Origin of the sequence: Streptomyces beihaiensis (assembly GCF_026274175.1) — a bacterium.
Classification (GTDB): domain Bacteria; phylum Actinomycetota; class Actinomycetes; order Streptomycetales; family Streptomycetaceae; genus Streptomyces; species Streptomyces beihaiensis.
In genome coordinates this window covers 1-57,671 of record NZ_JAPHNL010000211.1, presented here as the reverse complement: position 1 = coordinate 57,671, position 57,671 = coordinate 1, and the positions used below count along the sequence as shown (strand labels likewise).

Sequence of the window (57,671 nt, the reverse complement as noted above, 5' to 3'; positions counted from 1 at the left end):
GGACGCGTTCGACGTGCGCTACCAGGAGCAGATCAACCAGCTGACCACCAAGTTGAGCACGGCCGAGCGCCTTGCCGACGACACGGCGGGCAAGCAGCCGGTCGACGCCGCGCGCGACGCCGTCCGGCAGTGGAACACGCGGCACAAGGCGGCACGCACGCGTGACGACGCGGGCGACTACCAGGGCGCGCTCGACAAGATCATCGGCCCGGCCGCCGACGCCCCGACCCGCGCGTCCTTCGACCAGGTCGACCGGAGCCTGGACCGCGCGCTCGCCCACGAGCAGCGGCAGTTCGCCGCGAAGGCGGGCGACGGACGGGACGCGATGGGCGGCCTCACCGCCGGTTCGGCGGTACTCGCGCTGCTCGGCGCGGCAGGCGCCGTGTCCGGCATCGGACGCAGGCTTTCGGAGTACCGATGAGAGCGATGAGACCGATGGAAGCGGTGAGGCCGGTGAGGCCGGTGAGGAGACGTTCGGCGGTGGACGAGCCAACCGCGCGACCGGCACGGCGTGCTCGCGGAGTGCGGCTGCGCGGCTGGGGCGGTGTCCTGGCGATGGCCCTCGCCTGCGCGCTGGCCACGACGCTCGTGCTGCTGCTTCCCCTCACGCTCCCCCAGCGCGGCGCCGGCGGCTCCGCGGAGCGCCCCGCCGCGGGCGCGAGCAGCACCGTGGCCCACGGCACGCAGGCCGAGGCGCAGGCGTGCGCGAGCGACGTGCCCGGCAAGGAGCCCGAGCGCAGCCTGAAACCGTCGGCCAGCGAGAGCGGCGCCGCCGTGCGGGCCATCAAGGACCGCGGCTACCTGTCGGTCGGCGTCGACCAGAACAGCTACGGCTGGGGCTACCGGGACCCCAACAACACGTCGAAGTCCAGCGAGCTGGAGGGCTTCGACATCGATCTCGCCCACGAGATCGCGGGCAAGATCCTCGGCGACCGCAACGCGATCCGCTTCCACGCCATACCCACCAACGAGCGCATTCCGGCGATCCAGCGCGGCGAGGTCGACATCGTGGTGCGCACCATGACGATCGACTGCGCTCGGCTGAAGGACGTGGCGTTCTCCACCGCGTACTTCCAGACCGGCCAGCAGGTGCTCGCACCGAAGGCGTCGACGATCACCGGGTACGACGACTCGCTCGCCGGGAAGCGGATCTGCAGCGCCAAGGGGTCCACGGCACTGGCGGCACTCAAGGACGACCACGCGAGCGGCAAGCTGCCCGCGAGCGCCGACATCTCCACGACGGTCCCCAACCAGCTGGACTGCCTGGTACGGCTGCAACTCGGCGAGGTCGACGCCGTGGTCACCGACGGCGCGCTCGCCGCGAGCCAGGCCGCGCAGGACCCGACGGTCGAGCTGAAGGGCAAGCCGTTCACCAAGGAGTTCTACGGTGTGGCCATGAAGAAGGGCGCGGACGACCTGGTGCGCCGGGTCAACCAGGTCCTGGAGGACTACCGCGGGGACGGCGGCTGGCAGAAGTCGTACGACAAGTGGCTCGAGCAGGACCTGGGTCCCTCGTCGGGGCCGCCCGCCCCGAAGTACAAGTAGCACGCACGCAAAGCGAGAGGTGATCGATGGGCGTCACGGGACCCTCCGGCCCGATGGCCGGATCTCCTGGTCCGGTGATGGACCAGGACGAGGTGGACCGTGCCCTGGCCCGGCTCGGCGCGGAGCACGAGGCGATCGAGACGTCGCTGCTCGCGCTCCAGGACCACGCGGGGCGCCGCCTGCTGGAGGGCGCCGAGCTGACCGGGACGACCCGCGAGCGCTGGGCGGCGGCCGAGCAGGAGATCACGCTGCTGTGGACGTACTTCGACGCGTTCGCCGGGGCGGTGCGCACCGCGCACGAGGTGCGCGCCCGGCACAAGTGGCCCCGCCAGGAGGACCTGGTGAGCCTGACGCGGCTGCTGCGCGGGGAGTCGGTGACCGTCGCGCCGGGACCGGCCGCGGCGCACGCGGGCGAGGGCAGGGCGCGCCTGTCCGAGCACTTCACGCTGGCGGCGATCGTGCAGCGGATGAACGACCTGTACGCGTCGTCGCTCGACATGATCGTGGCGGCCGACGCCGTGTGGTCGGCGCTGCCCGCCCGCATCGACCTGCTCTCCGCCGAACTGGCCCGCACCCGGCAGCTCGCCCACTCCGTGGGCGTACGATCCGGCGAGCACCCGGCCGGTGACGACCTGGAGCGCATCACCGACGCCCTGACCCGGCTGCGCGAGGAGGTCGTCTCGGACCCGCTCGCCCACTGGGTGCCCGCGGCCGGGAGTTCGGCGCCCGGCGGCGGCCGCCCGGACACGCGGGCCTACGACCGTCAGGCGCGCGCCCTGGAGGACGTACGGCGCGAGATCGAGGCCGTGCTGACGGTACGTCAGGACGCTGAGGCGCGCCTGGCCCGGCTGCGGGACGTGCTCTCGCGCGCCGACCGTACGCTCGCGGAGGCGCGGTCCGCGCGCGGCGAGGTGCTCGCGAAGATCGCCGGTTCGGACGTCCCCGCCGTGTCGGGCCCGCCGACGGCGTTGCAGGAACAGCTGGCGACGGCGGCCAAGTACCGCAGGAACGGCCAGTGGAACCGGCTCTCCCCGCTCCTGGAGTCGCTGGAGACCAAGGCGGAGGACGAACTGCTGCGCGCCCGCGAGTCGCTGACGGCCGTGACGGCGCCCCTGGCGGTCCGTGCGGAGCTGCGCGGGCGCCTGGACGCGTACAAGGCGAAGGTCGCGCAGCTCGGCTTCGCCGAGGACACACTGCTCATCGAACGGTACGACACGGCGCGCCGCATGCTGTGGAGCGCGCCCTGCGACCTGCGGGCAGCCGACGCGGCGGTGCGGCGCTACCAACAGGCGGCCGCTGACGTGCTGTCGGCGCAAGGCCGCGGGCAGGACCGCGGGCAGGACCGAAAGGGGGACGCACGACCGTGACCGATCCACAGGCGTGCACACGGCCCGGCTGTCCGGGCCGCTACGAGGACATGGGCGGCGAGCTGTACTGCACCACGTGCGGCCTCAAGGCGGCCGCCGCGACAGGGGCCGGGCCCGCACCCGGAGCCTGTCAGCGCCCCGGGTGCGCGGGGACGTACGAGGACGTGGGCGGCGGTGAGCTGTACTGCGGCGTGTGCGGACTCGCGCCCGTGGTGTCGCCGGGTGGTCTGGTGGAGTCCGTGCCCACCGGTGTCGCGGGCGGCGGTTCGTACGGGTCTCACGGATCGCGTGGTTCGCACGGATCTCGTGGTTCACACGGTTCGCGGACCGGCGGGGCGGGGTCGTCGCGTTCGTCACGCTCGTCGCAGTCGCGGCGGTCCGTGTCCGGGCGTCTGTCCGGGGCGTCGACGTCCCGGTCGGTGTCCGTGTCGGCGCGCAGCTCGGGCGCCTCGTCCGGCAGCGGCGGCCGGGCTCGGCTCGGCGCGGGCCTGGTCCTGGTCCCCGACGTGCCGCGGCCCGATCCGCGCTCGATGGTGCGGGAGAACCCGGAGGTCCCCGAGCGGAAGCGATTCTGCTCCCGCTCCGACTGCGGCGCCCCGGTGGGCCGTTCGCGCGGCGGGCGGCCCGGCCGGACGGAAGGGTTCTGCACCAAGTGCGGCCACCCGTACTCGTTCGTGCCCAAGCTCTCCCCCGGCGATGTCGTGCACGGCCAGTACGAGGTCGCCGGCTGCCTGGCCCACGGCGGACTCGGCTGGATCTACCTCGCCGTCGACCGGGCCGTCTCCGACCGCTGGGTGGTCCTCAAGGGCCTGCTCGACACCGGTGACCAGGACGCGATGGCGGCGGCGATCTCGGAGCGGCGCTTCCTCGCCGAGATCGAGCACTCCAACATCGTCCGCATCTACAACTTCGTCGAACACCTCGACCAGCGCACCGGCTCCATGGACGGCTACATCGTCATGGAGTACGTGGGCGGCAAGTCGCTCAAGGAGATAGCCAACGGGCGGCGCACGGTCGACGGTCGCCGGGACCCGCTGCCGGTGGAGCAGGCGTGCGCGTACGGCATCGAGGCGCTGGAGGCGCTGGCCCACCTGCACAGCCGCAATCTGCTCTACTGCGACTTCAAGGTCGACAACGCGATCCAGACCGAGAACCAGCTCAAGCTCATCGACATGGGCGCGGTCCGCAGGATGGACGACGACGAGAGCGCCATCTACGGCACGATCGGCTACCAGGCGCCCGAGGTCGGCGAGGTCGGCCCGTCCGTCGCCTCCGACCTGTACACCGTCGCGCGGACACTCGCCGTGCTCACCTTCGACTTCCAGGGCTACACGAACGTCTTCGTGGACTCCCTCCCCGACCCCGGCAACATCGAGGTCTTCCGCAGGTACGAGTCGTTCTACCGGCTGCTCGTGCGCGCCACCGACCCGGACCCGGCCCGCCGGTTCGCCTCCGCGCAGGAGATGGCCGAACAGCTGACGGGTGTGCTGCGCGAGGTGGTGGCGTTGCAGACGGCCCGGCCGCGGCCCGCCCTGTCGTCGCTGTTCGGGCCCGAGGTGCGAGTGACGGACACGGAGCTGTTCGGGCGCCTGGAGGGCGAGGTGTCGGTCCTCGGCGAACGGCGAATCCCGCAGCCCCGTCGCGTACGCAAGAAGGCGGGTTCCGGCCAGGCGGGTTCCGGACAGGGGGCATTCGCCGGGCGGGCGGCTACCGGCGGGCAGGCGGGCTCGGGACCGGCGGCATTCGGCGGACAGGGGGCTTTCGGCGGACAGGCCGCCGGCGGGCCGGTGCCCGCGCTGCCGCCCTCCCCGGCCTCGGGTGTGCGGCCGCTCGACCCGGTGGCGACGGCGCTCGCGCTGCCGGTGCCGCGCGTGGACCCGGGTGATCCGAACGCCGGGTTCCTCGCGGGTCTGGTGGCCTCGTCGTCGCCCGGCGAGCTGATCGCGGCGCTGCACGCGGCGCCGGTCAACTCGCTCGAACTGCGCCTCCGCGAGCTGCGGGCCCGCCTGGAGGCGGGTGAACTCGGCTCGGCGACACGCGCGTTGGCGGCACTGGAGGCCGACGACCCGGACGACTGGCGCGTGGTCTGGTACCGGGGCGTGGTGGCGCTCGCCACCGCCGACCACGCCGGGGCGGCGCTGTCGTTCGACGCCGTGTACGACGCGTTCCCCGGCGAGCCCGCCCCGAAGCTGGCGCTCGGCGTCTGCGCGGAGGTGCTCGGGCAGCTGGACAACGCGGCGGAGTACTACCGACTCGTCTGGTCGACCGATCCGAGCTTCGTCAGCGCGGCGTTCGGACTCGCACGGGTGCGGTTCGCGGCCGGGGACCGGGGCGGCGCGGTGCACGCTCTGGAGTCGGTGCCGGAGGCGTCGATCCACTTCACCGCGGCGCGGGTCGCGGCCGTACGGGCCCGGCTGCGCGGGCGGGTTGCGGGCGGCGGCGTACTCCACGGGGACCCGCTCCTGAACGATCTGACCGCGGCGGCGGGGCAGGTCGAGGCGCTGGGGGCGTTCGGCCTTGACGCGGTGCGCGGGGAGCAGTTGCGCACGGAGGTCCTCGGCACGGCGCTCGACTGGGTACTCTCCGGTAGGCAGGGTTCCGGTCAGCCGGTGGCCCCCGCCTCGACGGTGGTCCTCGGCAGCGCCTTGGACGAGCGCGGGCTCCGCCTCGGCCTGGAGCGCTCGCTGCGGACTCTGGCCAGACTCGCTCAGCGCGGCGAGGAGAGGATCGAGCTGGTGGAGCGGGCCAACCGCTACCGCCCCAGGACGTGGGTGTGAGTTGATGTCGCAGATGCACGATGAGGCGGCCAAGCCCGTGTGCCCGAGCTGCGAGGAGCCGCTCGAGGAGGGCGACCGCTTCTGCGGGGCGTGCGGGTACGACCTGTCGTCGGTCGTGGCGGCGCCGGGCGGCACCGCCGACGACCACCCGACCCTGGCCGTCGGCACCGAACCCGCGCCGGGCCCACCAGGAACACCGGATGCACCGGGCGCTCCGGGAACTCCGGGCACACCGAGTGCGTCGGCGGCGTCGGCACAGTGGCCCGCCGCACGGGAGCCCGACAGCGCGGACACGCCCGCGCCGGTCCATCTGCCCACCGACCTGCGGGGCCTGGACTCCAGCGACGTGGAGGCGGCCGGGGAGCCCGGGGGCGACGGCGGCGTGCCGGGGCCCGCCACCGTGCGGTTCGACGAGCCGGTACCGGGCGGGCAGCCCGCAGACGGCACCACAGCCGACAGGGACGCGTCCGACGTGGACGGGCCGGGCGCGGACGCGTCCGACGCGGACCGGCCGGGCGCGGACGCGTCCGACGCGGACCGGCCGGGCGCGATCGGGTCCGAAGCGGACGGATCGGGCGCGATCGGGTCCGACGCGGACGGATCGGGCGCGAACGGGCCGCGCGCGAACGAGTCAGGCGCAAACGGGCCGGGCGCGAACGAGTCCGACACGGACGGGCCGGGCACAAACGGGCCAGGCGCGAACGAGTCCGACACGGACGGGCCCGACACGGACGGTGACTTCACGCTGGCCGCGCCCGATCCGCGGACCGCCACGGCCGAGGAGCTGGGCGCGGCCACACCGCCGTCCGGCACCAAGGTGTGCGTGGCCTGCCGGGCGGGCCAGGTCGATCCCGACGGCTACTGCGAGAACTGCGGGCACGCCCAGCCTCGCGAACGCGACCACATGGAGCAGGAGTTGGGTGCGGTGGCGGCGGTCAGCGACCGCGGCCTGCGCCACCACCGCAACGAGGACGCGTTCGCCGTCTCCTCCGCCGCGCTGCCCGACGCCACCCCGGCCGTCGTCGCCGTGGTCTGCGACGGCGTGTCGTCCGCGACCCGCCCCGACGAGGCGTCGCTCACCGCGGCCCGCGCCGCCGACGAGTCGCTGCACGAGTCGCTGCCGCGCGGCACGCACCCGCAGCAGGCCATGCACGAGGCGATCGTCGCCGCCGCCGAGGCGGTCAACGCGCTGGCACGTGAACCGGAGCCCACGGCGTCCGGCCGCCGCGCCAACGAGAACTCCCCGGCCTGCACCATCGTCGCCTCCGTCGTCACCCGCGAACTGCTCGTCGTCGGCTGGGTCGGCGACTCACGCGCCTACTGGGTGCCCGACGACCGCGGCGCGCCCGCGGCCCGGCTCACCGAGGACGATTCGTGGGCCGCGCAGATGGTTGCGGCGGGCCTGATGAACGAGGAGCAGGCGTACGCGGACGAGCGGGCCCACGCGATCACGGGGTGGCTGGGCGCGGACGCGTACGAACTCGAACCGCACACCGCCTCGTTCAAGCCGGACCGGGCGGGCACCGTGGTGATCTGCACAGACGGGCTCTGGAACTACGCGGAGTCCGCCGAGCAGATGGCGCGGATCGTGCCGACGGACGCCGCCGGACGCCCGCTGCACGCCGCTCAGGTCCTGGTCGGGCACGCCCTGGACGGCGGGGGCCACGACAACGTAACAGTGGCGGTACTGCCGTTCCCGGTCACGCCGCGGGGGGCAGGATCGGCCTAGACCGGCCGATCGTCACGACAGCCGGCCGATCGTCACGACAAGCTGGTGCACAGGGGGGACTTGTCAGCATGGCCAATTTCGCGAAGCCGAACGTACCGAGCGGATCGAACGTATCGAGTGCCTCGAACGGATCGAGTGCATCGAACGGATCGAACGCTCCGCGGTTCTCCGTCGACGTCTACCAGAACGAGTTCCTGCCCGAGGGCGGCCGCGAGGTCAACGCCATCGTGACGGTGACCGCCACAGGTGGCGGCACACTCGGCGGCGCGGGCGGAGCAGGCGGCGCGGGCAACACGGGCAACCCGGAAGGCGCCGACGCCGCCGTCGCGCTGATGGTCGACTGCTCCGGCTCGATGGACTATCCGCCGACCAAGATGCGCGGAGCCCGTGAGGCGTCCGCCGCCGCGATCGACGCCCTGCGGGACGGCGTGCGCTTCGCGGTGATCGCGGGCACCCACGTCGCCGAGGAGATCTATCCGGGCGGCGGACGGCTAGCGCTCGCCGGCCCCGGCACCCGCGAGCAGGCCAAGCTCGCCCTGGGCAAGCTGTCCGCGGGCGGCGGCACGGCGATCGGCTCCTGGCTGCGCCTGGCCGACCGGCTCCTGTCGTCCGCCGAGGTGCCCGCGTCGGCCGTACGCCACGGCATCCTGCTCACCGACGGGCGCAACGAGCACGAGTCGCCGCAGGACCTGCGGGCGGCCCTCGACGCGTGTGCGGGCAGGTTCACGTGCGACGCACGCGGCGTCGGCACCGACTGGGAAGTGAAAGAGGTCACGGGCATCGCCTCCGCGCTGCTCGGCACCGCCGACATCGTCGCCGATCCGGCGCACCTGGCCGCCGACTTCACACAGATGATGGAGGCGGTGATGGGCAAGGAGATCGCGGACGTCAGCCTGCGCCTGTGGACGCCGCTCGGCTCGGAGATCAAGTTCGTCAAGCAAGTGGCGCCCACCGTCGAGGAGTTGACCGACCGGCGGACGGACGCGGGCCCGCGCGCCGGGGACTATCCGACCGGCTCCTGGGGCGACGAGTCCCGCGACTACCACGTGTGCGTACACGTACCGAACGCCGAGGTCGGCCAGGAGATGCTCGCCGCCCGCGCCTCCCTGGTGATCACACGGCCCGACGGCTCGGCGCAGACCCTCGCGCAGGGCCTGGTGCGCGCGGTGTGGACGGACGACATGGCGGCGTCCACGTCGATCGATCCGCAGGTCGCGCACTACACGGGCCAGGCCGAACTGGCCCAGGCCATCCGCCAGGGTCTCGATGCCCGCAAGGCGGGCGACGCGGACGGCGCGACGGCGAAACTGGGCCGGGCGGTGCAGCTGGCCGCGCTCTGCGGAAACGCGGATACGGCGAAACTGCTTTCGAAGGTGGTGGACGTGGTCGACGCGGCGGAAGGTACTGTTCGATTGAAGGCGAAGGTCGCGGAGGCCGACGAGATGACTCTCGAAACCCGGTCCACGAAGACCGTTCGCGTCAAGAACATCTAGAACATCTGGATCGTCTAGAACATCTGGATCGTCCAGAACCTCCAGACGATCCAGAACCTCCAGAACACGAAGAAGCAAGAGCAGCAAGAGAAGCAGTAGAAGGAGAGGGGGACGCGCCGACATGCCGACCTGCCCGAACGGACACCAGTCGGGTTCCGACGACTGGTGCGAGGTCTGCGGTCACCGCATGGCCGGTGCAGTGCCTCCGCCCCCGCCGCCGCCACCTGGCGCCGGTTACGGCTACCCGCAGCCGGCCGCGCCACAGGCGCCGCAGGGCGCGGGCGGCGCTCCCGAGCTGTGCCCGCAGTGCCGTACACCGCGTGAAGGCGGCGCGCCGTTCTGTGAGGAGTGCCGCTGGAACTTCCTCACGAACACGGCGACGTCGTACACGCCGCCCGCCCCCAATCCGCCGCTGCCCTCGCAGGACCGCCCCGGCGGTCCGCCCAGCGGGTTCACGCAGGCACCGCGGGGCGTCGACCCGGCCTCGTACCAGGGCTCGCGGCCCTCGCAGGTGAACCGGCCCGCCGAACCGATCCCGCCGAACCCGTTCGCCGGCGAGCCGCCGGGGCCGAGCGGCATGGGCGGGGGCGTCCCACAGGCCTTCCAGCAGCAGCCGGTGCGGCCGCCCGCGCCGCAGCCCCAGGCCCCTGCCCACCCGCAGGCTCCGGCCCAGCCCGGTCCGCCCATGCCTCCGCCGCCCGGCCCGCCCGCGCCGTCGTTCGGCGGTGGTGGCGGTGCCGGTACCGGCGGCGGTGGCGGTGACGGTGACGACTGGGTGCTGTCGCCGCCGTCCGCGCCCGCGGCCCCGCCGCCGTACGAGCAGCAGGGCCAGAGGCCCGGACAGCCCACGCCTCAGGGCCCGACGGGCTGGTCGGCGACGATCGGCCCCGACCGCGAGTACTTCATGGCGATGATGCAGCGCAGCGGCCCGGAGGCGTCGGGCCTGAACCTGCCCGCGTACTCGCCCGAGCAGCAGCGTCAGCTGACCGGCAACCAGGTCACGATCGGCCGCCGCCGCCACTCCACCGGCGACACACCGGACATCGATCTGTCGGTGCCGCCGGAGGACCCGGGCGTCTCGCACCAGCACGCGGTGCTCGTGCAGCAGCCGGACGGCACGTGGGCGGTCGTCGACCAGAACTCGACGAACGGCACGACCGTGAACGGCGGCGACGAGCCCATCCAGCCCTTCGTCCCGGTCCCCTTGCAGGACGGCGACCGGGTTCACGTCGGCGCCTGGACGACCATCACGATCCGACGCGGCTGAACGCTCCCCGACGGACGGGTGAGCCTCGCTCTACCCGTCCGTCAACTCCCACACGTACGGCCCCTCCGGGTCGTCGAGCCACGCCCACTCCCGGTCGCCGCGCACGGTCACGCCGAACCGCTCCCGCGCCGGGAACCGCTCGTGCTGCCACAGCGCGAGCGCCTCCCTCGGGTCGAGGCGGCCCGCCGTCAGGGAGAACAGGAAGCGGAACAGGTCGTCGCGGACGGCTCGGCGCGGCAGCGCGCCGGCGTGGGTCTCCAGCAGGTCGTCGTCGCTCACGCCGTCCCACGTCTCACCCCGCAGCGCCACGAAGTACGCCGGTGTACGCAGGAAGCGTCCCTCCGCGTTCGCCGCGTCCCGCACGGTCAGCGCGAGCAGCCCGGTCGACACCGGCGTCAGGATTCGCGCCCCCGGGCCACACTGCCCGAGCCACGCCACGGGCACCGAGCGCAGCGCGCACGTCGCGACGATCCGGTCGTAGGGCGCCCGCTCAGGGCAGCCGCGCGCCCCGTCGCCGGTGATCACTGCGGGCCGGTACCCGGCCGCGGCCAGGTGCGTGCGCGCCGACTCGGTGATCTCCGGGTCGAGGTCGACGGTGGTGACGTGATCCTCGCCGAGCCGGTGGCAGAGCAGCGCCGCGTTGTATCCGGTACCCGCGCCGATCTCCAGGACCCGGTCCCCGTCCCGTACGTCGAGGTCCACCAGCATCCGCGCCATCAGGGACGGCTGGCTGCTGGAGGTGACCAGCGTCCCGTCCCGTAGCCGGGTGGCCAGCGTCCGGTCCGCGTAGGCGCCGCGCGCCCACCGCTCGCGGTGCGCCCGGTCGGGGCGCTCTCCCCACATGCGTTCGCGGCCGGCGCGCGTGTCCAGGTAGTAGTAGGGCACGAAGCGGTGGCGCGGCACCCGCGCGAACGCCTCCCGCCAGACCGGGTCGGCGTCCCAGACGCCGGTCGCGCCGATCTCCCGCACCATCGCGGCACGGGCGCCTGCGGCGACCCGATCGAGCTCGTCGACGTCCTCCCAGGTGTCCTTCGAGGCGTCCTTCGAGATCTCCTTCGAGATCTCCTTCGAAGGATCCTCCTCCGTGTCTTCAGCGCCTTCCACATCAGCGCCGTTCGCGCGCTCTGTACCCATATGCCCACTGTGCTGCCGTACCGGGGAAAGGGCGAGCCCCCGTTCGAGCGCGTCTGAGAGCATGGAGGAGTGACTGAGACCCCGCGCGACACGCTTCAGGAGCTGACGTTCTACGAGCAGGTGGGTGGCGAGCAGACCTTCCGCCGCCTGGTACACCGCTTCTACGAGGGCGTCGCCCAGGACCCGCTGCTCCGCCCCATGTACCCGGAGGAGGACCTGGGCCCCGCCGAGGAGCGGCTCGCCCTGTTCCTGATGCAGTACTGGGGTGGCCCCCGCACGTACAGCGATCACCGCGGCCACCCACGCCTGCGCATGCGCCACGCCCCGTTCCAGGTGGACCGGGCCGCGCATGACGCGTGGCTGAAGCACATGCGGACCGCGGTCGACGAACTCGGCCTGCCCGAGGAGCACGAGCGGACCCTGTGGAACTACCTGACCTACGCGGCGGCGTCCATGGTGAACACGGCGGGCTGAGGCTGGGCCCGCCTCTTCTCTCCTGTCTCTCCTCTTCCGGAACCTTGATCCTCTCTGACACCATCCGTACGACGGTCGGGGGCTTACGGCGTACAGGGGAAGCGGGGGAGCTGCGGAATGTGGGGGTTCGTCCTGTGCCGTGTCCGGGCACATCGACTGCTCCTGACCGCCGCCGTACTCGCGGTGCTGCTGACCACGTCGGTCCTCTCGATGCTCAGCGCGTTCTCGGGCGCGATCGGGGACGCTTCGCTGCGCTCCGCGCTGCGCAGCCGGGAGACCGCGGCCACCGCCTTGACGGTGCGCGCGGACGTGGCCCCAGCCGACCGCAGGGCCGCCGTCGCCGCCGTCGACAGCGGCGCGCGGCACGTCTTCGAAGGGCTGCCCGTCCACCGCCAAGCCCTGATCACCTCCGGCCCGTACGCGCTGCCGCGTACACTGCGGCCGACGTCCGCCCGGACCGGAAAGCCCGACCTGACGACGCTCGCCTCGCTCGACCGCTCCGAGGTGAAGCTCACCTCCGGCCGCCTGCCCCGCGCAGGTACGGGACATGACACCGGCCACAGCGGGCACCGCGTGCTCGAGGCGGCCGTCCCCGAGTCCGCCGCACGGCAGTTGAGGCTGCGGCCCGGCGACCGGCTCACCCTCACCGACCGGCTCGGCGGCCCGAAGGTCACCGTCGAGCTGACCGGTGTCTACCGCCCGGCCCGCCCCGACTCCCCGTACTGGGCGCTCGACGCGCTCGGCGGCCGTGGCGTGCGCAAGCTGGTCTTCACGACATACGGTCCGCTCCTCGCCGCACCGTCCGTGCTCGCGAGCGGCGAGGTGAGCCAGGGGTCGTCGGCATGGCTGGTGCGGGCCGACTTCTCGGCCATGACGACCGGCCGGATCGACGCGCTGCGCCACGCCGCCCTCGCGGGCACCGCGCAACTGCGGCACAGCGCGGCACTCGCGGGAACGTCGGAGGTGCGCACCTCGCTGCCCGACGTCCTGGACCGGGCGCGGCGCGCGCTCCTCGTCTCGCGCTCGACGCTGCTGATCGTGGCGGTGCAGCTGGTGCTGCTCGCCGGGTACGCGCTGCTGCTCGTGGCACGCCTGCTGAGCGCCGAGCGAGAGGTCGAGAGCTGGACGTTGCGGGCGCGCGGCGGCTCGCGCGGGCGGTTGGCGGCGCTTGCGGCGGGCGAGGCACTGTTGCTCGCACTGCCCGCCGCCGTGTGCGCGCCACTGCTGGCCGGACCGCTGGCCCGGCTCGTCGCCGCGCACGGGGCGCTCGCGCGGATCGGCCTTCACCTGGACCCGGGGCTGAGCGGCTCGGTGTGGCTGGTGGGTGTGGCCGTGGCGGTGGGGTGCGCGCTCGCGGTGACGGTTCCCGCGCTGTCCGCGCAGGGGCCACCGCGCGATCGTGTGCGGGCGCTGCCCGCGCCGGTGCGGGCCGGGGCGGACGTGGGGCTGCTCGTCGTCGCCGGTGTCGCCTACTGGCAGTTGGACCGGCAGACCTCCGGTTCGGGCGGCTCGGGCGGTTCAGGTGGTTCGGGCGGCTCCGGTGTGCTCAGCGGCGACACGGCCGGCGCGCTCGGCGTCGACCCCCTCCTGGTGGTGGCCCCGGCGCTCGCACTGCTCGCGGGCACCGTGCTGACGCTGCGGCTGCTGCCACCGGTGGCGCGGCTCGCGGAGCGGCGCGCGGCGAGCGGCCGCGGGCTGCCCATGGCGCTCGCCGGCTGGCAGTTCAGCCGTCGGCCGATGCGCGGCGCGGGCCCTGTGCTCCTGCTGGTGCTCTCCGTGGCGATGGGCATGCTGGCGATCGGGCAGGGCGCCTCGTGGGGCCGTTCCCAGGCGGACCAGGCGAACTTCCGGGCGGGCGCGCCGGTGCGGGTGGTCGACGCGGAACCGGGCATGCGCCAGGCCGCCGCGTACGCGTCGACGCCGGGTGTGCGGGACGCCGCGCCCGGCCACCGGGTCAGCGTGGCGATGAGCCAGGGCCGCACGGCGACGCTCCTCGCGCTGGACACCGCCCACCTGCGCGACGGCCTGCTGCTCCGGGGCGACCTGGCGGGCACCTCGCCGCGCGCGCTGCTCGCTCCGCTCGGGGCGCGGGCACGGACGAGCGCGGGGATCCGGCTGCCGTCGGCCACCGCGCACGTACGACTCACCCTCTCCGCGGGCGATGTGGCGGACTCCGGCGCGGACGCCCGAGCGGACTCCGGCTCCTACTCGCGGGGCGCGGGGGCCGCCACGACGTCGGTCTCCGTCACCGTGGAGGACCGCTACGGAACCCCGTACCGCACGCGGCTCGGCGACCTTCCGGTGGACGGGCGCGCGCACCGGCTGACGCTCGACCTGGGGCGGGCGGCGGATCCGCTGACACTGACCGGGATCGGCTTCGACACGCCGGTGCCGGTCGGCAGGAGCGCCCGGCAGCGCCTGTCCCTGGAGCGGGTCACCGCCGTCGGACAGGGCGGGGAACGAAAGGAGTTGAGCGTCGGCGCGGCCCGCTGGACCGCCTCGCTGTCCGACCGCGACAGCACCGCCCCCGAGGACGGTGCGGGCGGCACAGGGGGCGGCGCAGGAGGCGGCACCGAGGGCGGTGCGACCGAGCCGAAGCTCGACGGCTCCTCCCGCACCGGCGGAGTCTCCCTGGTGTACCGGACCGGACACGTCTCTCGGTACGACCTGTCCGACCAGCGCAACGCGCCGACCGTCGCCGTCCGGCTCACCGCGGCCCGCCCGAAGGTCACCCGGGTCGCGGGTGTGGCGACCGACCGCTACCTGAAGTCGTCCGGCGCGCATCTCGGACAGACCGTGGACCTGGACGTGGGTGGGGCGACCGTGAAGGTACGGATCGTGGCGAGCGTGCGGGCGCTGCCGACGACGGGACCGGCCGGCAGCGGCGCGGCAGCGGACGGCTCCGTGGCCGGGGGCGGTGCGTCCGTGTACGACGGGGCGAAGGACGGGGGCGCGCTCCTGGTCGACCTGCGCGCCCTCGACCGGGCCCTGGCCGACGTCGACGCCGACACCGTCACCCCGGACGAGTGGTGGCTGTCCACCGCGCCGGGGGACGAAGCGCGCGCCGCGGCCGCGTTGCGGGCCCGGCCCGACATCGACCCCTCGCAGGTCGTGGTGGCTTCGGAGATCGCCCGGCGACTGCGCGACGATCCGCTGGGCGCCGGCCCGCAGTCCGCGCTCGTCGCGACGGCCCTCGCGGCGGCGCTGCTCGCCGCGGTCGGGTTCGCGGTGAACTCGGCCGGTTCGCTGCGTGAGCGCTCGACGGAGTTCGCGATCCTCGGCGCGCTGGGAGCGTCGCGGCGCGGCCTGGCCCGGCTCGTCGCGGTCGAGCAGGGCGTCCTGGTGGCGGTCGCCCTGCTGGTCGGCTCGGTGTTGGGGGTGGTGCTGACCCGGGCGGTGGTGCCGTTGATCGTGCTGACCGGCCAGGCGACACGACCGGTGCCGGACGTGCTCGTACGGCTGCCGCTGTTCCAAGTGGCGCTGCTGATCGGCGGTGTGGCGCTGAGTCCCGTACTGATCACGGCGGTTCTGGCGCTGCGCAGGCCGGCGCGGGCCGCGGACGCGCTGCGCGTGCGGGGAGGTGCGTGACATGGCGGGGCGGGGTTCGGCGGGCGCCGTGGCGCCGTGGGTGCGCACCCGGCTGCGGACGGCGCCCGGCGCGGCCTGTGTGCTCGCACTGCTCGTGCTGCTCACGTCGTGGCCCGCCGCGGCGTTCCCGCGCGCCGTCGACCGGTACGAGAGCAGGGCCCTGCGCCAGACCGTCGCCGACACCCCGCCGCGGCTGCGGAAACTGGACGTGACGGCGGCCGACGCCGTTCTCGAACTGCCCCCGCGGGAAGAGGCGAGGCTCCTCTCCCCCACGGCGACCCGCCGGGCGTACCGCCGGATCATCGCGTCGCTGCGCAAGCCCTACACGACCGACCCGCGCGAGTCGTCGTACGGGGTGCGCTCGGCACATCCGATGGTCGCCGCGGAGACGTGGCTGCCGCGCCCGTACGGGCTGCCCGCCCAGTTCACGCTCGACGCGCGCGCCGGGCTCGGCGGGCACGCGAAGGTCACCGCCGGACGGCTGCCGTCTGCGACAGCCGCCGCCTCATCCACCACGTCCACCTCATCCGCCACGTCAACCTCGTCCGCCACGTCCGCGACTTCGCTGCAGGCCGCCGTCAGTACGGAGACCGCGCGTCGGCTGCACCTCCGGCCGGGGTCGGTGCTGCACCTGACGAACAGCGACGCCTCCGGCCCGCCGACGACCGTCCGCGTCACGGGAGTCGTGGCCCCGGCCAACCCCTCCGGTGACTACTGGTCGGCGGACTCCCTCCTACGCAGTCCGCAACTGCGCAACGTGCAGTCGCCGTTCACGAACCCGCCGAAGTTCTGGGTCGCCTCGCTCATCGTCCCGACGGGCTCCGCGCCCGCCCTGATGGACACGTCGGGCGGGACCCAACGGTACTGGCAGCTCGCTCCAGACGTCTCCGCGCTCTCCGCGGGCGGTCTGCCGGGGCTGAAGGCGGCGCTCGCCGACACCACGGACGGTCCCGGCCTGCCCGCGATCCGTACGGCGACGGGCAGCGAGTCGACAAGTGTCACCACCTCCCTCACCGACGTCATCTCCCGCTACGAGGCACTGCGTTCCGGCATCACACCGGTGGTGGCCGTCGCCGCGTACGGCACCGGAGCCGTGGGGTGCGTGGTCCTGCTGATGGCGGGCGGCCTGGCCGCGGACCGCCGCCGCGGCGAACTCGCCCTGCTGCGCTCGCGCGGCGCGTCGCTGCGCGGCATCGGGGCGCGGCTGTTCGCCGAGTCGGCGGTGGTATCCGTGTCCGCGGGCATGCTCGGCCTGCTGCTCGCGGTGCTGACGGTGCCGTACGGACCGTGGGCCCCGTCCGCGGTCGCCGCGGGCACAGCGGTGCTGGTGGCGAGCACGGCGCTGCCGGTCCGCGCGATGCTCGCCCATCGCCGTACGAGCCTCCCTCCGACCCGCGACGACGTGGCCACGTCCCGCCCGTCGGCCCGCCGCACCGTCGCCGAACTGACCGTGCTCGTCCTGGCGGCCGGGGCCGTGGTGGCGTTGCGCCGTCGCGGCGCGACGGACGGCGGTGACGGCTTGGTGTCTCTCTCGCCGGTGCTCGTGGGCGTGGTGGCGGCGTTCGTCCTCGCACGCGTCCACCCCCTGCCGCTGCGCCGCCTGATGCGGCCGACGGGGCGTCTGCGTGGTGCCGTGGGCCATCTCGCGCTGGCCCGTGCGGCGCGCGCGAGGGCAGGTGCGGGCACGGCTGTGCTGCCGCTCCTCGCCCTGCTCACGGCGCTGACGACAGCGGCGTTCGGCGGCTCGGTCCTGGCCGGCGTCAACGCCGCCCGAGACCGCGCGGCGTTGACCGCGGTCGGCGCGGACGCCCGGGTGGACGCCTCCGGCCCACTGTCCGCGCGGACCATCGACCGCGTTCGCGCGGTGCCCGGCGTCCGGTCCCTCACTACGGCCGCGGTCCACTACGACGCGCGGACCCACGGCGGCACTCACCGGTTCCCCTTGGCCGCGGTCGATCCGGCCGCTTACGCGGCGCTGTCCCGCCGCACCGGCCTCGGCCCGTTCGACGCGGGTCAGTTGCGGTCGACGGGGGCTGAGAAGGCCGGGGCGGCAAAGGCGGCCGGCGGGCACGCACCGGCTACCGGCGGCGCCCTGCCCGCAGTGGTCTCGCCGTCCGTGGCACGGCGGTTCAGCCACGGCGATCTCGATCTGTGGGTCGAGGGCAGGCACGTCTCGCTGCGGCTCGCCGCCGTGCGGGCCGCCACACCCGCCCTCCCGGACGACTTCCTGGTCGTGGACGCCCACGCGCTCGCTCGCGCGATCGGCGCCGCCGCGGTCCGGCCGACCAGCCTGCTGCTCACGGGCGACCACGTCGACGCGGCGGCGCTGCGGGAGGCGGCCGGGTCCGGTGTCACGGTGCGGCTGCGCGCCGTCGAACGGGCCCGCTATGCCGACTCGCCGCTGCAGACCGGCGCCACCGGTGTCTACGTCGCGGCGGTCGCCGCGGGCGCGGGCTACGCCGTCCTCGCACTGCTGCTCGCCCTGGCCCGCGCCACCCCTGAGCGGCTCTCGCTGCTGGCGCGGCTGCGCACCATGGGGCTCACCCGGCGGCAGGCGCGCCGCCTGCTGGTCCTCGAAGCGCTCCCCCAGGCGCTGCTCGCGGCGGGGGGCGGGGCGTTGACCGGGTGGGCGGCGGTCCGACTCCTCGCGCCCGGCCTCGACCTGACCGGTCTGGCTCTGGCGGACGCGGCGACGGACGCCGCGGCCACACACCTGCGCACGGACCCGCTGTCCCTGGCGCTGCCCGCGGCGGGCGTGCTGATACTGGCGACGGGTGTCGCGGCGGCACAGGCATGGTGGGCCGGACGGCGCAGTGCCGTACGGGAGTTGCGGGCGGGCGAGGCGCCGTGAGGACACCGGAGCGACGGAACGGAGACCGTAACGACATGACGACCACCGAGGGCCCAGGAAACTCCAGCGGCGCCAGTAGCACCGGTGTCTCCAGCATCCGTAGCAGTCCCAGCCTCTCGGATCTGGAGCAGCGCGTCGCGGCTCGCCGTGAGCGGCCCGCGTACGGGCATGACGCCCTGATCACCTGCGACCGCCTGGTCCGCATCTTCACGACGGACGGCGTCGAGGTCCAGGCGCTCCAGGGCCTCGATCTGCTCGTGCGGGAGGGCGAGTTGCTGGCACTGGTCGGCGCGTCGGGCAGCGGCAAGTCCACCCTCATGAACATCCTCGCGGGCCTCGACGAGCCCACCGCGGGCGCCGCGAAGGTCGCGGGGCGCGACCTGCTCACGATGGGCGCGAAGGAACGCCTGCGCTACCGGCGCGAGGTGGTCGGTTTCGTCTGGCAGCAGACCTCCCGCAACCTGCTGCCCTACCTGACCGCAAGCCAGAACGTGGCCTTGCCGATGCAGTTGCGGGGTGGTGGTGTTCGGATCGGTGGGAGCGCTGGGAGCGGTCGGAAGCGGTCCCGTCGGGCCGCGCGCGCGGCCGAGCTGCTGGATCTGCTCGGCGTCGCCGACTGCCGTGACCGCCGCCCGCGGCAGATGTCCGGCGGCCAGCAGCAGCGGGTCGCCATCGCCGTCGCGCTCGCCAACGAACCGGCCGTCGTCTTCGCCGACGAGCCCACCGGCGAACTCGACTCGCACACCGGCGAACAGATCTTCGCCGCGTTCCGCACGGCCAACGAACAGCTGGGCACGACCGTCGTCATCGTCACGCACGACCAGGCGGTGGCCCAGGAGGTACGCAGAACCGTCGCCATCCGCGACGGCCGTACGTCCACGGAGGTGCTGCGCCACACGCGGATCGACGAGGCGACGGGCCAGGAGTCCCTGGTCTCCCGCGAGTACGCGATGCTGGACCGCGCCGGGCGGCTGCAACTGCCCGCCGAGTACACGGATTCCCTCGGCATGCGCGACCGCGTGCTGCTCGGACTGGAGCAGGACCACATCCAGGTCCGGCCGGACGACCAGGAACGCTGAGCGGTCGTCCGTGGCGGACTGCGGGGCGGGCACGCGTCGGGAACGATGCGGGAGCGCGTCGGGAACGAGGCGGCCGATGCGGGTCAGGTCGGCGTGACGCTCAGTCCGCCGAGGCCCGGAGCCCCACCGATCCCGGAGCGGCGCAGCGCCACGGACCCGTACGGCGTCCGCAGCCGCACCCACGCTCCGGCCTCGAACAGGTCGACCGTGTCCCCCCGCAGGAAACCGAGCGACGCCGCGGCGTGCGCGAGCCGCACCGGTACCCCGCTGTCCGCTATCTCCCGCGACCAGATGTCCCGGCCGATACGGTCGAGCGCGGTCCGGGTCCGCTCCTCGGGCGCCAGTTCCTCGACCAGCGTCCGGAACTCGCCCACGGCGGCCTTGACGAGCCCGCGCAGCCGCTCGGCGCCGGGAAACTCCGCCACCCGCTCCCAGCCACCGCGCGGCGGCAGCACTCCGGCCCAGGGCGGCCCGGTCACCGCGGTGGGCACGGTGACGCTCGCGGCCGTCTCGTCGAGCGAGTCAAGCAGTTCCCCCACCGACACGGTGACGTCGAGCGTGTCATCGATCCCGTACTCGTACGGCTTCAGGAGCCGCGCCGTGCGGATCGCGAGGACCTCGAACGACGGCGGCCGCCCGAACACGGCGAGCGCCTCGCCGCCGGCCTGCGCCCGCAACCGCACGGCGGCCGCCCTGTCGTAGTGCAGCAGCCGGCCGAGGAAGGCGGCGAGGTCCGCCGCCTCCCCGGCGTCGGCGAGGTGCAGCACGGGCGGCGCGCTCGGTGCGGTCGAAGCGGTCGGCACGGTCATGCGGCGAGCGCCTCCGCTCCCCCGCTGTCCGTGTCGTCGTCCCCGTACTCCCGCAGGAACGACTTCTCGTCGTCGGTCAGCCGCCGCGGCCGCTGCGCCTCGAAGTCGAACGGCACGACGACCGTCGACGCCCGGACGTAGACCCGGTCGTCGTCCTTGACCTCGTAGGAGACCGTGAACGACGCCGCGCGGATGTCGGACACCCACAGCTCGATGTCGACCGGCTCGGGCCGGTGCACGAGCTGCTGCTTGTAGTCGATCTCATGGCGCGCCACGACCGACCCCTGCTGGAACTGCCGGTCCGGACGGCGCAGGAAGTCGATGCGGGCTTCCTCCAGGTAGCGGAGGAAGACCGCGTTGTTGACGTGTCCGTACGCGTCCATGTCGGACCAGCGCAGGGGGCAGGCGTATACGTGGCGTGCCATCAGCCGCGGGTCAGCTTCTTGTGCGTGGTGCGGTGCGGACGGGCGGCGTCCGGACCGAGCCGTTCGATCTTGTTCTTCTCGTAGGACTCGAAGTTGCCCTCGAACCAGAACCACTTGGAGTTGCCCTCGTAGGCGAGGATGTGCGTGGCGACGCGGTCGAGGAACCACCGGTCGTGGGAGACGACGACCGCACAGCCCGGGAACTCCAGCAGCGCGTTCTCCAGCGAGCTGAGCGTCTCGACGTCGAGGTCGTTGGTCGGCTCGTCGAGAAGCAGCAGGTTGCCGCCCTGCTTGAGGGTGAGCGCCAGGTTGAGGCGGTTGCGCTCACCGCCGGACAGCACGCCCGCGGGCTTCTGCTGGTCCGGGCCCTTGAACCCGAACGCCGACACGTACGCGCGCGACGGCATCTCGACCTGGCCGACGTTGATGTAGTCCAGCTCGTCGGAGACGACGGCCCACAGCGTCTTCTTCGGGTCGATGTTGGCGCGGGTCTGGTCGACGTAGCTGATCTTGACGGTCTCGCCGACCTTGATCGAGCCGGAGTCCGGCGTCTCCAGGCCCTGCAACATCTTGAACAGCGTGGTCTTGCCCGCGCCGTTGGGCCCGATGACGCCGACGATGCCGTTGCGCGGCAGCGTGAAGGACAGGTCGTCGATGAGGACCTTCTCGCCGAACGCCTTGTTGAGCTTGTCGACCTCGATGACGACGTTGCCCAGGCGCGGGCCCGGCGGGATCTGGATCTCCTCGAAGTCCAGCTTCCGCATCTTCTCGGCCTCGGCGGCCATCTCCTCGTAACGGGCCAGACGCGACTTGGACTTGGTCTGCCGCCCCTTGGCGTTGGAGCGGACCCACTCCAGCTCTTCCTTGAGGCGCTTCTGCCGCTTCTCGTCCTTCTTGCCCTCGACCTTGAGGCGCTCGGACTTCTTCTGCAGGTACGTCGAGTAGTTGCCCTCGTAGGGGATCGCGCGGCCGCGGTCCAGTTCGAGGATCCACTCCGCGACGTTGTCGAGGAAGTACCGGTCGTGGGTGATGGCGACGACGGTGCCCTTGTACTGGGCGAGGTGCTGCTCCAGCCAGTTCACCGACTCGGCGTCGAGGTGGTTGGTGGGCTCGTCGAGCAGCAGCAGGTCCGGAGCCTCGATGAGGAGGCGGCACAGTGCGACGCGGCGCTTCTCACCACCGGAGAGGTTGTTGACGGGCCAGTCGCCGGGCGGGCAGCCCAGGGCGTCCATGGCCTGCTCCAGCTGACCGTCGAGGTCCCACGCGTCGGCGTGGTCCAGGTCCTCCTGGAGCTTGCCCATCTCCTCCATGAGCTCGTCGGAGTAGTCGGTCGCCATCAGTTCGGCGACCTCGTTGAACCGCTTGAGCTTGTCCATGATCTCGCGAGCGCCGTCCTGGACGTTCTCGAGCACGGTCTTGGACTCGTCGAGCTCCGGCTCCTGCATGAGGATGCCGACGCTGTACCCGGGTGCCAGGAACGCGTCACCGTTCGACGGCTGCTCCAGGCCCGCCATGATCTTGAGCACGGTCGACTTGCCGGCGCCGTTGGGGCCGACGACACCGATCTTCGCGCCCGGCAGGAAGCTCAGGGTGACATCGTCGAGGATCACCTTGTCGCCGTGCGCCTTGCGCGTCTTGCGCATGGTGTAGATGTACTCAGCCAAGAGAAACCGTCCGGCAGTCGAAGTGTCGCAGTAAAGGGGCCCGCGCTGTGCGGCTCCACCGCGCGAGGGCAGATACACCCATCTTGCCGTACAGCCACCGCCGGGCGGAAACTCGTATCTCCGGACGCCGCCCACCGGGCACGTCCGCGCCCCGGCCCAAGGAGTGACGTCCGTCACCCGCGGCTGTGGCGCCGGACGGCCGCACGCTCCGGCCGCCCGGTCTCGTCGGCTAGCCGCTCACCTGTCGCCCTGGGAACCGTCCCGCCGATCGCCGTCCTCCGGGGACGGGGTCTGCGGGGACGGAGCCTGCGAGGACGGGGCCTGCGGGGTGGAGGCGGCCGGTGCTTGCGGCGCCTTCTTCCCGCGGCTCAGGACGAGCGCGGCGCCACCGGCCAGGACGAGCGCGATCGCCGCCCCGGCGATGACCGGTGTCGCGTTCGAACTGCCCGTCTCGGCCAGGTTCCGGTCGCCGGAGCCGGTGCCGGTGCCGCCGACGGAGGCCGGGCTCGGCTGCGGGGCGGCCTGCACGGTCAGCCCGTTGCCGGCAGGGCTCGCCGCGGGCGACGTGCGGCAGTCCAGCACACCCCGTATCCGCTTCACCAGGCCGTGCGGCCCCTTGATCGTGAAGTCGTACGCCTGGTCCTCCTGCAACGGGATCGTCACCGTCCGCGAGGTCTTCGCCGGGATCGTGTGCACGACGCTCATCAGCGTGAACGTGAACGGCTCGTCCCCCGGGTTGGCCACCGCTATGTCGACCCCGCCCGACTTGCAGTCCGCGGCCGCCGACAGGGCCGGCACGGCCCCCTTCTTCGCCCAGGTGGCCGTCGCCGTCGCGGAGACCGTGGACTCGCTCGACCCGGCGAGGATCTGCGTCTGGCTTCGCGTCCCCGAGACGAAGGCGCGGCCGACCGGCACCGTCGTCGAGCCCTGCACGGTCAGCGCGGCCGAGCCCGCCGCGGCGTCCTTGGGCACATCGAAGTAGATCTGCCCGCCGTCGACCACGGAGGTCACCGGCCGCCCCGCCTTGTCGACCACCTTCACCCCGTCGGCCGCGGCCTCGGCGGGCGGGGTCACGCCCACGGTGTCGGCGCCGGTGTGCACGGTGACCGGGCCGAGCCGCTTCCCCGGCCGCCCGGAGACCGCGCGCGGCGTCAGAGTGAGCGAGGCGCGCGGCTCGGCGACGGAGCGGGCGTGCTTGTCGAGGTAGTCGGCGAGCTTCTCCGCGGCGGGGCTGACCGCGTCGACGTCCGCGTGGTCCGAGTACCGCCAGATCCCCACCTGTGTGCCCGTGGCGGCGTCCTGCTCGGTGAGCGTGTCGGCCCCGGCCTTGCGGGCCAGCGCGGCGAGATCGTTGACCTGGGGGTAGGAGTGTTCCAGGATCCAGCGGATCTTGCCCGCGTCAGGGTTGCCGTTCAGCGATGTGCCGCTCCAGGAAGTCTCCTGGTACTTGGCGTCCGTCTGCGTCGGGTTGTGGATGTCGACGCCGTACGTGCGCAGCGTTCCGCCGCCGTCGACCGTCATCCGGAACAGCCCGGCGAAGACGCGCTCGCTGCGCCCGCCCTCGTGGATCACGGCCGCCCCGTACGTCTCCAGGCCGCCGATGGTCGCGCTCGCGCCGCTCTGATCCGTGTCGTCGTCATCCGCGAAGGCGGCTCCTGCCCCGGCCATCGCCGCGGCGGCCACGAGCCCTGGCACCAGGGCCGCCACGGCGAGGCGCGCGGCGCCGGGCCGCCCTGCGGCCCGTGAGAACACAGCAAACACGACATTCCCCTTCAGGCGGGACAGTACGACACATGGGGGGTGTCCCGCCGACAGAACCTTGCGCGCCGCGGTGCCGACCGGCCGCACCCGGCCGGCTCGGCATGAGCAGCCGACGCACAGCGGTGCGAACCACCTTGACTTCGCGGCCTCTTGAGCCCTGCACGAGGCTCACGAGCCCCTTGAGCTACGCCCGGCATCCTAAGTAAACGAGGGATCACGCCCGCCCGAGCGGGCACCCAGCGGCCGATCCGACTCGCAATCGTTATCCCCGACGCCCCTACGAGCTGGGCTTGTCGACAAATCTCCGGCACGCACCGGTGGATAAGCCGCACTTGGAACGCCGTCCGCCATGGCCGAAGGAACCAGCCGATCCCATAAGGCGGTTCACGTGGCCGCGCCCTCGCTCACGCCACCGGCTGGGGTTCGCGTTCGGCTTCCGGTTCCCGTTCAGCTACGGGTTCCTGATCGGTTTCGGGTTCCCGTTCGGCATCGGGTTCGCGTTCGGCGCCGGGTTCGGGTTCGGGTTCGGGTTCGGGTTCGGGTTCGGACCAGGCTCCGGTCTTCGCTCCGCGCCCGAACTCGGGCTCGCGCCCGGTCCGTGACAGCTCGTCGGTCCGGCCGGGTGAGGCTCTGCGGAACGCGGAGGTACCGCGCGAGAGGTCGTGCCCGATCGTGACCGCCTCGATGTCGGCCGATGTCCAGTGCTGCCCGCCGCGCTCCTCGTCTCGGACCTTCAACCTTCCGCGCACCACGACCGGTTCGCCGAGCGAGAGCGAGCTCTGCACATTCGCGCCCAGGGCCCGCCAGGCCCACACCGTGAAGAAGTTGGTGTGGCCGTCCACCCACTCGTTGCGCACCCGGTCGAAGCGGCGGGTGTGTGCCGCGAGCCGGAACCGGGCGACCGGCCCGGTCGGCAGTTCGCGGTAGACCGGCGTCGTCGCCACGTTCCCCACCACGGTCAGCATCGTGTCGCTGCTCATCGCAACCCCTCCCGTACACGGTCCGGGACGCGCGGCCGTCCGGCCCGCGCGGCCCCGGCCGCTCATCTCGTCCGCATCATCCGATCGCGGCCCGGGCCTGTCCCGAACCGCGATCTCAGACTGCCCCCGCCGCGAGAACCCCGCCGTCCCCTGTGTACTACCGGCCAGTTGTGGAAAACCCAGCCACCCGTACGTACTGCTCGCGCACCTCCCGGTACCGCAGCAGCTCCGCCGCGACCGGGTCGAGCACACGGGCCCTGCCGCAGGCCGCGGCCGCCTCCCGCAGCCGCCGCTCGGCCTCCTGCCCGTAACGCCGGGCGGGCCCCTTGGCCGCCATCCTGGAAGCCCACTCCACGCACGGGCCGCCCACGATCCCGGCGAGCATCAACAGCACCGGCACACCCAGGTTCGGCGAGACCACGCCGAGGATCTGCGCCGACAACCACAGGCCGCCCGCCACCTGCAGCAGCGTCATCATGGCCTGCACGAGGACGGCCAGCGGCCACCACCCGGGCCGCGGCGGCCGGGTCCCGACCGTGTACAGCGGCCCCTGTACCCGGCCGTCGCCCCGGCGCGCCGCGGGCGACGCCGTGGCCAGGGCGTCGAGCGCCTCCGGGAGCCCCTCTCCGCCGCGCAAGGCCGCCTCCCGCACCGACTGCCCCCACGCCTCCGGCAGCCCGGCCGCCGCAGCGTCCCCCACGGCCCGCACGGCGTGCTCGACCCGCTGACGGGCCGTGGCCTCCTCCTCGGCCTGCTGCTGCCTCGGGGTCAAGGTGGGCAGGTCCGCGGCGCGCCGCCGCTCGTACCAACGCCACAGCCGCAACCAAGGAGTGCCACAGGCCCGGTTGGCGCCACGGATCCAGGCGCGTTCGGCGGCCTGGCCCGCGGCCGCCGCTCCCACCGCGTCGGCGAGCCGGTCGGTGAACTCCTCGCGGGCCTCCTCGCTGAGCCCCGTACGGCGTCGCGTCGTGTACACGGGCCGCAGGCCGTCGGCGACGGCGTCCACGTCCGCGCCGATGCGCCGCACGGGCGCCAGCCGCCGGTTCGTGAACTGGTCGAGCGCCTCGCGCAGTTCACCGACACCGTCACCGGTCAGCGCGGACAGGGCCAGCACCGTGGCGCCCGGTTCGCCGTACTCGCCGAGCGCGATGCCGTCCTCGTCGAGCAGCCGCCGCAGATCGTCGAGGACCTGCTCGGCCGCGTCACCGGGCAGCCGGTCGACCTGGTTGAGCACCACGAACATCACCTCGGCGTGCCCCGCCATGGGCCGCAGGTAACGCTCGTGCAGCATGGCGTCGGCGTACTTCTCGGGGTCGACGACCCAGATGACCGCGTCGACGAGCGCGAGGATCCGGTCGACCTGCTCACGGTGGTCGGGCGCGGCGGAGTCGTGGTCGGGAAGGTCGACGAGGACCAGCCCGTCGAGCTCGGCCCCGGACTGCTGCGACTGCAGCGGCCTGCGCCGCGAGCGGCCCGGGATGCCGAGCCGGTCGAGGAGGCCCGCCGCCCCGTCGGTCCAGCTGCAGGCGATGGGCGTGGAGGTGGTGGGCCTGCGCAGCCCCGTCTCCGAGAGCGGCACGCCGGCCAGGGCGTTGAACAGGGTCGACTTCCCGCTGCCGGTGGCACCCGCGACGGCGACCACGGTGTGCCGCGAGGACAGCCTCCGCCGGGCGGATGCCTCGTCGAGGACCCGTACGGACTCGGTGAGCACCGTGCCGTCGAGGCGGGTCCTGGAGAGCCCGACGAGTTCACGCAACGCGTCGAGGCGCTGCGTCAACCGCCCGTCGTACGTCTCCGCTTCCGACATCGAGCCTACGGGTCCGGACACCGGGGCGCCGGAACCCGCGCCCCCGGATCCCGCGCCTCCGGATCCCGCAACGCCTGAATTCGTCGCGTCCACCGCGCGCGTGCCGCCCGAACCGTCTCCCGCCCCGGCGTCCGGTGCCTCGGCGACGCGCCGCGCGATGAGCCCGTCGTCCCAGGCGCCCTCGGCGGACCTCCCGGAGCTGACGGAACCGCCGGAACCGCCGGAGCCGACGGAACCGACGGAACCGACAAAGCCGCCGGGCTGGCCGGAGCTTCCGGACTGGATGGTGTGGCTGGACTGGCCGGCGTAGCCGGAGTGGTCAGGCTGTCCCGAGTGGTCAGGCCGTCCCGAGTGGTCAGGCTGCCCCGAGTGGTCAGGACGTCCGGAGTGGTCAGGCTGTCCGGTGTGGTCCGTGACGGCGGTCACCGCCCTCACCTCTCCTTCTGCAGCAGCGAAAGGGCCGCGATGAGTTCGGCCTGCGATTCGGGGGTGACGCCGAGGGCGTCCAGCGGCGCGAGCCGGCGCTCGCGCTCCGCGCCGAGCACGTTCTCCACGTACTCGCTCAGGAGCCGTCCACCGCGGTCGCGCAGCCGCAGCGCGCCCTGGGCGTTGATCCGCTCGGCGAGCCGCTCACCCGCGGCTCTGGCACGCCGCCCGCCCAGCAACGCCGTGGCGACGAGGGCGGCGACCACCTCGGCGTCGGGCGGCGTGGCGCCCTGCGCCTCGCCCATGGCGCGTACCTCGTCCTCGGCATACTCCTCAAGGACGCGCCGCCAGCGCCGTACGGCCAGACCGATGCGGTGCTCGGCGGTCTCGAGGCCGGGCTCCGGGCGGGCCAGTTCGGGCGCGTCACCTCCTGGTTCGCGACGCCACCGCTCGTCCACGCGCGCGTCAGCGGCGGTCACCGCGCACAGCAGGAGCGCCGCCAGGCTCTCCGTGAGCGCGTCGAGCAGCTCGTCCGCCGAGCAGTCGAGCGGGTAGCTGCGCCACCGTTTCAGCGCGTCCCCGGCGAGTACGGCACCGTTCTGCAGCCTGCCGCGCACGCGCGCGTACTCGTCGTCGTATGCCTCCTCGACAGCGGTCGTGAGCCGTACGGCGGCCGAGTGCTGGGAGGCGACGGCGGCGGCCAGTTCCGGCATGCGCGCGCGCAGCGAGTCGAGGACGCCGCGGGCCGTGCGCGACAGGGCGAGCGCCCGCGCGGCGGGGTCCTGGACACGGTGCGCGAGCCAGGCGCGCAAGGGGGCGACGGCGGTGGCGGGCAGCAGTCCGCCGTCACCGGTGGACTCGGGCAGCTCGGGCACGGTGAACCGGGGGATCTCCCCGAGCCCGGCCTTGGCGAGCAGGGCGCCGTACTGTCGCGAAACCTCACCGATCACCTGGTGGGGCACCCGATCGAGCACCGTCACGAGGGTGGCGTCGTACTCCTTGGCGGTACGGAGCAGGTGCCACGGCACCGCGTCGGCGTACCGGGAGGCAGTGGTGACCATCACCCACACGTCGGCGGCGCTGATCAGGCGGGCGGCGAGGAGCCGGTTGTCGGCCACGAGCGAGTCGATGTCGGGCGCGTCGAGAAGTGCGAGCCCGCGCGGCAGCGTGCCCGCGGTCTCGACGCGCAGCGTGCGCTCCCCGTCGTCGAGGGGCGGAACGAGCGAATCGTCCCCCTGGACGCTCCCGTCGGCCTCGTTCTGCCTCGGCACCCACACGCGCGTGAGGTCGGGCAGCACTCTCATCCCGGAGAACCAATGGTGGTCGTCCGGATGGCAGACGAGCACCGGCGTACGGGTGGTGGGGCGCAGCACCCCGGCCTCGCTGACCACCCGTCCTACGACGGAGTTGACCAGCGTCGACTTCCCGGCCCCGGTGGACCCGCCGACGACGGCGAGAAGTGGCGCTTCGGGGGCGCGCAACCGGGGCACCAAGTAGTCGTCGAGTTGTGCGAGCAGCTCATCGCGGTTGACACGCGCGCGCGGGGCCCCCGCGAGAGGGAGCGGAAAGCGCGCGGCGGCGACACGGTCGCGCAGCGCGGTGAGCGCGTCGAGCAGCTGAGGCCGTACGTCCAAGGTCACCACATGCGAAGAATGCCCAATTTTGGCGGCTTTCTGAAGCATGTGGCGGTCTTCTGCGTGCCGATTCCGCAGACCAGGCCCGGACAAGGCGCACGACGGAGCACAGGAAGCGCAGAGCGGCACGGAAGGGACGACTGGGGCGCAGGCATAACGAGTGCACAACACCCGAGACGCGAGACGCCAAAAGCGATGCGGGATCCGAACCCACCTGCGATTATCGGGACCGCTTCACTGAACCTCCACATCGAGCCACGGAGGCGAAGCGGCAGGGACAGGGATCCACGGCCCCTATCCTTGTCCCGGCAAGGTCACGGATCACCACCCGCACATCCGGTCCAGGCCACCGGCCACACACCGGCCCCCGTAGCTCAGTGGATAGAGCAGGCGCCTTCTAAGCGCTTGGCCGCAGGTTCGAGTCCTGCCGGGGGCGCCGAGCGGTATGCGGGGTCGCGCCCTCCCTCAAGGAGGGCGTTTTTGCTGTTCAGAGGTGGCGAAGCTGATCGGATCTCCCAGGTGGACTCAGCGCGGCCGACGCCCCCGACCTGGGCGACAGTCCGGACGGGCGCGGTTTGAGACGGGTCCGGACGGGTGTTCTTCCTGAAGACTTCCCGAAGTCTCGTCGCGACCTCTCCGCTGACATACCGGTGCGCCACATGTCGCATATCGGGGCAATACTGCATACAGGTTGAGGGAAGGACCCATGCCCGCTCATCCTTGGCGCCATGAGTCTCGCAGCGGCCTCCTTCGACCTGCCCGCCATGGGCGAGTACGCCCATGACTGGGCCCTCGTCGACGTAGAGACCTCCGGGCTCATACCCCGACGGGACCGGGTGCTGTCGGTCGCTGTCCTCACCATCGGAGCGGACGGACGGCAGACCGCGGAATTCTCCACACTGCTGAACCCCGGATGCGATCCGGGACCGGTGGACGTGCATGGGCTCACCGCCGAACGGTTGCGCGGGGCGCCAACCTTCGAGCAGGTCGCCGAGCGCATCGGGGAGCTGTTGCAGGACCGCGTTCTGGTGGCTCACAACGCGCAGTTCGACTACGACTTCCTTTCCTACGAGTTCGCCCGGGCGCGCAGGTGGCTGCCGGTGTCGCGGCGGCTGTGCACCCTGGCGCTGAACCGGCGGGTCGACCCACCGACGCCCGACATGAAGCTGGGCACGCTGGCCGCCCACTACGGCGTACCGCAGCAGCACGCCCATGACGCCCTGGACGACACCCGGGTGTTGGCCGGGATCCTGCGGGCGTCACTGCGTGAGGCGGCGCGACTCGCACTGCCGCTGCCCCTCGTGAGCTGCCCCCCGCGCGCCGAGTCGCAGTTCACGCCGAAGCCACCCAAGACGCCCTGCGCCTACCGCAACCCTGGACGGCTGGCCCGCGGAGGGCCGTTGCGGCAGGGGATGAAGGTCGCGATCACCGGTGAGACCGCTTGCGCGCGGGCCGAGTTGATCGGCAGAGGAGTCGCCGCCGGGCTCAACATGATGACCTCGGTCAGCCGCCACACCAGCGTCCTGGTCACCAATGAGCCCGCGTCCGGTTCGGCCAAGGCGCGGCGGGCCACTGCCGAGGGTGTGCCGGTCATCGACGAGGACACGTTCCTCAAGCTGCTCGGCGAGGTACAGGGCGGTGCGGCGCACCGGGCGCCGGAGGCGGAGACCGTTGCACCGGCGCCGGCCGTCCCGGCTCCTCGTCAACCGGCACTCGCACCTGCCGGGACGACGGGCAAGCCGTTGGCCGGGCGTCGTGTACTCGTCCTGGGCGGCACGCACAAGGAGGCTGCTGCCGCGCGCACCCGCGTGGTCGTGCTGGGCGGTTCCGCTGCGGTCAATCTGTCCCGCAGCGTCACTGACGTCGTTGTCCTCACCGGTGGGGACAAGGATCGCCGCATGCGGCGGATCACGGAACTGGGCCTTCCGGCGCGTGACGAGCGCTGGCTCGTCGATCCTGTCGGGGAGACCAGTGCGGAGACCAGTGCGGCGGCCCGTGCGGCGGCCCGCACGGAAGCGGCACAGGTCGAGGAGGCGCCTCTGGACGTCTCGGCTCAGCCGCTCCACGTGCTTCCCCGTGGCGGCGTCATCGATCTGCCCACGCCACAGTGGCATCTCGCCGCGGCCTGGGCTCCCCGGGAACGCTGCGAGATCGATGTCGTCGCGTTCGTGCTCGACGAGGACGAACAGGTCACCTTCGACGAGGACTTCGTCTTCTACGGCGCTCCGGAAAACCCCGCGGGCACGGTGCGGCTTCTCACCGGTGGCCCCGCCGAACAGACCGTCGCCGTCGACCTCGCCGCTCTCCCACCGGCCTCCCATCGGGTCGTTGTCGCGGCCGCCATCGACGGCTCAGCCACCTTCGGCGACATCGGAGCAGTCCAGATCACTGCCGCTCCCGACAGTGACGCCGCCCCTCTGGCCCACGCCACCCTGGACGCCGCGACCACCGAACGCACGCTGCTCCTGGGCGAGTTCTATCGTCGCGGCCCCGTCTGGCGCTTCCGCGCCGTCGGCCAGGGCTACGACCACGGCCTTGACACGCTCGCCCGGAACTACGGCGTCGAGATCGACGACTGAATCCGAACCACTGCCGGGCGTCTTGTCCGCAGCGGTCGCGTCAATCGCCCGACGGACGATACGCGAGCCCGGCACCGCCCCCCGGCCGAAGCGCACGCATCCCGTACGGCGGCGCACCTGTCTGAACTGCCCACAGCGGGATCCCACGCGGCTCACGCCTCGGGAGGATCCCCGCCGCGGGGCGGGCGGCCGGTGTCAGCGGCTTCCGGTGAGCTGTCCGGCGAGGCGGTCGTGGATGTGGGCGCTGGGCTCGCTTCAGGCCGATGACAGAGACCACCGCGAAACCCCGACTGTCACGGTGAACCCGTGCGCCTCGTCTCCTGCTACTCGGGACACGACCCGAAACCGCCCCGGACGCCGCGCAGATTCCCAGGTCTCCTTCCAGGTCTCAGACGCCGTACAGCTCCTCGATCTCCCGCGCGTACGCTGCCGCGACCGCCTTGCGTTTGATCTTCATCGACGGGGTGAGCAGCCCGTTCTCCTCGGTGAACTCGCCCTCCACCAGCCGGAACCTGCGGATGGACTCGGCGCGCGAGACGGCCTCGTTGGCGTAGTCGACGGCCTTCTGCACGTCCTCGACGATGCGCGGGTCGCGGATCACCTCGGACAGCGGAGTGTCGGCGGGCAGCTTGCGCACGCTCAACCAGTGGGCCACGGACTCGGGTTCGAGTGTGATGAGCGCGGCGACGTAGGAGCGGTTGTCCCCGATGACGACGCACTGGCCGACCGGGGAACGGCTGCGCAGACGGTCCTCCAGGACGGCCGGGGAGACGTTCTTTCCGCCCTTGGTGACGAGGATGTCCTTCTTGCGGCCGGTGATGGTGAGGTAGCCGTCGGGGTCGAGCGCGCCGAGGTCGCCCGTGGCGAACCAGCCGTCGCCGTCGAGGACTTCGTCCGTCGCGGCCCGGTTGTTCCAGTACGTACCGAAGACGATGCCGCCCTTGATGAGCACCTCGCCGTCGTCGGCGATGCGGATGGCGGTACCGGGCACGGGAGTACCGACGGTGCCGGGGCGCGGGCGAAGGGGCGGGGTGACGGTGGCCGCGGCGGTCGTCTCGGTGAGGCCGTAGCCCTCGTAGATGACGATTCCGGCGGCGTAGAAGAAGAGGCTGAGGTTGCGATCGAGCGGAGAGCCGCCGCTGATGGCGTAGCGCAGCCGGCCGCCGAGTTCCTTGCGTACGCGGCGGTAGACCAGCAGGTCGTACAGGCCGTGGGCGATCCGCAGGCCGAGGGACGGGCCCGTGCCGCGCCCCAGGAACCGGGCCAGGTGCTGCTCGCCGAACCGGATCGCGATCCGGTCGGCCCGGTCGAAGGAGGCTCCACGCCCGATCTTCTCCGCTGTGGCCCGGCCGGTGTCGTGGATCTTCTCGAAGAGGTACGGGACGCCGACCACGAACGACGGCCGGAACGAGCGTAGTTCGGGGCGCAGTTCGTCCGGCTTGATGCTCGGGCAGTGGCCGACCTCGATCCGGGCCAGCAGGCAGGAGATCTGCAGGGCTCGGCCCAGGATGTGGGCGAGGGGGAGGAAGAGGAGGGTGGAGGCCGTCTGGCCGGTGACGGCCTTGAAGAGGGGGTGGAGCAGTTCGACGGTGTTGGCCGCCTCGGCGTACAGGTTGCCGTGCGTCAGGACGCAGCCCTTGGGGCGTCCCGTGGTGCCTGAGGTGTAGCAGATGGTGGCGACGGTGTCGGGGCCGAGCGCGGCGCGCCGCTCGGTGACTTCGGCGTCGGACACCTCCCGGCCCGACGCGGCGAGTTCGAGTACGGCGCCCGCGTCGATCTGCCGGATGCGGGGCCGTTCGGTCTCCGGCAGGGCGGCGAGGCCGGTCGCGGCGGCCTCGGCGTTCTCGGGTGTCTCCACGATCAGCGTGCGGGCGCCGGAGTCGCGCACGATCCACTCGATCTGCTCGGGCGAGGAGGTCGCGTAGATCGGTACGGTCTGGCCTCCCGCGGCCCATATCGCGAAGTCGAGGACCTCCCACTCGTAGCGGGTGCGCGACATGAGGGCGACGCGTTCGCCCGGTTCGAGGCCGGCGGCGATCAGCCCCTTGGCGGCGGCGGTCACTTCGCGTGCGAAGGCGGCGGAGGTGACGGGCTTCCACTCCCCCGCCTCCTTGCGTCTGAGCACGACCGCCTCAGGAGCCTCGGCGGCGTTCACGAACGGGATGTCGGCCGGGGTGCGGAGGGCGTCGGCCCCCGGCGACCGCGCGGCGAGCGGCGCGACGCGGGCCTCGCGTACGGTGCCGTGCTCGTCCCGTACGACCTCGACCGCGGCACGTCCGGCCAGGCCGCTGTGGTTCCTGGCCCGCTTCAGATCCTTGCGTGCGCCCATCACGACTCCCGGCGTGGTACCGACGCGACTGCCCGCCCCTACTTACTCATGAGTCAACTTACCCATGCGTAAGGAGAATTCAACGGGTCGCGCACGCCTCGCTTCACACGCCTCGCTTCGCACGCCTCGCGTCTCACCTCTCGCGTCTCACCCCTCGCATCTCACCCATCCGGCAGCCACACCTCACCGTCGAGTACGCCCCGCATCCCCACCCACACCATGTTCATCAGCCGCACCGTGACGCTCTCCGGCGACTGCCCCGGGTTGCGTTCCATCCAGTCGGTGAGCGAGTCGGCGGCCCCGACGAGCGCGTGCGCCACGAAGTCGGCGTCCTCGGCGCCCAGCCGGGCCCCGCGCCCTTCGCCACCGGTGACGTCGTCGATGCCGTCCTTGACCAGGCCCGCGACCTCCGCCATGACGGCGCGCCGCGTGTCCGCGACGGCCGCGGCGATCCTCTCGCTCGGTTCGGAAGCCTGGCGGTGCAGCACGACCCAGCTGTCCCGGTACGCGGCGACGAAGGCGAAGAACGCGGCGAGTCCGGCGTGCAACCGCAGGTCGGGGGCGGCACCGGCGCCCCGCGCGGCCTCCTGGAACGCGGCGACGAGGCGTGCGGCCTCGCGGCGCAGGCAAGCCAGGAACAGCCCTTCCTTCGAGTCGAGGTAGAGGTAGACCATCGGCTTGGAGATCCCCGCGAGTTCGGCGATCTCGTCGACCGAGGCGGCGTGGTAGCCGCGTTGGGCGAAGACGCGTACGGCCACGTCGATGATCTGCTGCTCACGCACCTGCCGCGGCACGCGCTTGCGCCGCTGCCGAGCCTGTCGCCCCTGCCCCGATGTCCCCGTCACCCTTGCCGACCCATCCGCGCCGTCGATACCTTACCGTTCAGTAAGTTTACTGAACGGTAAGGAGAGTTGCCCATGAGCGGTGCCGACGACATCGCGGCTCTGGACTTCGCGAGCGTCACGCCCGAGGAGTTCGCGCGGCGCGTGAAGAAGATGTCCGCGAAGGACATCAACGAGATCGCACGGGACGGCGCGCTGCGCGCCCGCGTCCTGGCCGAGGTCTTCGGACGCATGGAGGCCCAGTTCAAGCCGGAGGCCGCGGGGTCGCTCGAGGTACTGATCCGCTGGAAGATCACAGGGCAGGGCGACAACGGCGAGGCGGTCTGGGAGACGAGCATCGCGAACGGCACGTGCACGGTCACCGAGGGCCGCACCACCGCCGAGCCGCGCGTCACGCTCGCCATGGGCGACGCGGACTTCCTGAAGCTGGTCTCGGGCAACTCGTCGCCGGTCACGATGTTCATGATGCGCAAGGTGAAGATCGCCGGTGATGTGGCCATGGCGGCGGGCCTGACCCGCTACTTCGACATCCCGAAGGCGTAGGGGCGGGGGCGGAGAACAGAACACGGAGCAGGGGACGGAGGGCAACGGAAGGCAACGAACGCGCAGGAAGGCACGGGAAAGCGGGGGAAGGCACAGGAAGCGCAGGAAGGCGCCGGGCATCATGGCATTCTCCCTGGAAGTCGTCCGCACGGCCGCCGCCGAGTGGGACGAGCGCGATGAGACGCCGCGGCGGCGTTCCGCGTGTCAAAACCGCGGGCGGGCTCGGAGGTGGCGGCGATGCTGACGCGAGCCCGGTACGACGAGGCGAAGGACGAGTGGGGGATCAGCGGCCAGACGGCATGGATCACCAACGGCGGCATCGCCGACGTCCATGTCGTCGGCGTGGACGGTGCGCAACGACAAAGCGTGACGCTGCGCAGGGCCATTTGCGAAGGCATCAGCGAGATCCAGCGGTTGGTGATCGCGCGGGCGATATCGGGTCGGCAGATCCGCTGACGCGGCTCGGCGCCGTGTGGTCACTGGCGCGCGCTGCTTCTGTCCCTGGTCCCGGTTTCGGTCCCGGCTTCAGCTCAGGCCCCGGCTCCGGCTCCGGCTTCAGTTCCTGGTTCCGGTCCAGCCGCGGTGCACGGTGACTTGATGAGCGGCGCGTCCCGGGACAGCTTTCGGAACCCGACGCCGTAGTACAAGCCGCGGGCCGCGGGATGCCCCGGTGCGCCGAGGTACGCGACGGTGGCGTGCCGCGCGCCCGCCGCGCGGGCGAGCCGCATCCCGTGCAGCAGCATCGCGCGCCCGAGGCCGCGGCGCCGGTGGCCCGGGTGGGTCCCGACCGGCTCGAACTCGACGGACCGGTTGACGTCGTCGAGCCAGAGAACGGCCGAGGCGACCATCGCCCCGTCGGGCGCCTGAACCAGAACGTGCAGGTCACCGCGGTAGCCGGGCGCCTGCCGAACACCCTCGTACCGGGCGACGGTGTACGTGGTGGCGGGCCACCCGGCGACGTGCGCCCGCACCACGTCCTCCGGTCCGACCTCGTCGGCGCTGCGGAACCGGAACCCGTCCGGCAGCACCGGTGCTTCGATGTCGGTGAGCTCCCGCTGATTGAGCTGGGTCCAGCCCCCGTGGTCCCCCGCCGCGGCCGGATCGCTCCGGAACCCGTGTGCCGTCCACCGCTCCAGGCCGAACGTGTCGGCGGCGCTGGGCAGCGCCGTCCGCTCGACGCCCGCCGCCAGACCTTCGTACCAGTCGATGACCTCGTCGACGACCTCACCGTGCTCAGGGTGAACCTGGTGGGCGAGACTCGCCTCGGTGACGCCCCTCACCACGCCGTCCCGGCGCAGCACCTGGTACGGGATCCGCGCCCACCCCCAGCCCACCAGTCGCCCGCCCCGCCACCACAACCGGCGCCGCCAGCAGTCGCCTTCGGCGGCATGCCCCCTGCCCCAGTTCCAGGCCAGTTCGCCGTACGACGCGTCGGCGTTGACCAACTCGGGCCACGTGGCGGCGACGCGCTGCGCGAGATCTTGCATGAGCCTCAGGTCCGCCACCGTGATGGGCTCGTGGCCCGCCGTGGACACCATGCGCCCATCGTGCCGGGGCGGCCGCCGTGCCGTCGAACGATTTTGCACGTAATGAGCAATTCAAGTTATGTTCATTACCATGTCCGGTCCGAGGGGGAGCAGAACGAAGATGCACGCGAACGCGGGTGACTCGGCAGGCGCGCGGCGCGGAGGGCAGGCGCCGAGCCTCCCTGTCTGGGTGACCGTGCCGACCGGCGTCGTCGTCGCGTCCGTCCTCGACGGGGTCTACGGCCTCCCGTGGTGGCAGCGCTGCGTCGCCGTGGTTCTGACGGCCTTCGTTCTCGAAGCGGTCCATCAGGCGGTGCGCCGATCCCGGCGCGGCAAGGACGACGCCACGAAGTAGGCGGCGTCGGCGGTGTCCGGGACACCATCGGGCCGTGCGGGCCTGCCGGTTGGTCGCGGCTTCAGCGGCAGCCGGTTCTCCGGTCGAGGCCGCCGCTCCCGGTTGTTGTCAGTGGCCGGTCCTACAGTTCCCGCATGACCTACGGACTCATCACCAAGTTCCTCGCCCGTCCCGGTGAGCGTGACGCCCTGACGGACTGTCTGCTGCTGGCGGCGGAACGGATGCCCCGGGCCTCGGGCTGCGTCCACTACCTCATCAGCACGTCCGACGAGCCCGAGGCCGTCTGGGTGTCCGAGGTCTGGGTGGACCAGGCCGCCCACGACGCCTCGCTGAAGTCGGAGGACGTCATGGCTCTCATCGGCCGCGCCAGACCGCTGATCGCGAGCGTGGCCGAGCAGATCCCGCTGGCCGTTCTGGGCGGGAAGGGGCTCCCCACCTGAGCCGCCCTCCTCACCGAGACCGGTGCGACGAGTCGCGGCTGCTCGTGGGGAGCGTGGTCCGCCCCCGTCAAGCTGGCACTACTCGCGTACGTACCGGATCAACGCCCCCGCGCCGCACACCCGGTCGAAGCGGAAGCCGCACTTCGCGAGGAGGTCCTCGGCGGCCTGGCGCGGGTAGACGTGGTAGCGGCTGCGCTGGTGGGCGAGGACCTCACCGTTGTCCTTGCGCACGTAGTAGTCCTTGATGAACCTGTCGCCGCCTTTGCCCCCGTCCCCTTCCTCGCCGGGCTCCGCCGTGAGCTCCTGGGCGTAGACGAGACCTCCGGGCAGCGGACGGTCGTAGGAGCGGTGGGCCTGCTGGACGGCGATGAGCAGAGGGCCACCGGGGCGGACGGCCTCGGCGACGTTCTTCAGGGCCTGGACGTCGTCCTCCTCCTCGACGAGGTGGCTCCACACCTCGATGCCCGTCTCCTCCCGGACCTCGGTCCACACACCGCCCACCGAGTACGCGGCGTCAAAGGCGTCCGGCATCGTCATCTCGGTGATGTCCTGGCGCATCAGCCGTACGCGGTCGCCGAGCCGTTCCCGGGCCTGCGCCAGCATGGCCTCGGTGTGGTCGATGCCCGTGAGGCGCGGGGCGGGACGGGCGAGAGGCCGGGCGTCGTGGTCACGGTCGAACGCCCTCAGCAGGCGTTCGCAGGCCAGGCCGGTGCCGACGCCCAGTTCCAGGACGTCCTCCAGGCCCGCCAACTCCGTCACCAGGGCGCGGGCGTACACGTCGTAGTCGTAGTAGCCGGACGTCATGATCAGGTCGTAGTAACGCGAGAGATCTTCGTATGAGTTGGCCACTCGCGGCACCGTAGTCTTTTCGACATCCGGCTTGAAGAGCGCAATTGAGCCCCGATGCGCGCATCGGCCGTGCGAGGCCGCACGCGCGGCGGGCGTACTCGTCCGGTCGCCGTCAGGCGCGCGCGTCCTCCGGCACCGACACCAGCCACCGCGTCTCACGGCGCGGGCGCAGGTAGAGGAGCCAGTACAGCGTCGCCACCGCCGTGATGCCGCCGGTCCACAGCAGGTACGAGACGTCCTGCTCGACCAGGATGTAGGCCATCACGGCGATCAGGACCACCGGGACCGCGGGCCACAGAGGCATCCGCCAGGCCGGCTGGTCGCGGTGGGAGCCGCGGCGGGAGAGGAGGGCGGCGATCGCGACCAGCAGGTACATGCCGGTGACGGAGACGCCGGTCACCCCGTACAGGGTGTCGAGGTCGACGAAGCACAGGAGCGCGCCGGGCACGCCCACGACCAGCGTGGCCACCCACGGGGAGCCGAAGCGGCCGAGCCGGGACAGGGCGCGGTTGACCGGCCGGGGCCATGCCTTGTCGCGGGCGGAGGCGAACAGGACGCGGGAGTTCTGGATGACCATGACGATGCCCGCGTTGATGATCGCGAGGGCCACGCACAGCGACACGAACGTGCCGACCGCCGAGTTCGACCAGGCCCGCACCATCGCGCTGAGGTTTCCGGAGGTGAGCGCCGAGATGTCCTTGGCGCCCATGGTGATCGCGGCGACCGGGACGATGATGATCACCGACGAGATGGCGAGAGTGGCGAGGACCGTGCGGGCCACGGACTTGCGGGGGTTCTCCAGCTCCTCCGAGAGATACACCGCCGTCGAGAAGCCCTGTGTCACGAAGAGCGCGATCGCCAGGCCCGACACCACCAGCATCGCGGTGACGGTGTCGGTGTGGCCGTTGCCGCCCGCCACCTGCATCGACAGGAGCGAGTCGGCGCCGCGCCGGGAGTGCGTGAAGCCGAGTACGGCGACGACTCCCGCCGCGATGACCTCAAGGACGAGGAAGATGCCGGTGATCCAGGCGTTGGCGCGCAGGTCGAGCAGGCCCGCGAGGGTGGCGAGCAGCATGACGCCCGCGCCGGTCAGTGCCGGGTCCAGGTGGACGATCGGGGTCAGGTAGTCGGCCGTGCCCATCGCGATCACCGGGGGGACGATCATCACGACGAGGAGTGACAGGACGAAGACGAGCCAGCCCGCCAGGCGGCCCGCGAGGGTGGACACGATGGCGTACTCGCCGCCCGCGCTGGGGATGAGCGTGCCGAGCTCGGAGTAGCAGAACGCCACGCCGATGCAGAGCAGCGAGCCGATGGCGATGCTGAGGGCCGTGGCCGTGCCGAGCGAGCCGAGCAGGTCGGGGACGAGGACGAAGAGCGTGGAGGCGGGTGTCACGCAGGAGAGCGTGAGCAGGGTGCCGCCGACGACTCCGATGGACCGCTTGAGCGCGGCGGGCGGCGCCGTGTTCGGCAGGGGCTCCACCGCGGGGGCGGCGGTGCGCAGCGTGTCGGTCATGGGGCGGTTCCGATCGGGGGGTGCGGCAGGAATGCGGGACGGGGTGACCCGGCGATGGAAACCCGCCGACAACCGGAACGTCAACGGTCATTTTCCTGCGGAATCCGCAGGTCAGGGGGGTCTCGCGGGGCAGCGCGACGCCCCTTGTTCGAGAATTCGGCCGCGTTTCGCAGATCAGAGTCCGCGATTGACCTTGCAAACGAAGGTATAGCGATGAGTTTTCTTGTGGAGCCCGATTCATCCCCTCCGTGCCGCCTCTGTGTGGGAATCGCAGCCCGGCGCCTCGGCCTCGTCGAAAAAAAGTCGCCCGGCCCACCGACGGTGGACCGGGCGTCTCGATCACGTTCAGTGATTGCGCGGGAACCCGAGGTCGACGCCCGCGGGGGCGTCGGCCGGGTCGGGCCAGCGGGTCGTGACGACCTTGCCACGGGTGTAGAAGTGCGTGCCGTCGTTGCCGTAGATGTGGTGGTCGCCGAAGAGGCTGTCCTTCCAGCCGCCGAAGGAGTGGTAGCCCACCGGCACCGGGATCGGCACGTTGACGCCGACCATGCCCGCCTCGATCTCCAGCTGGAAGCGGCGGGCCGCGCCGCCGTCACGGGTGAAGATCGCCGTGCCGTTGCCGAAGGGAGAGGCATTGATCAGCGCCACGCCCTCCTCGTACGTCTCCGCGCGCAGCACGCACAGGACCGGGCCGAAGATCTCGTCCTGGTAGGCCCTGGCGGTGGTCGGGACGTGGTCGAGGAGGCTCAGGCCGATCCAGTGGCCGTTCTCGTGGCCCTCGACCGTGTATCCGGTGCCGTCGAGGACGACCTCGCAGCCCTCCGCCGCCGCGCCCGACACGTACGAGGCGACCTTGTCGCGGTGGGCCGCCGTGATGAGCGGGCCCATCTCGGAGGCCGGGTCGTCGCCGGGGCCGATCGTGATCTTCTCGGCGCGCTCCTTGATCTTCGCGACGAGTTCGTCACCGACCGAGCCGACCGCGACGACCGCCGAGATGGCCATGCAGCGCTCGCCCGCGGAGCCGTACGCGGCACTGACCGCCGCGTCCGCCGCGGCGTCGAGGTCGGCGTCGGGCAGCACCAGCATGTGGTTCTTGGCGCCGCCGAGCGCCTGGACACGCTTGCCGTTGGCGGAGGCCGTGGTGTGGATGTGGCGGGCGATCGGGGTCGAGCCGACGAACGAGACCGCCGCGACGTCCGGGTGCTCCAGGAGCCGGTCGACGGCCACCTTGTCGCCGTGCACGACGTTGAAGACGCCGTCCGGCAGGCCCGCCTCACTCAGCAGCTCGGCGATCTTGACGGACGCCGACGGGTCCTTCTCGCTCGGCTTGAGCACGAAGGTGTTGCCGCACGCGATGGCGATGGGGAACATCCACATCGGCACCATGGCCGGGAAGTTGAACGGGGTGATGCCCGCCACCACGCCCAGCGGCTGACGGATGGACGACACGTCGACGCGGTTGGCCACCTGCGTGGACAGCTCCCCCTTGAGCTGGACGTTGATACCGCAGGCCAGGTCGACGATCTCCAGGCCGCGGGCCACCTCGCCGAGCGCGTCGGAGTGCACCTTGCCGTGCTCGGCGGTGATCAGCTCGGCGATGGCGTCGCGGTTGGCGTCGAGCAGCGCGCGGAAGCGGAAGAGGATCTCGGTGCGCTTGGCCAGCGACGACCGGCCCCACTCCTGGTAAGCCTGCTTCGCCGCGGCGACGGCCGCGTCCACCTCGTCGACGCTCGCGAAGTCGACCTCGGTGGTGACGGCGCCGGTCGCCGGGTCGGTCACCGGGCCACGGGTGCCCGACGCGCCCTCGACGGCCTTGCCGCCGATCCAGTGGTGGACGAGCTTGGTGTCAGACATATGCGGCAACTCCTACGCGTGTCTCAGAGGTGGCGGCGTCGGGCGGTGACGTGCCGGTCGTACTCCTCGCGGGCCTTGACCGCCGCGCTACGGTCCGCGGTCTCGGCCACGGGCACATCCCACCACGCCCGCGCGGGGGGCGGGCCCGACACTGTGTCTGCCGTTTCGGTCTCGACGTAGACACATGTGGGGCGGGTGGCGGCGCGGGCCGCGGCGAGCGCCTCGCGCAGTTCCCTGACGGTCTTCGCGCGGTGCGTCCGCATGCCGAGCGAGGCCGCGTTGGCCGCGAGGTCGACGGGGACCGGCGCGCCCGCGTACGGGCGGCCGTCGTCGGCGGTGAGGCGGTACTGCGTGGCGAAGCCCTCGGCGCCGACGGCCCGGGAGAGGCCGCCGATGGACGCGTACCCGTGGTTCTGCAGGATGACGACCTTGATCGGGATGTTCTCCTGGACGGCGGTGACCAGCTCCGTCGGCATCATCAGATACGTGCCGTCGCCGACCAGCGCCCACACGGGCCGCCCCGGCGCGGCGAGCGCGACGCCGATCGACGCGGGGATCTCGTAGCCCATGCAGGAGTAGCCGTACTCGACGTGGTACTGGTCGCGGGAGCGAGGGCGCCAGAGCCTGTGCAGGTCGCCGGGGAGCGAGCCGGCCGCGTTGACGAGGATGTCGTCGCCCGTCACCAGACGGTCGAGGGCGCCGAGGACCTGGGCCTGCGTGGGACGCACCAGGTCGTCGTCGGCCGTGAAGCAGGCGTCGACGCGGTGCTCCCAGCGTTCTTTGCCGCCGGTGTACTCGGTGACGTACGCCGGTTCGACGCGCAGCCCGGCCACGGCGGCGCCCAGCGACTCGATGCCCGTACGGGCGTCCGCGACGAGCGGCAGCGCGGCGAGCTTGTGGGCGTCGAACGGGGCGATGTTGAGGTTGACGAAACGGACGCCGGGGCGGGCGAACAGGGTGCCGGAGGCGGTGGTGAAGTCGGTGTGCCGGGTGCCGATGCCGAGGACCAGGTCGGCGGTGCGGGCCAGTTCGTCGGCGGAGTCGGTGCCGGTGTGGCCGATGCCGCCCACGTCGCGGGGGTGGCCGTGGGGCAGCACGCCCTTGCCCGCCTGGGTGGTCGCGACGGGGATGCCGGTGGCCGTCGCGAACTCCGCGAGCGCCTCTTGTGCGGCGCTGTGCCGCACGCCGCCGCCCGCGACGACCAGAGGGCGGCGGGCCGCGCGCAACGCCTGTGCGGCGGACGCGAGTTCGGCCGGGTCGGGGGCGGGGCGGCGGACCGTCCAGGTGCGCTCGGCGAAGAACTCCTCGGGCCAGTCGTACGCCTCCGCCTGGACGTCCTGCGGCAGGGCGAGGGTGACGGCGCCGGTGTCGACCGGGTCGGCGAGCACGCGCATCGCGGCGAGGGCGGCGGGGATCAGCTGCTCGGGCCGGGTGATCCGGTCGAAGTACTTGGACACGGGGCGCAGGCAGTCGTTGACCGACACCTCGCCCGCGTACGGGACTTCGAGCTGCTGGAGGACCGGATCGGCGGGCCGGGTCGCGAACACGTCGCCGGGCAGGAGCAGCACGGGCAGGTGGTTGATGGTGGCGAGGGCTGCGCCGGTGACGAGGTTGGTGGCGCCGGGGCCGATGGACGTCGTGACGGCGTGCGTGCTCAGGCGGCCGCTCTGGCGGGCGTATCCGACGGCCGCGTGCACCATGGCCTGTTCGTTGCGGCCCTGGTGGAAGGGCATGTCGTCGGCGTACTGGAGCAGGGCCTGGCCGACGCCCGCCACGTTGCCGTGGCCGAAGATGCCCCACGTGGCGGCGATCAGGCGGCGCCGGGCGCCGTCCCGCTCGGTGTACTGGCGGGCGAGGAAGCGGACGAGTGCCTGCGCCGTGGTCAGCCGGACGGTCGCGCCGCTCATCGGTACCCCTCCGTCGTGTGGTCGGGGTGGAAGCAGATCCGCCACTCCCGCTCGGGTCCGGGGCCCGCCATGACGTTGAGGTAGTACATGGTGTGGCCCGGCTGGGCGATCGACGGGCCGTGCCAGCCGTCCGGGACGAGGACCGTGTCGCCGGTGCGGACCTCGGCCAGCAGGTCGGTGCCGCCGGGGCGGGAGGGCGAGACGCGCTGGTAGCCGTAGCCGCCGACGCCTCCGACCGGGTCGGGCTCGATCTCGAAGTAGTAGATCTCCTCGAGCTGGGACTCGACGCCGGGGCGGTGCTCGTCGTGCTTGTGCGGCGGGTAGGAGGACCAGTTGCCGCCCGGGGTGATCACCTCGACGGCGATCAGCTGGTCGCAGTCGAAGGTGTCCGCGGCCGCGACGTTACGGACCTGGCGGGCGCAGCCGCCGCTGCCGCGGGCCTCGACGGGGACCTCCGGCGCGGGGCCGTGGCGGACCGGGAGTCGTCGTCCGCACTTCGCTCCTGCCAGGGCGAACCGGCCTCCGGCGCCGGAGGAGATCTCCGCGCTGGTGTCACGCGGAAGGTACGCGAAATCACTCGTACCACTGAACACGCTGTCCCTGCCGACCAGTTCGATGGTCCGCCCCTCGGTGTTCACCGAGCAACCTCCCGCCAGGGGCAGCACGATCCATTCACTCGTGCCGGTGTCGAAGGCATGGCGCTGTCCGGGTCCCAGTTCGAGCACCCGAAGGCCGGCCCGGGACCAGCCGACCCGGTCCGGGTCGACGAACACGGCGTAGGGGCCGTCGGCGGCCGCGCCCCGGGGGACGTACGTCATGACTCCACTCTCCTCCGACCTCCGGCTCTCCGGCGCACGCGCGTGAGCGGCATGGAAAAGCCACCATTCCCCGTCACGCGCCGGTTCATGCGCCCACGGCGCGCCCTCTTTGCATCACTCGCGTCACAAACGCCCCCTTCGTGTCACACATGTCAGGCATACGCGGGTTCTGCGTCACAGGCGCCCCACATGCCCACCCTCCACCCCGGTCCCCCTCGTTCACCGGGCACAGGGTGGGGCGATCGCCGGCGGCCACCCCCGAGCCGCCGCCGCGACGCCCGCCAGGGAGGAGCCACTCATGACCGACCACCGGCTCTGGTCGTACAAAGAGATCGCCGCGCACATCCGGGTACAACCCGACACCGTGCGCTCGTACCGCAAACACGGGCTGCTGCCGCCCCCGGACCACGTGGAGAGCGGCAAGCCGTACTGGTATGCGGACACCGTCCGCGCCTGGGTGGCCTCCCGCCCGGGAAACCGCGGCGGCGGACGCCAATAGACGCGCATAAATGGGACAAAAGCGACGCTGACCATAAGCTGCGGGCAGCCACCCCCGAAGTCGCCGTACGCCCATGTTCGAGGGAAGTCAGAGGGAACCGTCGTGACGTACTCCCAGCCCCCCGGAGCGCCCAAGGCCCGCATCCCCCAGCAGCCACCGCCGCCAGGACCGCGGATCCGGGCGGGCCTGTGGCGGCGCTGCCTGTGGGGAGGTCTGGCCCTGTGGCTGCTCACCTCGGTCGTCACGTACACCACCAGGAACACCACCCTGCTGCCCACCCTCATCATGCTCGGCAGCTTCCTGGTGCCCGCGGTCTTCGTCCTGTGGGCCTACGAGCGGCACGGCCGCGACCTGGGTGTCACCCTCATCCTGGGCTGCTTCCTGGTCGGCGGCGTCCTCGGCGTGCTGGGCGCGTCGGTGATGGAGTACTACCTGCTGCACCCGTCGGTGTGGATGTTCGTCGGCGTCGGCCTGATCGAGGAGGCGGTCAAGCTCCTCGCCCTGATGTACGTGCTCCAGCGCCACCCGCGCATCCGCGGGCTGCGCGCGGGCCTGGTGCTCGGCGCGACCGTCGGCTTCGGCTTCGCGGCCTTCGAGAGCGCGGGATACGCCTTCAACGCCGCGGTCACCCTGAAAGGCATCGACCTGCGCTCGCTCCTGGAGACCGAGGTGCTGCGCGGAGTGCTGGCGCCGTTCGGGCACGGCCTGTGGACGGCGATCGCCGGGGCGGCGCTGCTCGCCTTCCGACGCCCTGACGGGCGGTTCCGGTTCGCGGCGCCGGTGCTGGTCACGTACCTGGGGGTGGCCCTGCTGCACGCGCTGTGGGACTCGATGCACGGGATCGCGTTGTGGCTGGTGGCGCGACTGACCGTCACCGACCTGGACCGCACCCTCTTCGCACGGGGCTACCTGCCCTCCCCCACGACGGCACAGGAGCACCTGTTCCTGCTCTTCTCGGTGGGAGGTCTGGCGCTGATCTCGCTCGTCGGGCTCACCTGGGTCCGTTCGCTGGCACGCCGGGACCCCTCTTGGTGAGATACCCCTTAGGGGTATACAGTCGAAGCCGTAGAAGGCAGGAGCCAGATCGGCCCACCGGATCGGCCCACCAGATCGACCTAGCAGATCAGCCATCGAGGAGAACGACATGAGCGCCCAGAGCCAGCTCCACCAGATCGGTTCCGACGCCGCCGACGCCGAGGCCACGACCTCCGGCTCCTGCTGCGGCGGGGCCTGCCACTCCGAGGCCCCGGCCGCCGCCACCGAGGGCGCCGTCACCGCGGTCTACCAGGTCAAGGGCATGACGTGCGGCCACTGCGAGGGCGCGGTCTCCGAGGAGATCTCCCAGATCGCGGGCGTCTCGTCGGTCAAGGCCGTCGCCGCCACCGGCCAGGTCACGGTCGTCTCGGCGGCCGCGCTCGACCGGGAGGCCGTGCGCGCGGCGGTGGACGAGGCCGGTTACGAGCTGGTCGACCAGACCTGAGGGGCGAAGCACCCGTGACACATGGCGGCGGGGCCGGGGCAGATCCCCGGCCCCGCCGCCGCGCGTAGGCACACAGCCGCCGGGCCACCACGCCCACCCTGTGGACACTCTGGACCTACACATAATCGGCACGGCAGAATTGCATCATCCTCACGGGAGAGGCCGGATCCTCATATCGGTCCTCTTGCGTACACGCGGGACATATGCATGAGGCGCAGATCACACTGATCTGAACGTAACCCTTTATGGGTCTCGCGAGTCTAAGGAGGCGATGCAAGGGCGTCTTGGGGGGCGTTCCTGTGTCGAGCGGGTTTGTCTTGGGGGACGGACCCGACTGCGTTGGCCGGGGCACGTGCACCGGGAGCTTGAGCGGCCCACCCGTGCGTACGTGTTCCGGCGGCCGACGCGGACCGAGACACCCGGTCGGATCCCGTGGGGGGAATCCGTACCGGGGAACAAGGAAAGCGCCCCGACTGCCGGCCCGTGGGGGGACCGGCAGCGGGGCGCTTTCCGCTGTTCTCGGCTCGCCTGTTCTCGGCTCGCCCGTTCTCGGCTCGCTTGCGCGGCCGTCGACTCAGCGGGCCTCGACGGGGACGAAGTCCCGCTCGACGACGCCCGTGTAGATCTGGCGCGGGCGGCCGATGCGGGAGCCCGGCTCCTTGATCATCTCGTGCCACTGGGCGATCCAGCCCGGCAGACGGCCCAGGGCGAACAGGACCGTGAACATCTCGGTCGGGAAGCCCATGGCCCGGTAGATCAGGCCCGTGTAGAAGTCGACGTTCGGGTAGAGGTTGCGCGAGACGAAGTAGTCGTCGGAGAGCGCGTGCTCCTCCAGCTTGAGCGCGATGTCGAGCAGCTCGTCGGACTTGCCGAGCGCGGACAGCACGTCGTGGGCGGCGGCCTTGATGATCTTGGCGCGCGGGTCGAACGACTTGTACACCCGGTGGCCGAAGCCCATCAGGCGGACGCCGTCCTCCTTGTTCTTCACCTTGCGGATGAAGGAGTCGACGTCGCCGCCATTGGCCTGGATGCCCTCGAGCATCTCGAGCACCGACTGGTTGGCGCCACCGTGCAGCGGCCCCCACAGCGCGGAGATGCCGGCGGAGATGGAGGCGAACATGTTGGCCTGCGACGAGCCGACCAGGCGCACGGTGGACGTCGAGCAGTTCTGCTCGTGGTCCGCGTGCAGGATGAGCAGCTTGTCGAGCGCGGAGACGACGACCGGATCGAGCTCGAACTCGGCAGCGGGCACGGAGAACGTCATACGCAGGAAGTTCTCGACGTAGCCCAGATCGTTGCGCGGGTAGACGACCGGCTGGCCGACGGACTTCTTGTACGCGTACGCGGCGATCGTCGGAAGCTTGGCGAGCAGGCGGATGGTGGAGAGGTTCCGCTGCTTCTCGTCGAACGGGTTGTGGCTGTCCTGGTAGAAGGTCGACAGCGCGGAGACGACCGACGACAGCATGGCCATCGGGTGGGCGTCGCGCGGGAACCCGTCGTAGAACCGCTTGACGTCCTCGTGCAGCAGGGTGTGCTGCGTGATCTCGTTCCGGAACGCCGAGAGCTCGTCGACGGTCGGAAGCTCACCGTTGATCAGCAGGTACGCCACCTCGAGGAAGGTGGAGCGCTCGGCGAGCTGCTCGATCGGGTAGCCGCGGTAACGGAGGATGCCCTGCTCGCCGTCGAGGTAGGTGATACCCGATTTATAGGCAGCCGTGTTGCCATATCCGCTGTCGAGCGTCACCAGACCCGTCTGGGCCCTGAGCTTCCCGATGTCGAAGCCCTTGTCGCCGACGGTGCTGTCGACCACCGGGTAGGTGTACTCGCCATCGCCGTACCGCAGTACTACTGCGTTGTCGTAGTGCTCGCTCACGTCATCCCTCACCGACGTAGTGCCTCTTCTTCGAGGTTCCCTGACTGTCTCTACCTTCCCCCAGATGGCTCAGCAGAGTGCACTCGGGGTCGACCATTGGGCCTATGGACGGCACTCAGTGCCGTCAGCCTGCTCATCCTGCCCCCTTCGCCCCGGTTCCGAAAAGGGTCTGTGACCTTCGCGACTCATTTGATCGATCAAAATTCACCGGAGCCGCCGCCGGTCAGCCGGAAATCGAGCGCGGTGCAGCGCCTGCCCGCCGAGACCGTGCGCACCGCCTGCCCGAGGGCCCTGCGCGAACCGACCAGCACCACCAGGCGCTTGGCGCGGGTGACCGCCGTGTACAGGAGGTTGCGCTGCAGCATCATCCAGGCACCGGTGGTGACCGGAATCACCACGCACGGGTACTCACTTCCCTGGGAACGGTGGATGGTAACCGCGTAGGCGTGAGCGAGTTCGTCGAGCTCGTCGAAGTCGTAGACGACCTCCTCGTCCTCGTCGGTGAGAACGGTCAGGGTCTGCTCGTCGCCGTCGAGCGACGTGACGACACCGACGGTTCCGTTGAAGACGCCATTGGCGCCCTTCTCGTAATTGTTCCGGATCTGCGTCACTTTGTCCCCCACGCGGAACACCCGCCCGCCGAACCGCTTCTCGGGCAGGTCGGGCCGGGCCGGGGTGATGGCCTGCTGGAGCAGGCCGTTGAGCGTGCCCGCGCCGGCGGGCCCCCGGTGCATGGGCGCGAGCACCTGCACGTCCCGCCGCGGGTCGAGGCCGAACTTGGCCGGAATCCGCCGAGCGGCCACGTCCACCGTCAGCCGCCCCGCCTCCTCGGTGTCGTCCTCCACGAAGAGGAAGAAGTCCTTGAGCCCTCGGGTGAGCGGCGGTTCCCCTGCGTTGATCCGGTGGGCGTTGGTGACGACACCCGACTCCTGGGCCTGCCGGAAGATACGGGTGAGCCGCACGGCGGGCACAGGGCTGTCGGCGGCGAGCATGTCCCGCAGCACCTCCCCCGCGCCCACACTGGGCAGCTGGTCGACATCCCCCACGAACAGCAGATGCGCACCGGGCGGCACGGCTTTCACCAGCTTGTTGGCGAGCAGCAGATCGAGCATGGACGCCTCGTCGACGACGACCAGATCGGCGTCGAGCGGTCTCTCCTTGTCGTACGCGGCGTCTCCACCGGGTTTCAGTTCGAGGAGCCGGTGGACGGTGGACGCCTCGGCTCCGGTCAGCTCGGCGAGCCGCTTGGCCGCGCGCCCGGTGGGCGCGGCGAGCACGACCTTCGCCTTCTTCGCCCGTGCCAGCTCCACGATCGAGCGAACGGTGAAGGACTTGCCGCAGCCCGGCCCGCCGGTGAGGACCGCGACCTTGCGGGTGAGCGCCAGCTTGACGGCCTCCTCCTGCTCGGGGGCGAGCTCGGCGCCGGTGCGGCGCGAGAGCCAGGCGAGCGCCTTGCCCCAGTCGACGTCCCGGAAGGCGGGCATCCGGTCGTCGGCGGTCCGCAGCAACCGCAGCAACTGAGCGGACAGGGAGAGCTCGGCGCGGTGGAACGGCACGAGGTACACGGCGGTGACGGCTTGGTCCCGGTCCTCGCCGGGCACCCGCTCCCGTACGACACCGGGATCGCCGGAGTCGGAATCGGCGTCCGGCTCGGCGAGTTCGGCGAGGCACTCGATGACGAGCCCGGTATCGACCTGGAGCAGCTTCACGGCATCAGCGATGAGCCGCTCCTCGGGCAGATAGCAGTTCCCCTGGTCGGCGGATTGCGACAGGGCGTACTGCAGGCCCGCCTTGACGCGCTCGCGGCTGTCGTGCGGAATGCCGACGGACTGGGCGATGCGGTCGGCGGTCAGGAATCCGATGCCCCAGACGTCGGCGGCGAGCCGGTACGGCTGGTTCTTCACGACCCCGATCGAGGCGTCCCCGTACTTCTTGTAGATGCGGACGGCGATGGACGTGGACACCTCGACGCTCTGCAGGAACACCATCACCTCCTTGATGGCCTTCTGCTCCTCCCAGGCATCGGCGATCCTCTTGGTCCGCTTCGGCCCGAGCCCCGGCACCTCGATGAGCCGCGCGGGCTCCTGCTCGATGATGTCGAGGGTGTCGAGCCCGAAGTGCTGAGTGATCCGGTCGGCGAAGACCGGCCCGATGCCCTTGACGAGCCCGGACCCGAGATAGCGCCGGATGCCCTGGATGGTGGCGGGCAGCACGGTCGTGTAGTTCTCGACGGTGAACTGCTTGCCGTACTGCGGGTGGGAGCCCCAGCGCCCCTCCATCCGCAGCGACTCCCCCGCCTGCGCCCCGAGCAGCGCCCCGACGACGGTCAGCAGGTCACCGGCGCCTCTGCCGGTGTCGACACGCGCGACGGTGTACCCGGTGTCCTCATTGGCGTACGTGATCCGTTCGAGGACCCCCTCGAGCACCGCCAGGGACCGTGCCCCGGCCTGAGCCCCCGCCTGTCCCTGCCCCTGCGCTCCCGTCCGCTGCTTCGCCATGGTCCGACGGTAGCGGTGGGGTGTGACAGGCAGAGGGGGCGGATGCTGTTTCAGACCACGGCCACGTGCGTTCCGATGCGCCGTAGGCCCGCGAGGCCCCGGCCCGTCCCACGGCCGGGCGCTCGGGGCGGCCCGCCGCCGTTTCCCGCATCGCCGGTCCGGATGTGCGGGCCTGGCCCCCCGTCGTCGTGGAACCGGCGCTCGGCCGGGGGAGGGCCTGAAGGACGAACCGTCCGACGCCGACGATCACGCTGACATCGAGCGCCGCGCCGAACTGTCGCGCTCGAAGGCCAGGGCCTGTCATCTGGCCGAGGTGCGCAAGCACCACCACACCACTCGGGTCGAACTCGCGTCGAACTCGCGTCCAGCACGGGCGTGTCCCAGGCCCGGGTGTCGGACCTGGAGCGCGGACAGATCGGGCGCAGCGAGGTCGACACACTCGCCGCGTACGTGGCAGCACTCGGTGGTCGCTTGAAGATCGTGGCTGATTTCGACGATGAATCCGTCGTACCGCAGTGATCCGCTCCGCGCTCGGAACTCCTACACCCCGCCCATCGGCTCCACATCCACCTGCACCGGCGTCCCCCACACCCGCACCACCTCGTAGTCCGTGAACTCGTGGATCAGCCGGTACGCCATCGCCGCATCCGGCCGACGCCGCTGCGCCGCCAGATACAGGTCGGCCTCCCGACGATCATGGCGCGGGGTGCCGCACAGCTGCCACACCCGCCCGTTCCACATCTCCGGGATCCAGCGCTGCTGCGGCCGAGGACGGTGTTCACGCGTGCCGTAACGCGACAGGACCGGGGCTTCCTCCGCCTCCGTACCCGCCGCCGCGCCACCACGGTCGCCCGAGATCTGGGAGCGACGGGCCTTGCGTCGACGCGTCTCGCAGAACAGACACAGATCGGGCGCCGACTCCTCCACCGGACCGTAAGGATGCTCCTTGCACCTGGTCGTCGGCTTCTGCCCGCTCACCGCCTCCGCCAGCTGGTCGAGCGCGCGCATCAGGTCGCCGCGCACCTCGTGGAGCGTGTCGTCCGGCGTATCGGCGGTGAGCTTCTCGCCGTGCTCGCCGAGCACCCGCAGGGCGCGCCCGAGTGCGGTCAGCTGCGCATGATTCACGGTTCCGTGCTCCATCCCGTCCGTACGTACACGCTCCACCATCGCATGCGGCACCGACATCCCAGGGCGGGACGGCGGCAAGCCGCCGCACGGCCCCAGACGGCCGCCCTCCCTTCATCGCGCACCCGCGACGCCCTCGTACCCTCTGGGGTGACATACGCGGAAAGGCACAGGCACAGGATGAACACATACGACCTCCTCGTCGTCGGCTCGGCCAACGCCGACCTGGTGGTGGGCGTCGACCGGCGCCCGGCCGCCGGGGAGACCGTCCTCGGCTCCGACCTGGTGGTCCACCCGGGCGGCAAGGGCGCCAACCAGGCGGTGGCCGCGGCCCGGCTCGGCGCCCGTACGGCGCTGCTGGCGCGGGTCGGCGACGACGGGCACGGACGGCTGCTGCGGGACTCGCTCGACTCGGCGGGCGTGGACACGTCCGGCGTGCTCGTCGGCGGTGCGCCCACGGGGGTCGCGCTGATCACCGTGGACCCGTCGGGCGACAACTCGATCGTCGTGTCGCCGGGCGCGAACGGGCGGCTGACCCCCGGTGACGTACGGGCGGCGGGCGAGCTGTTCGCCGGGGCGCGGGTCGTCTCCGTGATGCTGGAGATCCCGCTGGAGACGGTCGCCGAGGTCGCCCGTTCGCTGGCCGACGGGACGCGCCTCGTCCTCAACCCGTCGCCGCCCGCGCCGCTGCCCGACGAGGTCCTGGCCGCCTGCGACCCGCTCATCGTCAACGAGCACGAGGCAAAGGTCATTCTCGGCACGGAACTCGGCGGCACGCAACTCGGCACCGACCCGGAGGACTGGGCGCGGCGGCTGCTCGCGCGCGGCCCCCGCTCGGTCGTGGTCACGCTCGGCTCCGAGGGAGCGCTCGTCGCGGACGCCGCGGGCACGCGGCGGGTGCCGTCGGTGAAGGTGAAGGCCGTGGACACGACGGGCGCGGGTGACGCGTTCACGGCGGCGCTGGCGTGGCGGCTCGGCACGGGCGAGTCGCTGGCCGACTCCGCCGCGTACGCGGCCCGGGTCGGCGCGGCGGCCGTCACCAGGGAGGGCGCGCAGGAGTCGTACCCCACGGCGGAAGAGGTAGCGGCCTACGCGCGGCACGGCGGGGCGCTGTGAAGAAGTCCGGCACGCTCGTCCGGCGCGTCCGGCGAGTGCCCTCGCCGAGCTGAGCCACGAACCTGCCATGCGGAGGGGCCCGGTCCGTGGACCGGGCCCCTCCGGCATTCCCCTCCTGCGTCGAAACCCCTTCGTTTCCCCCAGATCCCCCCGGATCCCCCTCGGGCCTCAAGAGTTCCGACTCCCCTTACGACCACCTCACATCGCAAAAGGTTGCACGGCTGTGCAGCTTTTTCTCAGGACGTTCTCAGCAAGCGTGTTCAGAGCGTGTTCATCCGGCGTGCTCCGCGAACCGCCGCACCGTCTCGGCCAGCACCTCCCGCCCGTCCCGCGCCCACAGCCCGTCGTTGAACAGCTCGACCTCGATGGGTCCCGCGTAGCCTTGCGCCTCCACCAGAGCGCGCCAGTACCGCAGGTCGATCGCCCCGTCGCCGAGCTGGCCGCGCCCGTTGAGCACGCCCTCCGGCAGCGGGGTCGTCCAGTCGGCGAGCTGGAACGTGGCGATGCGCCCGGAGGCGCCCGCGCGGGCTATCTGCTCGGGCGCCCGGTCGTCCCACCAGATGTGGTACGTGTCCACGCACACGCCCACCTGCTCGGCGGGGAAACGTTCGGCCAGGTCGAGCGCCTGCGCGAGGGTCGAGACGACGCAGCGGTCGGCCGCGTACATCGGGTGCAGCGGTTCCACGGCGAGCCGTACCCCGCGCTCGCCGGCGTAGGGGGCGAGCTCGACGAGCGCCTCGCCGATCCGCTCCCGCGCGCCCGCCAGATCGTACGAGCCGGCCGGCAGCCCCCCGGAGACGAGCACCAGCACGTCCGTGCCGAGGGTGACGGCCTCGTCGACGGCACGCTTGTTGTCGTCGATCGCGGCGGCCCGCTCGTCGGTGTCCAGGGCGGTGAGGAAACCGCCGCGGCAGTGCGTGGTGACGTTCAGCCCGGCGTCGCGCAGCAGTTGGGCCGCGGCCTCGACGCCGTACTCCCGCACGGGCGCCCGCCACGTGCCGACATGCCGCACGCCCGACGCCCGGCACGCCTCGACGAGTTCGGGCAGGCTGAGCTGCTTGACCGTCATCTGGTTGACGGAGAAGAGCGGGTCGGCGGTCATCCGGTGACTCCGTACAGGGCGAGCAGGGACTTCATCCGGGCCTCGGCCAGGTCCGGGTCGGGGAACAGGCCGAGGCCGTCGGCGAGTTCGTAGGCGCGGGCGAGGTGCGGCAGCGAGCGCGCCGACTGGAGTCCGCCGACCATCACGAAGTGGTCCTGGTGTCCGGCGAGCCACGCCAGGAGGACGACACCGGTCTTGTAGAAGCGGGTGGGTGTCTGGAACAGGTGCCGTGACAGTTCGACGGTGGGGTCGAGGAGGCCGCGGAACCCGTCGGCGTCGCCCGTGTCCAGGACCCGGACCGCCTGGGCGGCGAGCGGGCCCAGCGGGTCGAAGACGCCCAGCAGGGCGTGGCTGAAGCCGTGTTCGTCCCCGGCGATCAGCTCGGGGTAGTTGAAGTCGTCGCCGGTGTAGCAGCGCACGCCGTCCGGGAGGCGGCGGCGCAGCTCGACCTCGCGCCGGGCGTCCAGCAAGGACACCTTGATGCCGTCGACCTTGTCCGGGTGAGCGGCGATGACGTCGAGGAACGTGTCGGTCGCGGCGTCGAGGTCGGCGGAGCCCCAGTACCCGCCGAGCGCCGGGTCGAACATCGGGCCGAGCCAGTGCAGGATGACCGGGTCGGCGGCCTGGCGGAGCAGATGACCGTAGACGTCGAGGTAGTCCTCGGGGCCGCGGGCGACGGCGGCGAGGGCGCGGGAGGCCATGAGGATCGCCCGCGCGCCCGTCGACTCCACGAGCGCGAGCTGCTCCTCGTAGGCGGCCTTCACCGTCTCCAGGTCTTCGGCGGGGCCGGTCAGTTGATCGGTGCCGACACCGCACGCGATGCGCCCGCCGGCGGACTTCGCCTCGGCGGCGGAGCGGCGCACGAGCTCGGCTGCGGCCGCCCAGTCGAGACCCATGCCGCGCTGCGCGGTGTCCATGGCCTCGGCGACGCCGAGCCCGTGCGACCACAGGTGGCGGCGGAAGGCGAGCGTGGCGTCCCAGTCCACGGCGGCCGGGGCGCCGGGGGCGGTGTCGGCGAACGGGTCGGCGACGACGTGCGCGGCGGAGAAGACTACGCGGGAGGCGAGCGGGGGGCCGGGGGTCGTGAGGGTGGTGGCCGTGGCGGTGGCGGGTGGTACGGGGCCGGTGCGCGGCTCACGCGGTTCGTACGCCCGCAACCGCCCCGCGCCGTCGGGAAGATGGATGGTCACAGGCTGACCTCCGGCACCTCGACGCGTCGGCCCTCGGCTGCCGACCTGAGCCCCAGCTCGGCGAGCTGCACGCCCCGCGCCCCCGCCAGCAGGTCCCAGCGATAGGGCGCGTCGGCGTACACGTGCTTGAGGAAGAGCTCCCACTGGGCCTTGAAGCCGTTGTCGAACTCCTGGTTGTCCGGGACCTCCTGCCACTGCTCGCGGAACGCGTAGGTGGCGGGGACGTCCGGGTTCCACACGGGCTTGGGCGTGGAGCCGCGGTGCTGGACGCGGCAGCCGCGCAGCCCGGCGACGGCGGATCCCTCGGTCCCGTCGACCTGGAACTCGACGAGTTCGTCGCGGTGGACGCGAACCGCCCAGGAGGAGTTGATCTGGGCGACGGCGCCGCCGTCGAGTTCGAAGATGCCGTAGGCGGAGTCGTCGGCGGTGGCGTCGTAGGGCTTGCCGTCCTCGTCCCAGCGCCGGGGGATGTGGGTGGCGGTCAGCGTCTGCACGGAGGTGACGCGGCCGAACAGCTCGTGGAGCACGTACTCCCAGTGCGGGAACATGTCGACGACGATGCCGCCGCCGTCCTCGGCGCGGTAGTTCCAGCTCGGCCGCTGGGCCTCCTGCCAGTCGCCTTCGAAGACCCAGTACCCGAACTCGCCGCGCACGGACAGAATCCGCCCGAAGAACCCGCCGTCGATGAGCCGTTTCAGCTTGAGCAGCCCCGGCAGGAACAGTTTGTCCTGTACGACGCCGTGCTTGACGCCCTTGGCGTCGGCGAGCCGGGCCAGCTCCAGGGCACCGTCGAGTCCGGTGGCGGTCGGCTTCTCGGTGTAGACGTGCTTGCCCGCGGCGATGGCCTTCTTGATGGCTTCCTCACGGGCGGAGGTGACCTGCGCGTCGAAGTAGATGTCGACGGCCCGGTCGCCCTCGGCGGCGAGGACGGCGTCGAGGTCGGTGGAGATGTTCGCGGCGTCGAGCCCGTGCCGGTCGGCGAGCGCGCGCAGAGCGTACTCACGGCGGCCGACGAGGACCGGCTCGGGCCACAGCACCGTGCCGCCGCCGAGGTCGAGACCGCCCTGGTCACGCAGGGCGAGCAGGGAGCGGACGAGGTGCTGGCGGTAGCCCATGCGCCCCGTCACCCCGTTCATGGCGATGCGCACCGTCTTGCGTGTCACGTGGGTCCTTTCGTAGCGAGCGTCCACGGCAAGGCTCGATTCGTGGCGAGCGTCCATGGCAAGGCTCGATAGCAAGCGCTTTCTATCCAGAGAGAAGCTAGCCTCTGCACAGCCGCTCGGACAAGAGCGCGCACGCGACGGAAGGTGACGTGATCCGATGACCGTGACCCTGGCGGACGTGGCCGCCCGCGCCCAGGTGTCCCCCGCCACCGTCTCGCGCGTACTGAACGGCAACTACCCGGTGGCCGCGGCCACCCGCGAGCGGGTCCTCAAGGCCGTGGACGAGCTGGACTACGTGCTGAACGGCCCGGCCAGTTCGCTCGCCGCCGCCACGTCCGACCTGGTCGGCGTCCTGGTGAACGACATCGCCGACCCGTTCTTCGGGATCATGGCGTCGGCCGTGCAGGCGGAGATCGTCGGTCCCGGCGGGCGCGCCGGCGGCGAACGGCTGGCGGTGGTCTGCAACACGGGCGGCCTGCCGGAGCGCGAGTTGACCTACCTCACGCTGCTGCAACGCCAGCGGGCGGCCGCGGTGGTACTGACCGGCGGGGCGGTGGAGAACGAGGAGCACATCGCCGCGGTGGCGGCCAAGCTGCGCCGCCTGACGGAGGCCGGGACGCGGGTCGTACTGTGCGGGCGACCGCCGGTGCCGGACACGGACACGGTCGCGCTGACCTTCGACAACCGGGGCGGGGCACGGCAGTTGACCGAACACCTCCTCTCCCTCGGCCACCGCAGGATCGGTTACGTGGCCGGACCCGAGGAGCGCACGACGACCCGCCACCGTCTGGAGGGCCACCGCGAGGCACTGGCGGGCGCGGGCGGGCCGACACCCGACGACTTGGTGGTCCACGGCCCCTACGACCGCGCCTCCGGCTACACGGCGACCCGTGAACTGCTGGGCCGCGCACCGGACTTGACGGCACTGGTGGCGGCGAACGACACGGTGGCGCTCGGCGCGTGCGCGGCGCTGCGCGAGGCGGGCCTGCGCATCCCCGAGGACGTCTCGGTGGCGGGCTTCGACGACCTGCCGTTCAGTGTGGACGCGGTCCCGGCGCTCACGACGGTGCGGCTGCCGCTGTCGGAGGCGGCGGCGCGGGCGGGCCGCATCGCGATGGACCGGGAGGCCGCGCCGGAGGGCGGGGTGGACGAGGTGCGCGGTGAGCTGATGGTGCGGGGCTCCACGGGGGTGCCGCGGGAGGCGTGAGGGACGCGCGCCGCACCCACGGACCCATCCGCCCGCAGCCGCGCGGCCCG

General features: G+C 72.1%; 43 protein-coding genes, 1 tRNA gene and 1 pseudogene (1 of these 45 running past the window's edge). 23 read left to right on the top strand and 22 right to left on the bottom strand.

Going from position 1 to position 57,671, the window contains the following annotated elements; all coding sequences use genetic code 11:
* The 7 genes from OFY01_RS17410 to OFY01_RS17380 form a co-directional block, all read left to right on the top strand.
* Positions 1–421, top strand: the end of a protein-coding gene (locus tag OFY01_RS17410) for a hypothetical protein (protein ID WP_266600928.1). It extends 866 nt beyond the left edge of the window; only the last 421 of its 1,287 coding nucleotides appear in the window; its start codon lies off the left edge, out of view; the stop codon is at positions 419–421.
* A gap of 134 nt (positions 422–555) precedes the next feature.
* The gene (locus OFY01_RS17405; protein WP_266600926.1) at positions 556–1,545 is read left to right on the top strand and encodes a glutamate ABC transporter substrate-binding protein; all 990 of its coding nucleotides are present in this window, start codon (positions 556–558) and stop codon (positions 1,543–1,545) included.
* Between the two features lie 26 nt (positions 1,546–1,571).
* Positions 1,572–2,912 (top strand): hypothetical protein, encoded by a 1,341-nt coding sequence (locus OFY01_RS17400; protein ID WP_266600918.1) that lies wholly within the window; start codon positions 1,572–1,574, stop codon positions 2,910–2,912.
* A 50-nt stretch (positions 2,913–2,962) separates the two neighbouring features.
* Positions 2,963–5,689 (top strand): serine/threonine-protein kinase, encoded by a 2,727-nt coding sequence (locus tag OFY01_RS17395; RefSeq protein WP_407700366.1) that lies wholly within the window; start codon positions 2,963–2,965, stop codon positions 5,687–5,689.
* Positions 5,690–5,693: 4 nt separating this feature from the next.
* Positions 5,694–7,418, top strand: a complete 1,725-nt coding sequence (locus OFY01_RS17390) for a protein phosphatase 2C domain-containing protein (RefSeq protein WP_266600914.1) — start codon at positions 5,694–5,696, stop codon at positions 7,416–7,418.
* A gap of 68 nt (positions 7,419–7,486) precedes the next feature.
* Positions 7,487–8,911, top strand: coding sequence for a vWA domain-containing protein (locus tag OFY01_RS17385; RefSeq protein WP_266600912.1), 1,425 nt, complete (start codon positions 7,487–7,489; stop codon positions 8,909–8,911).
* Positions 8,912–9,032: 121 nt separating this feature from the next.
* Complete coding sequence (locus OFY01_RS17380) at positions 9,033–10,178, top strand: FHA domain-containing protein (RefSeq protein WP_266600910.1); 1,146 nt, start codon at positions 9,033–9,035, stop codon at positions 10,176–10,178.
* Between the two features lie 30 nt (positions 10,179–10,208).
* Here OFY01_RS17380 and OFY01_RS17375 read toward each other — a convergent pair whose 3' ends face one another.
* Entirely contained in the window at positions 10,209–11,150 is a 942-nt protein-coding gene (locus OFY01_RS17375) for a methyltransferase domain-containing protein (RefSeq protein ID WP_266600924.1), read from the bottom strand.
* Positions 11,151–11,381: 231 nt separating this feature from the next.
* On the opposite strand from OFY01_RS17375, the gene OFY01_RS17370 reads away from it, so the two are divergent.
* The 4 genes from OFY01_RS17370 (at position 11,382) to OFY01_RS17355 (ending at position 19,304) form a co-directional block, all read left to right on the top strand.
* On the top strand, positions 11,382–11,786 hold the full coding sequence (locus OFY01_RS17370; RefSeq protein ID WP_266600908.1) for a globin: 405 nt from the start codon (positions 11,382–11,384) through the stop codon (positions 11,784–11,786).
* 117 nt (positions 11,787–11,903) lie between these two features.
* The gene (locus tag OFY01_RS17365; protein WP_266600906.1) at positions 11,904–15,374 is read left to right on the top strand and encodes an ABC transporter permease; all 3,471 of its coding nucleotides are present in this window, start codon (positions 11,904–11,906) and stop codon (positions 15,372–15,374) included.
* 1 nt (position 15,375) lies between these two features.
* A complete protein-coding gene (locus OFY01_RS17360) occupies positions 15,376–18,225 on the top strand; it encodes an FtsX-like permease family protein (RefSeq protein ID WP_266600904.1) in 2,850 nt (949 codons plus the stop codon).
* Positions 18,226–18,260: 35 nt separating this feature from the next.
* Positions 18,261–19,304: an ABC transporter ATP-binding protein gene (locus OFY01_RS17355; protein ID WP_266600902.1), complete on the top strand. Its 1,044-nt coding sequence runs from the start codon at positions 18,261–18,263 to the stop codon at positions 19,302–19,304.
* An 83-nt stretch (positions 19,305–19,387) separates the two neighbouring features.
* On the opposite strand, the gene OFY01_RS17350 is transcribed toward OFY01_RS17355, so the two are convergent.
* From OFY01_RS17350 to OFY01_RS17320, 7 genes are all read right to left on the bottom strand, one after another.
* The gene (locus OFY01_RS17350; RefSeq protein ID WP_266600900.1) at positions 19,388–20,113 is read right to left on the bottom strand and encodes a hypothetical protein; all 726 of its coding nucleotides are present in this window, start codon (positions 20,111–20,113) and stop codon (positions 19,388–19,390) included.
* A complete protein-coding gene (locus tag OFY01_RS17345; protein WP_266600898.1) occupies positions 20,110–20,538 on the bottom strand; it encodes an acyl-CoA thioesterase in 429 nt (142 codons plus the stop codon). The genes OFY01_RS17350 and OFY01_RS17345 overlap by 4 nt, the downstream gene beginning before the upstream one ends.
* Positions 20,538–22,202 (bottom strand): energy-dependent translational throttle protein EttA, encoded by a 1,665-nt coding sequence (ettA, locus tag OFY01_RS17340; RefSeq protein WP_266600896.1) that lies wholly within the window; start codon positions 22,200–22,202, stop codon positions 20,538–20,540. The genes OFY01_RS17345 and ettA overlap by 1 nt, the downstream gene beginning before the upstream one ends.
* Positions 22,203–22,439: 237 nt before the next feature.
* Positions 22,440–23,963 (bottom strand): LAETG motif-containing sortase-dependent surface protein, encoded by a 1,524-nt coding sequence (locus tag OFY01_RS17335; RefSeq protein ID WP_407700365.1) that lies wholly within the window; start codon positions 23,961–23,963, stop codon positions 22,440–22,442.
* A 404-nt stretch (positions 23,964–24,367) separates the two neighbouring features.
* Positions 24,368–24,943 carry a single-stranded DNA-binding protein gene (locus tag OFY01_RS17330; protein WP_266600894.1) on the bottom strand — a complete coding sequence of 192 codons (576 nt, stop codon included), beginning with the start codon at positions 24,941–24,943 and terminating at the stop codon, positions 24,368–24,370.
* A 157-nt stretch (positions 24,944–25,100) separates the two neighbouring features.
* Positions 25,101–27,176 (bottom strand): YfjP family GTPase, encoded by a 2,076-nt coding sequence (locus tag OFY01_RS17325; RefSeq protein ID WP_266600892.1) that lies wholly within the window; start codon positions 27,174–27,176, stop codon positions 25,101–25,103.
* A 5-nt stretch (positions 27,177–27,181) separates the two neighbouring features.
* Entirely contained in the window at positions 27,182–28,858 is a 1,677-nt protein-coding gene (locus OFY01_RS17320) for a dynamin family protein (RefSeq protein ID WP_407700364.1), read from the bottom strand.
* A 315-nt stretch (positions 28,859–29,173) separates the two neighbouring features.
* Between OFY01_RS17320 and OFY01_RS17315 the strand changes: the two genes are divergently transcribed.
* Positions 29,174–29,246: transfer RNA gene (locus OFY01_RS17315), tRNA-Arg, on the top strand.
* 292 nt (positions 29,247–29,538) lie between these two features.
* A complete protein-coding gene (locus tag OFY01_RS17310; protein WP_266600888.1) occupies positions 29,539–31,389 on the top strand; it encodes a TerD family protein in 1,851 nt (616 codons plus the stop codon).
* Between the two features lie 388 nt (positions 31,390–31,777).
* Here the strand turns inward: OFY01_RS17310 and OFY01_RS17305 are convergent, their stop codons facing one another.
* Both OFY01_RS17305 and OFY01_RS17300 read right to left on the bottom strand, forming a co-directional pair.
* On the bottom strand, positions 31,778–33,718 hold the full coding sequence (locus OFY01_RS17305) for an AMP-dependent synthetase/ligase (RefSeq protein ID WP_266600886.1): 1,941 nt from the start codon (positions 33,716–33,718) through the stop codon (positions 31,778–31,780).
* 161 nt (positions 33,719–33,879) lie between these two features.
* Complete coding sequence (locus OFY01_RS17300; protein ID WP_266600884.1) at positions 33,880–34,512, bottom strand: TetR/AcrR family transcriptional regulator; 633 nt, start codon at positions 34,510–34,512, stop codon at positions 33,880–33,882.
* 123 nt (positions 34,513–34,635) lie between these two features.
* Between OFY01_RS17300 and OFY01_RS17295 the strand changes: the two genes are divergently transcribed.
* Complete coding sequence (locus OFY01_RS17295) at positions 34,636–35,103, top strand: SCP2 sterol-binding domain-containing protein (RefSeq protein WP_266600882.1); 468 nt, start codon at positions 34,636–34,638, stop codon at positions 35,101–35,103.
* A 189-nt stretch (positions 35,104–35,292) separates the two neighbouring features.
* Positions 35,293–35,559: pseudogene (locus OFY01_RS17290) on the top strand (acyl-CoA dehydrogenase family protein); the annotation flags it as partial.
* A gap of 74 nt (positions 35,560–35,633) precedes the next feature.
* Here OFY01_RS17290 and OFY01_RS17285 read toward each other — a convergent pair.
* Positions 35,634–36,641, bottom strand: a complete 1,008-nt coding sequence (locus tag OFY01_RS17285) for a GNAT family N-acetyltransferase (RefSeq protein ID WP_266600880.1) — start codon at positions 36,639–36,641, stop codon at positions 35,634–35,636.
* 178 nt (positions 36,642–36,819) lie between these two features.
* Here OFY01_RS17285 and OFY01_RS17280 point away from each other — a divergent pair, with 178 nt between their 5' ends.
* Together OFY01_RS17280 and OFY01_RS17275 are read left to right on the top strand one after the other, a co-directional pair.
* Positions 36,820–36,984, top strand: coding sequence for a hypothetical protein (locus tag OFY01_RS17280; protein WP_266600878.1), 165 nt, complete (start codon positions 36,820–36,822; stop codon positions 36,982–36,984).
* A 134-nt stretch (positions 36,985–37,118) separates the two neighbouring features.
* A complete protein-coding gene (locus tag OFY01_RS17275; RefSeq protein WP_266600876.1) occupies positions 37,119–37,424 on the top strand; it encodes a putative quinol monooxygenase in 306 nt (101 codons plus the stop codon).
* Between the two features lie 78 nt (positions 37,425–37,502).
* Here OFY01_RS17275 and OFY01_RS17270 read toward each other — a convergent pair whose 3' ends face one another.
* The 5 genes from OFY01_RS17270 to iolB form a co-directional block, all read right to left on the bottom strand.
* The gene (locus OFY01_RS17270; protein ID WP_266600874.1) at positions 37,503–38,273 is read right to left on the bottom strand and encodes a class I SAM-dependent methyltransferase; all 771 of its coding nucleotides are present in this window, start codon (positions 38,271–38,273) and stop codon (positions 37,503–37,505) included.
* A 112-nt stretch (positions 38,274–38,385) separates the two neighbouring features.
* Positions 38,386–39,789, bottom strand: coding sequence for an APC family permease (locus tag OFY01_RS17265; RefSeq protein WP_266600872.1), 1,404 nt, complete (start codon positions 39,787–39,789; stop codon positions 38,386–38,388).
* Between the two features lie 345 nt (positions 39,790–40,134).
* On the bottom strand, positions 40,135–41,643 hold the full coding sequence (gene mmsA / locus OFY01_RS17260; RefSeq protein WP_266600870.1) for a CoA-acylating methylmalonate-semialdehyde dehydrogenase: 1,509 nt from the start codon (positions 41,641–41,643) through the stop codon (positions 40,135–40,137).
* Between the two features lie 23 nt (positions 41,644–41,666).
* Complete coding sequence (iolD, locus tag OFY01_RS17255) at positions 41,667–43,550, bottom strand: 3D-(3,5/4)-trihydroxycyclohexane-1,2-dione acylhydrolase (decyclizing) (RefSeq protein ID WP_266600868.1); 1,884 nt, start codon at positions 43,548–43,550, stop codon at positions 41,667–41,669.
* Positions 43,547–44,368 carry a 5-deoxy-glucuronate isomerase gene (gene iolB, locus OFY01_RS17250; RefSeq protein WP_266600866.1) on the bottom strand — a complete coding sequence of 274 codons (822 nt, stop codon included), beginning with the start codon at positions 44,366–44,368 and terminating at the stop codon, positions 43,547–43,549. Before iolB ends, iolD begins: the two co-directional genes overlap by 4 nt.
* Positions 44,369–44,666: 298 nt before the next feature.
* Here iolB and OFY01_RS17245 point away from each other — a divergent pair, with 298 nt between their 5' ends.
* The 3 genes from OFY01_RS17245 (at position 44,667) to OFY01_RS17235 (ending at position 46,347) form a co-directional block, all read left to right on the top strand.
* Entirely contained in the window at positions 44,667–44,867 is a 201-nt protein-coding gene (locus OFY01_RS17245; protein WP_266600864.1) for a helix-turn-helix transcriptional regulator, read from the top strand.
* A 102-nt stretch (positions 44,868–44,969) separates the two neighbouring features.
* Positions 44,970–45,902: a PrsW family intramembrane metalloprotease gene (locus OFY01_RS17240; protein WP_266600862.1), complete on the top strand. Its 933-nt coding sequence runs from the start codon at positions 44,970–44,972 to the stop codon at positions 45,900–45,902.
* A 109-nt stretch (positions 45,903–46,011) separates the two neighbouring features.
* Entirely contained in the window at positions 46,012–46,347 is a 336-nt protein-coding gene (locus tag OFY01_RS17235; RefSeq protein ID WP_266600860.1) for a heavy-metal-associated domain-containing protein, read from the top strand.
* Positions 46,348–46,921: 574 nt separating this feature from the next.
* On the opposite strand, the gene OFY01_RS17230 is transcribed toward OFY01_RS17235, so the two are convergent.
* Positions 46,922–48,220 carry a citrate synthase gene (locus OFY01_RS17230; RefSeq protein WP_266600858.1) on the bottom strand — a complete coding sequence of 433 codons (1,299 nt, stop codon included), beginning with the start codon at positions 48,218–48,220 and terminating at the stop codon, positions 46,922–46,924.
* 197 nt (positions 48,221–48,417) lie between these two features.
* Complete coding sequence (recD2, locus tag OFY01_RS17225) at positions 48,418–50,718, bottom strand: SF1B family DNA helicase RecD2 (RefSeq protein WP_266600856.1); 2,301 nt, start codon at positions 50,716–50,718, stop codon at positions 48,418–48,420.
* A 375-nt stretch (positions 50,719–51,093) separates the two neighbouring features.
* On the opposite strand from recD2, the gene OFY01_RS17220 reads away from it, so the two are divergent.
* The gene (locus OFY01_RS17220) at positions 51,094–51,237 is read left to right on the top strand and encodes a helix-turn-helix domain-containing protein (RefSeq protein WP_323135524.1); all 144 of its coding nucleotides are present in this window, start codon (positions 51,094–51,096) and stop codon (positions 51,235–51,237) included.
* Between the two features lie 21 nt (positions 51,238–51,258).
* Here OFY01_RS17220 and OFY01_RS17215 read toward each other — a convergent pair whose 3' ends face one another.
* The gene (locus tag OFY01_RS17215; protein WP_266600854.1) at positions 51,259–51,843 is read right to left on the bottom strand and encodes a hypothetical protein; all 585 of its coding nucleotides are present in this window, start codon (positions 51,841–51,843) and stop codon (positions 51,259–51,261) included.
* Between the two features lie 180 nt (positions 51,844–52,023).
* On the opposite strand from OFY01_RS17215, the gene OFY01_RS17210 reads away from it, so the two are divergent.
* Positions 52,024–52,959 carry a ribokinase gene (locus OFY01_RS17210; RefSeq protein ID WP_266600852.1) on the top strand — a complete coding sequence of 312 codons (936 nt, stop codon included), beginning with the start codon at positions 52,024–52,026 and terminating at the stop codon, positions 52,957–52,959.
* Positions 52,960–53,230: 271 nt separating this feature from the next.
* On the opposite strand, the gene OFY01_RS17205 is transcribed toward OFY01_RS17210, so the two are convergent.
* From OFY01_RS17205 to OFY01_RS17195, 3 genes are read right to left on the bottom strand one after another with little or no spacing between them, the layout of a single operon-like run.
* Positions 53,231–54,061, bottom strand: coding sequence for a sugar phosphate isomerase/epimerase family protein (locus OFY01_RS17205; protein WP_266600850.1), 831 nt, complete (start codon positions 54,059–54,061; stop codon positions 53,231–53,233).
* Positions 54,058–55,251, bottom strand: a complete 1,194-nt coding sequence (locus OFY01_RS17200) for a dihydrodipicolinate synthase family protein (RefSeq protein WP_266600848.1) — start codon at positions 55,249–55,251, stop codon at positions 54,058–54,060. Before OFY01_RS17200 ends, OFY01_RS17205 begins: the two co-directional genes overlap by 4 nt.
* On the bottom strand, positions 55,248–56,414 hold the full coding sequence (locus OFY01_RS17195) for a Gfo/Idh/MocA family protein (protein WP_266600846.1): 1,167 nt from the start codon (positions 56,412–56,414) through the stop codon (positions 55,248–55,250). Before OFY01_RS17195 ends, OFY01_RS17200 begins: the two co-directional genes overlap by 4 nt.
* A gap of 157 nt (positions 56,415–56,571) precedes the next feature.
* On the opposite strand from OFY01_RS17195, the gene OFY01_RS17190 reads away from it, so the two are divergent.
* Positions 56,572–57,621 carry a LacI family DNA-binding transcriptional regulator gene (locus OFY01_RS17190; RefSeq protein WP_266600845.1) on the top strand — a complete coding sequence of 350 codons (1,050 nt, stop codon included), beginning with the start codon at positions 56,572–56,574 and terminating at the stop codon, positions 57,619–57,621.
* Positions 57,622–57,671 lie beyond the last annotated feature (50 nt).

Coding starts and splice junctions, on each gene's coding strand:
- OFY01_RS17405 (WP_266600926.1), top strand. CDS start 556: ATGGCCCTCGCCTGCGCGCTGGCCACGACGCTCGTGCTGCTGCTTCCC.
- OFY01_RS17400 (WP_266600918.1), top strand. CDS start 1,572: ATGGGCGTCACGGGACCCTCCGGCCCGATGGCCGGATCTCCTGGTCCG.
- OFY01_RS17395 (WP_407700366.1), top strand. CDS start 2,963: ATGGGCGGCGAGCTGTACTGCACCACGTGCGGCCTCAAGGCGGCCGCC.
- OFY01_RS17390 (WP_266600914.1), top strand. CDS start 5,694: ATGTCGCAGATGCACGATGAGGCGGCCAAGCCCGTGTGCCCGAGCTGC.
- OFY01_RS17385 (WP_266600912.1), top strand. CDS start 7,487: ATGGCCAATTTCGCGAAGCCGAACGTACCGAGCGGATCGAACGTATCG.
- OFY01_RS17380 (WP_266600910.1), top strand. CDS start 9,033: ATGCCGACCTGCCCGAACGGACACCAGTCGGGTTCCGACGACTGGTGC.
- OFY01_RS17375 (WP_266600924.1), bottom strand. CDS start 11,150: ATGGTGCGGGAGATCGGCGCGACCGGCGTCTGGGACGCCGACCCGGTC.
- OFY01_RS17365 (WP_266600906.1), top strand. CDS start 11,904: ATGTGGGGGTTCGTCCTGTGCCGTGTCCGGGCACATCGACTGCTCCTG.
- OFY01_RS17360 (WP_266600904.1), top strand. CDS start 15,376: ATGGCGGGGCGGGGTTCGGCGGGCGCCGTGGCGCCGTGGGTGCGCACC.
- OFY01_RS17355 (WP_266600902.1), top strand. CDS start 18,261: ATGACGACCACCGAGGGCCCAGGAAACTCCAGCGGCGCCAGTAGCACC.
- OFY01_RS17350 (WP_266600900.1), bottom strand. CDS start 20,113: ATGACCGTGCCGACCGCTTCGACCGCACCGAGCGCGCCGCCCGTGCTG.
- OFY01_RS17345 (WP_266600898.1), bottom strand. CDS start 20,538: ATGGCACGCCACGTATACGCCTGCCCCCTGCGCTGGTCCGACATGGAC.
- OFY01_RS17330 (WP_266600894.1), bottom strand. CDS start 24,943: ATGAGCAGCGACACGATGCTGACCGTGGTGGGGAACGTGGCGACGACG.
- OFY01_RS17320 (WP_407700364.1), bottom strand. CDS start 28,858: ATGCTTCAGAAAGCCGCCAAAATTGGGCATTCTTCGCATGTGGTGACC.
- OFY01_RS17310 (WP_266600888.1), top strand. CDS start 29,539: ATGAGTCTCGCAGCGGCCTCCTTCGACCTGCCCGCCATGGGCGAGTAC.
- OFY01_RS17305 (WP_266600886.1), bottom strand. CDS start 33,718: ATGGGCGCACGCAAGGATCTGAAGCGGGCCAGGAACCACAGCGGCCTG.
- OFY01_RS17295 (WP_266600882.1), top strand. CDS start 34,636: ATGAGCGGTGCCGACGACATCGCGGCTCTGGACTTCGCGAGCGTCACG.
- OFY01_RS17285 (WP_266600880.1), bottom strand. CDS start 36,641: ATGGTGTCCACGGCGGGCCACGAGCCCATCACGGTGGCGGACCTGAGG.
- OFY01_RS17275 (WP_266600876.1), top strand. CDS start 37,119: ATGACCTACGGACTCATCACCAAGTTCCTCGCCCGTCCCGGTGAGCGT.
- OFY01_RS17265 (WP_266600872.1), bottom strand. CDS start 39,789: ATGACCGACACGCTGCGCACCGCCGCCCCCGCGGTGGAGCCCCTGCCG.
- mmsA (WP_266600870.1), bottom strand. CDS start 41,643: ATGTCTGACACCAAGCTCGTCCACCACTGGATCGGCGGCAAGGCCGTC.
- iolD (WP_266600868.1), bottom strand. CDS start 43,550: ATGAGCGGCGCGACCGTCCGGCTGACCACGGCGCAGGCACTCGTCCGC.
- iolB (WP_266600866.1), bottom strand. CDS start 44,368: ATGACGTACGTCCCCCGGGGCGCGGCCGCCGACGGCCCCTACGCCGTG.
- OFY01_RS17245 (WP_266600864.1), top strand. CDS start 44,667: ATGACCGACCACCGGCTCTGGTCGTACAAAGAGATCGCCGCGCACATC.
- OFY01_RS17235 (WP_266600860.1), top strand. CDS start 46,012: ATGAGCGCCCAGAGCCAGCTCCACCAGATCGGTTCCGACGCCGCCGAC.
- recD2 (WP_266600856.1), bottom strand. CDS start 50,718: ATGGCGAAGCAGCGGACGGGAGCGCAGGGGCAGGGACAGGCGGGGGCT.
- OFY01_RS17210 (WP_266600852.1), top strand. CDS start 52,024: ATGAACACATACGACCTCCTCGTCGTCGGCTCGGCCAACGCCGACCTG.
- OFY01_RS17205 (WP_266600850.1), bottom strand. CDS start 54,061: ATGACCGCCGACCCGCTCTTCTCCGTCAACCAGATGACGGTCAAGCAG.
- OFY01_RS17190 (WP_266600845.1), top strand. CDS start 56,572: ATGACCGTGACCCTGGCGGACGTGGCCGCCCGCGCCCAGGTGTCCCCC.